Origin of the sequence: Halanaerobacter jeridensis, assembly GCF_016908315.1 — a bacterium.
Classification (GTDB): domain Bacteria; phylum Bacillota; class Halanaerobiia; order Halobacteroidales; family Halobacteroidaceae; genus Halanaerobacter; species Halanaerobacter jeridensis.
In genome coordinates, this window is the sequence record NZ_JAFBDQ010000012.1 from 1 (window position 1) to 57,671 (window position 57,671).

Annotated in this window: 42 protein-coding genes (1 of these 42 running past the window's edge); 36 read left to right on the plus strand and 6 right to left on the minus strand. The window is 32.4% G+C overall.

Going from position 1 to position 57,671, the window contains the following annotated elements:
• Positions 1–786: nuclease/transposase family protein (locus JOC47_RS10985; protein WP_500683577.1), on the minus strand; the 786-nt coding region annotated here is incomplete at its 3' end.
• A gap of 28 nt (positions 787–814) precedes the next feature.
• On the minus strand, positions 815–1,426 hold the full coding sequence (locus JOC47_RS10990; RefSeq protein WP_204702125.1) for an IS607 family transposase: 612 nt from the start codon (positions 1,424–1,426) through the stop codon (positions 815–817).
• A 295-nt stretch (positions 1,427–1,721) separates the two neighbouring features.
• On the opposite strand from JOC47_RS10990, the gene JOC47_RS10995 reads away from it, so the two are divergent.
• The 9 genes from JOC47_RS10995 (at position 1,722) to JOC47_RS11035 (ending at position 11,678) form a co-directional block, all read left to right on the plus strand.
• Positions 1,722–2,669, plus strand: a complete 948-nt coding sequence (locus JOC47_RS10995; RefSeq protein WP_204702126.1) for an AAA family ATPase — start codon at positions 1,722–1,724, stop codon at positions 2,667–2,669.
• Position 2,670: 1 nt separating this feature from the next.
• On the plus strand, positions 2,671–3,843 hold the full coding sequence (locus JOC47_RS11000; RefSeq protein WP_204702127.1) for a DUF58 domain-containing protein: 1,173 nt from the start codon (positions 2,671–2,673) through the stop codon (positions 3,841–3,843).
• Positions 3,827–5,251 (plus strand): hypothetical protein, encoded by a 1,425-nt coding sequence (locus tag JOC47_RS11005; RefSeq protein ID WP_204702128.1) that lies wholly within the window; start codon positions 3,827–3,829, stop codon positions 5,249–5,251. Before JOC47_RS11000 ends, JOC47_RS11005 begins: the two co-directional genes overlap by 17 nt.
• A gap of 82 nt (positions 5,252–5,333) precedes the next feature.
• The gene (locus JOC47_RS11010; RefSeq protein ID WP_204702129.1) at positions 5,334–6,722 is read left to right on the plus strand and encodes a carboxypeptidase-like regulatory domain-containing protein; all 1,389 of its coding nucleotides are present in this window, start codon (positions 5,334–5,336) and stop codon (positions 6,720–6,722) included.
• Between the two features lie 78 nt (positions 6,723–6,800).
• Positions 6,801–7,568 (plus strand): DUF5714 domain-containing protein, encoded by a 768-nt coding sequence (locus JOC47_RS11015; RefSeq protein WP_204702130.1) that lies wholly within the window; start codon positions 6,801–6,803, stop codon positions 7,566–7,568.
• Between the two features lie 180 nt (positions 7,569–7,748).
• A complete protein-coding gene (locus tag JOC47_RS11020; protein ID WP_204702131.1) occupies positions 7,749–9,785 on the plus strand; it encodes a BglG family transcription antiterminator in 2,037 nt (678 codons plus the stop codon).
• A gap of 2 nt (positions 9,786–9,787) precedes the next feature.
• Complete coding sequence (locus JOC47_RS11025; protein ID WP_204702132.1) at positions 9,788–10,240, plus strand: PTS sugar transporter subunit IIA; 453 nt, start codon at positions 9,788–9,790, stop codon at positions 10,238–10,240.
• Between the two features lie 28 nt (positions 10,241–10,268).
• Entirely contained in the window at positions 10,269–10,577 is a 309-nt protein-coding gene (locus JOC47_RS11030) for a PTS fructose transporter subunit IIB (RefSeq protein ID WP_204702133.1), read from the plus strand.
• Between the two features lie 21 nt (positions 10,578–10,598).
• Positions 10,599–11,678 (plus strand): PTS fructose transporter subunit IIC, encoded by a 1,080-nt coding sequence (locus JOC47_RS11035; protein ID WP_204702134.1) that lies wholly within the window; start codon positions 10,599–10,601, stop codon positions 11,676–11,678.
• Positions 11,679–11,747: 69 nt separating this feature from the next.
• Here the strand turns inward: JOC47_RS11035 and JOC47_RS11040 are convergent, their stop codons facing one another.
• The gene (locus JOC47_RS11040; protein WP_204702135.1) at positions 11,748–13,367 is read right to left on the minus strand and encodes an MASE3 domain-containing protein; all 1,620 of its coding nucleotides are present in this window, start codon (positions 13,365–13,367) and stop codon (positions 11,748–11,750) included.
• 246 nt (positions 13,368–13,613) lie between these two features.
• Between JOC47_RS11040 and JOC47_RS11045 the strand changes: the two genes are divergently transcribed.
• The 5 genes from JOC47_RS11045 to JOC47_RS11065 all read left to right on the plus strand — a co-directional run bounded on the left by JOC47_RS11045 (position 13,614) and on the right by JOC47_RS11065 (position 20,298).
• Positions 13,614–14,243 carry a hypothetical protein gene (locus tag JOC47_RS11045; protein ID WP_204702136.1) on the plus strand — a complete coding sequence of 210 codons (630 nt, stop codon included), beginning with the start codon at positions 13,614–13,616 and terminating at the stop codon, positions 14,241–14,243.
• Between the two features lie 106 nt (positions 14,244–14,349).
• On the plus strand, positions 14,350–15,522 hold the full coding sequence (locus tag JOC47_RS11050; RefSeq protein WP_204702137.1) for a D-alanyl-D-alanine carboxypeptidase family protein: 1,173 nt from the start codon (positions 14,350–14,352) through the stop codon (positions 15,520–15,522).
• A 101-nt stretch (positions 15,523–15,623) separates the two neighbouring features.
• Positions 15,624–16,358: a response regulator gene (locus tag JOC47_RS11055; protein ID WP_204702138.1), complete on the plus strand. Its 735-nt coding sequence runs from the start codon at positions 15,624–15,626 to the stop codon at positions 16,356–16,358.
• Positions 16,348–17,862 (plus strand): sensor histidine kinase, encoded by a 1,515-nt coding sequence (locus JOC47_RS11060; RefSeq protein WP_204702139.1) that lies wholly within the window; start codon positions 16,348–16,350, stop codon positions 17,860–17,862. The genes JOC47_RS11055 and JOC47_RS11060 overlap by 11 nt, the downstream gene beginning before the upstream one ends.
• 183 nt (positions 17,863–18,045) lie before the next feature.
• A complete protein-coding gene (locus JOC47_RS11065) occupies positions 18,046–20,298 on the plus strand; it encodes a SpoIIE family protein phosphatase (RefSeq protein ID WP_204702140.1) in 2,253 nt (750 codons plus the stop codon).
• Here the strand turns inward: JOC47_RS11065 and JOC47_RS11070 are convergent.
• Positions 20,295–21,560, minus strand: coding sequence for a DUF2225 domain-containing protein (locus tag JOC47_RS11070; RefSeq protein WP_204702141.1), 1,266 nt, complete (start codon positions 21,558–21,560; stop codon positions 20,295–20,297). The two genes, JOC47_RS11065 and JOC47_RS11070, sit on opposite strands and share 4 nt — an antisense overlap.
• A 225-nt stretch (positions 21,561–21,785) precedes the next feature.
• On the opposite strand from JOC47_RS11070, the gene JOC47_RS11075 reads away from it, so the two are divergent.
• The 11 genes from JOC47_RS11075 to JOC47_RS11125 all read left to right on the plus strand — a co-directional run bounded on the left by JOC47_RS11075 (position 21,786) and on the right by JOC47_RS11125 (position 38,421).
• The gene (locus JOC47_RS11075; RefSeq protein ID WP_204702142.1) at positions 21,786–22,382 is read left to right on the plus strand and encodes a class I SAM-dependent methyltransferase; all 597 of its coding nucleotides are present in this window, start codon (positions 21,786–21,788) and stop codon (positions 22,380–22,382) included.
• An 82-nt stretch (positions 22,383–22,464) separates the two neighbouring features.
• On the plus strand, positions 22,465–23,112 hold the full coding sequence (locus JOC47_RS11080; RefSeq protein ID WP_204702143.1) for a protein-L-isoaspartate(D-aspartate) O-methyltransferase: 648 nt from the start codon (positions 22,465–22,467) through the stop codon (positions 23,110–23,112).
• A 424-nt stretch (positions 23,113–23,536) separates the two neighbouring features.
• Positions 23,537–24,820, plus strand: a complete 1,284-nt coding sequence (locus JOC47_RS11085; protein ID WP_204702144.1) for an alpha-amylase C-terminal beta-sheet domain-containing protein — start codon at positions 23,537–23,539, stop codon at positions 24,818–24,820.
• Positions 24,821–24,991: 171 nt separating this feature from the next.
• Positions 24,992–27,715, plus strand: coding sequence for an HD domain-containing phosphohydrolase (locus tag JOC47_RS15920; protein ID WP_204702145.1), 2,724 nt, complete (start codon positions 24,992–24,994; stop codon positions 27,713–27,715).
• Positions 27,716–27,909: 194 nt separating this feature from the next.
• Positions 27,910–28,479 (plus strand): class I SAM-dependent methyltransferase, encoded by a 570-nt coding sequence (locus JOC47_RS11095; protein ID WP_204702146.1) that lies wholly within the window; start codon positions 27,910–27,912, stop codon positions 28,477–28,479.
• Between the two features lie 27 nt (positions 28,480–28,506).
• Complete coding sequence (rnhA, locus tag JOC47_RS11100) at positions 28,507–28,947, plus strand: ribonuclease HI (protein WP_204702147.1); 441 nt, start codon at positions 28,507–28,509, stop codon at positions 28,945–28,947.
• A 35-nt stretch (positions 28,948–28,982) separates the two neighbouring features.
• Positions 28,983–30,227, plus strand: coding sequence for an EAL and HDOD domain-containing protein (locus JOC47_RS11105; protein WP_239551140.1), 1,245 nt, complete (start codon positions 28,983–28,985; stop codon positions 30,225–30,227).
• A 349-nt stretch (positions 30,228–30,576) separates the two neighbouring features.
• Positions 30,577–30,777: a cold-shock protein gene (locus JOC47_RS11110; RefSeq protein ID WP_204702148.1), complete on the plus strand. Its 201-nt coding sequence runs from the start codon at positions 30,577–30,579 to the stop codon at positions 30,775–30,777.
• A gap of 243 nt (positions 30,778–31,020) precedes the next feature.
• A complete protein-coding gene (gene gltB, locus JOC47_RS11115; protein ID WP_204702149.1) occupies positions 31,021–35,523 on the plus strand; it encodes a glutamate synthase large subunit in 4,503 nt (1,500 codons plus the stop codon).
• Complete coding sequence (locus JOC47_RS11120; protein WP_204702150.1) at positions 35,523–36,989, plus strand: glutamate synthase subunit beta; 1,467 nt, start codon at positions 35,523–35,525, stop codon at positions 36,987–36,989. Before gltB ends, JOC47_RS11120 begins: the two co-directional genes overlap by 1 nt.
• Positions 36,990–37,197: 208 nt before the next feature.
• Positions 37,198–38,421: a serpin family protein gene (locus JOC47_RS11125; protein WP_204702151.1), complete on the plus strand. Its 1,224-nt coding sequence runs from the start codon at positions 37,198–37,200 to the stop codon at positions 38,419–38,421.
• Positions 38,422–38,448: 27 nt separating this feature from the next.
• Here JOC47_RS11125 and JOC47_RS11130 read toward each other — a convergent pair whose 3' ends face one another.
• A complete protein-coding gene (locus JOC47_RS11130) occupies positions 38,449–38,913 on the minus strand; it encodes a hypothetical protein (protein ID WP_204702152.1) in 465 nt (154 codons plus the stop codon).
• Between the two features lie 300 nt (positions 38,914–39,213).
• Between JOC47_RS11130 and JOC47_RS11135 the strand changes: the two genes are divergently transcribed.
• Together JOC47_RS11135 and JOC47_RS11140 are read left to right on the plus strand one after the other, a co-directional pair.
• Entirely contained in the window at positions 39,214–39,702 is a 489-nt protein-coding gene (locus JOC47_RS11135; protein WP_204702153.1) for a hypothetical protein, read from the plus strand.
• A complete protein-coding gene (locus JOC47_RS11140) occupies positions 39,686–40,546 on the plus strand; it encodes a sensor histidine kinase (RefSeq protein ID WP_204702154.1) in 861 nt (286 codons plus the stop codon). The genes JOC47_RS11135 and JOC47_RS11140 overlap by 17 nt, the downstream gene beginning before the upstream one ends.
• Before the next feature lie 38 nt (positions 40,547–40,584).
• Here the strand turns inward: JOC47_RS11140 and JOC47_RS15750 are convergent, their stop codons facing one another.
• Complete coding sequence (locus tag JOC47_RS15750) at positions 40,585–40,713, minus strand: hypothetical protein (protein ID WP_275579416.1); 129 nt, start codon at positions 40,711–40,713, stop codon at positions 40,585–40,587.
• Between the two features lie 507 nt (positions 40,714–41,220).
• On the opposite strand from JOC47_RS15750, the gene JOC47_RS11150 reads away from it, so the two are divergent.
• From JOC47_RS11150 to JOC47_RS11190, 9 genes are all read left to right on the plus strand, one after another.
• On the plus strand, positions 41,221–42,654 hold the full coding sequence (locus JOC47_RS11150; RefSeq protein ID WP_204702155.1) for a carbon starvation CstA family protein: 1,434 nt from the start codon (positions 41,221–41,223) through the stop codon (positions 42,652–42,654).
• A gap of 134 nt (positions 42,655–42,788) precedes the next feature.
• The gene (locus JOC47_RS11155) at positions 42,789–44,084 is read left to right on the plus strand and encodes a cation:proton antiporter (protein ID WP_204702156.1); all 1,296 of its coding nucleotides are present in this window, start codon (positions 42,789–42,791) and stop codon (positions 44,082–44,084) included.
• A 14-nt stretch (positions 44,085–44,098) separates the two neighbouring features.
• Positions 44,099–45,805 carry a sensor histidine kinase gene (locus tag JOC47_RS11160; RefSeq protein ID WP_239551142.1) on the plus strand — a complete coding sequence of 569 codons (1,707 nt, stop codon included), beginning with the start codon at positions 44,099–44,101 and terminating at the stop codon, positions 45,803–45,805.
• 11 nt (positions 45,806–45,816) lie between these two features.
• On the plus strand, positions 45,817–46,590 hold the full coding sequence (locus JOC47_RS11165; RefSeq protein ID WP_204702157.1) for a LytR/AlgR family response regulator transcription factor: 774 nt from the start codon (positions 45,817–45,819) through the stop codon (positions 46,588–46,590).
• 990 nt (positions 46,591–47,580) lie between these two features.
• Positions 47,581–50,175, plus strand: coding sequence for a bifunctional acetaldehyde-CoA/alcohol dehydrogenase (gene adhE, locus JOC47_RS11170; protein WP_204702158.1), 2,595 nt, complete (start codon positions 47,581–47,583; stop codon positions 50,173–50,175).
• Between the two features lie 194 nt (positions 50,176–50,369).
• A complete protein-coding gene (locus JOC47_RS11175) occupies positions 50,370–51,071 on the plus strand; it encodes a DUF421 domain-containing protein (protein WP_204702159.1) in 702 nt (233 codons plus the stop codon).
• 727 nt (positions 51,072–51,798) lie between these two features.
• Positions 51,799–55,161, plus strand: coding sequence for an Eco57I restriction-modification methylase domain-containing protein (locus tag JOC47_RS11180; RefSeq protein WP_204702160.1), 3,363 nt, complete (start codon positions 51,799–51,801; stop codon positions 55,159–55,161).
• Between the two features lie 366 nt (positions 55,162–55,527).
• On the plus strand, positions 55,528–56,733 hold the full coding sequence (locus tag JOC47_RS11185) for an ankyrin repeat domain-containing protein (RefSeq protein WP_204702161.1): 1,206 nt from the start codon (positions 55,528–55,530) through the stop codon (positions 56,731–56,733).
• A gap of 213 nt (positions 56,734–56,946) precedes the next feature.
• Positions 56,947–57,671 carry the 5' portion of an ABC transporter substrate-binding protein gene (locus JOC47_RS11190; RefSeq protein WP_204702162.1) on the plus strand. Its footprint extends 178 nt past the window's final position, so 725 of the gene's 903 nt are visible here — the first part of the coding sequence; the start codon lies at positions 56,947–56,949; its stop codon lies off the right edge, out of view.

The window sequence follows — 57,671 nt, forward strand, 5'->3', positions numbered from 1 at the left end:
ATTAAATTGACTATTATAGTTCTTAAACTTCTTACCATCTACTATCAGACTAGGGCTATCTTTATCCTCTATATAAACTGCTGCTAGATTATTAATCCCTATATCTAGACCTGCAATCTTATGCGGTTTATTATTTTGTACCTTTTTATTATGGTGATAAGCAACTAATAGGTACAATTCACCATTAGAATACTTTAAATTAATAGATTGAATGTTATCTAGGTCACCATCCACTAACTGTTTTAACTTTTGCTGATTAACTCTTATATATTGTCTGCCTCTATCATGATCTAGAGTGATACCTAATTTGTCTTTACCTTTCTTTAAATAAGAAAGTCCTAGACCTTTATCATTATCAATTAGAAGAGTATAGTGATTTAGCGAAGATAAGCTTTTAGGTTTGGGCGGTTTTGCTTTTTTATCACCACTTTTATTTTTGGTATAAAAAGATTTAAAATTCCCTCGTACTTTTCTGATAGTCATGACGAGGTTATCTTTTTTAAGTTGTTTCCCTACTTCAATTAAATCCTGCATCAGATCATGATCTTTATATTTTTCTTTCATATAGGCTACTTTTTCAGCATATTTACCACCTTTGGTATCTCTAATTACTGCTCTCATTACATAGGGATTAGAAATCAAATTTCTATCTCCAATCTCTTGTTTATAATCTTGCTCTAATAAAATAAGCAGCATATTTTCAAAATGTCGGGTTAGATATACCTTCTCAATTGCAAATTCTTTAAAGTCTTGATCTTTGATTAATATTTTGCTTGTGCGCAGCATCTATTCTTCTCCTTTAAATTTAATATGTTTAATCAATAGTAAATAATTCTTTATTACTTGTCTTAATTTTTTTAGATTTATGACTGCGACTTCCATATAATTTAGATGAAAATACTGTAATAATTGACAATACATCCTCTACTAATTCTTCTTGATAACTTTTATCTTCCGTATGATTTATTATTTCAATTTTGACATCATTTAACTCCCACATCTGTTCAAACATTTCATATCCAAATCTGATAAGTCTATCTTTATAATTAACTACAATTCTTCCAATTTCCCTACTTTCAATTAATTTAATAAGTTCTTTAAGTCCTTTTTTCTTATAATTAAGACCACTACCTATATCTTTAATAATCCTGAATTGATAACCATTAGCTGTACAATAACTAGAAACTTTATCTATTTGTCGTTCTAAATCATTTTTTTGACTATTACTAGAAATTCTACAATAGCCAATAGTTAATCGACTGTGATTATCCTCTTTAGTTTGAAAAGCAATTAACTTCTTTTTGCCATATCTTCTATGCCCACCTGCAGTACGTTCAGGAACTAACTTCCCTTCTTTATCCCAACGCCTCAGAGTTGAAATTGAAACTCCTAAAAAATTAGCTGCTTCTTTAATTGATAGTTTCATTTTTTATCACCTATTAATAATATAACCAAAATCTATCTATTTATACATCAAAATAAGTATATTTGATTATAAATAATTAAGCTGTTTAGAAACCCCCTTAGGGAAGTCGTTTGATAATGATAGTGTACCATTTTTAAATTAGTGATGCAATGAAAACATGGTTCTTAATTCTAATGAAGGATATTCAGTATAAAGGAAAATAATGTTTTTTATTGAATAAAATAATTAGATGATAGTTTTTTGCAAGAGATAAATTGAATCGTATTTTTACTATACTTTAGAGAGGAGTTATAGAATGAGTGATTTTGACAAAATATGTGAAGAAATCTTAGATAATATGGAAGAAGTAATGGTGGGAAAAAGAGAAGTATTAGAAGAAGCTTTGATCTGTTTTTTAGCCGGAGGACATTTGTTATTAGAAGATGTACCAGGGGTAGGGAAGACAATGTTAGCTCGTTCATTAGCAGTTAGTAGCGGGGCTGAATTTAGCAGAGTACAGTGTACCCCTGATTTATTACCTAAGGATATGACAGGAATTACTGTTTATCATCAAGAAACAGAAGAATTTGAGTTTTCACCCGGGCCAATTTTTTCGCAGGTCTTGTTAGTAGATGAGATTAATCGAGCCACACCTAAAACTCAATCGGGATTATTAGAAAGTATGGCTGAAGGGCAGGTTAGCATTGATGGGGCAACAAAAATACTACCCCAGCCTTTCTTTGTGATTGCTACGCAAAATCCAGTTGAATTTGATGGGACATTTCCGCTGCCTAAAGCTCAATTAGATCGGTTTATGATGAAGACTAGTATGGGCTATCCAGGTCAAGAAGATGAGGTGCAGATTTTAAAGCAAGTAAAGAAAAAACACCCTATTAAAAGTTTAGAGTCAGTAACGACACCAGAGAAAATAGAAGAACTAAAAAAAGAAGTGCGCCAAGTTCATGTGGCAGATAAAGTAGCAGAATATTTAGTAAAAATTGTAGCTAAGACACGAGAACATCCTGATATTGTATTAGGTGCTAGTCCCCGAGGCAGTATTGATTTATATCATACTGCTCAAGCTAAAGCATTACTAGAGGGCAGAAATTTTGTGACTCCGCAGGATGTAAAGAGCTTAGCACCATCAGTTTTAAGTCACCGCTTAGTAGTTAAATCTGAAAGTCAACTACGAGGAACAGAAGCAGTCAATCTAATTGCTAAGATTTTAAAGAAAGTTTCTGTTCCTGTTCTGCAGGAGGAATAAAATGGGTATTTATTTGATTGCACTCTTGATTTTTATTCTAGGAACGATGTTTAAAGTCTTTCAACTCTATTATATAGTCTTGATTATCTTAGGAGTTAACTTAGCTCTGAAATATATGACTATAGAAGCTTTAAAAAAATTAACTTGTGTTAGAAATATCAGTTCTAATCGCATTTTTCGTGGCGAGAAAACAGAAATCAACTTGAATTTGAAGAATAACAGCATCTGGCCTATTTTTTGGCTTGAATTTAATGAGGCAGTACCAGTTAAATTACATAGTTCCTTAACAAGTCAAATTACCTCTTTAGCACCGCAAGAAAAAGTATCACAACAGTATACTTTAAAGGGCAAAGAAAGAGGCTTATATAATTTAGGTGTCTGTAAGGGGCAATTAGGAGATGGACTAGGTTTGGTAGAAAAGAAATTTACTTTTGATACAGGGCAGCAGTTAATTGTCTACCCCCAAGTTTTTCCCCTAGAAGACTTAGGATTGCCCTCGCGAATAGCATTTGGTGATTTGATTTGGCCTCAGAAAATTTATCGGGATCCAACAAGTTTTAGAGGTCTGCGAGAATATCAAAAAGGAGATCAGATCAAAGATGTTTATTGGCCGGCAACTGCTAGTTTAAATCAGTTAATGGTTAAAGAATATGAGTCTACAATTGCAGTAGAGAATTTAATCTTTTTAAATTTAAAGCAGCAGGATTATGGAGTCAAAAATCTAAGTATAGAGACAGAATTAGCAATAGAAGTGGCGGCTTCAGTTGCTAAATATTTAGTAGATTGTAATCAAACTGTTGGCTTAGCTACTAATGGAGAAGATGAGGTTAATAATCAAGAACTAATCGCAGCTGGGCAAGGGGCAGGGCAGTTGATGGATATTATGGAATTTTTGGCCCGCTTAGAAATAACTAAAGAACAGTCTTATCTAAACTTGATTGAGAAATACAGTCAGCAAGCAACACCAGGGTCTACCTTATTATTAATTACTAAAACTGATGGAGAAGAATTAGTGACTAAAGCTCTGCAACTGTGCCGTCAAGGATTAAATGTGGTTATTATTGTATTGGGCAAAGATGTACTGCATCAGAGATATTTGAATCGCTCTTATACTGAAAATTTGGTGATTTATCAAATTAAAAGGAAGGAAGATTTTTATGCTTGGGGCAGCTAATAGGGATATAAAAGAGTTGAGTAAAAAACTAACAGTAGTTACTGATCTAATTATCTTATTACTTTTATTATTCTTAGCTAGTCAATTATTCTTAGTAGTAGATAGTTATATAGCTGCTAGTAACTTTTGGTTAAATATCTTAACTGCAGTAGTAGCGATATTATTAGGTTTAGTAGGTGCTAAGGCTGCAGTTAAAACTAGATTTTCTTTGTTGTCCTTAAATATGATTAATTTAGTAGGGTTAGGAATATTACTGTGGTTAATCAACCATAAACCTGAGTCAAATTTGTTATTCCTAATTGCTCTAATAATTTTAATCATTTATAGTTTAGCAGTTAGTTTTGTTAGTAGATATGAATATCTAAAATTTGATTTTCTTAATTTAGATAAAACTAGGTTAGAAAAGCAGGGGCTAAATTTTAAGCGACAAGGAATTATTTTAAAAGGTGTAAAAAATAATTTAATTATGATTGACCTGTTAGCAGTAATAAGTTGGCTAGCAGCTAAGAAGATAAATCTAGTCTTAATTGTAAGTGGGATTGCTTTATTAATTTGTCAGTACCTCCTATGGCAATTTTTTAAATTTAGTATTAAAGCTTTAAATTGGTTCTTAGCTGATTACAAGGTTGATTTTAAAATCTTTAATCGCTGCTTCAGTTGGTCTGTACTGTTAATAATAATAGTGTTAGTTCTATCATTATTAGTACCAGTGCAGTATGGGAATAATTTTGCTGAATTAATTGCCAATAAATTAGATAACTGGGAAGAAGAAGTCAATTTAGAAAGGGAGTATGATCTAGGTCAATTAAGCAATATTATGTCTGGTAAAAGAGCAGCTCAAAGAAATTTCAATGTAGAGACTAAAGATTTACCGTGGTATTGGTCGATACCTGCTGTTATTTCTCTAGTTGCCGTAGTTTTTAGTATTCTAGGTGCAATTACAATCTTATTCCTTATATTTAAAAGAAAAGCAGATGAGTTCAAAAAACTGCCCCGATTAGTTGTTAATTTGTATAAAACTTTATTTGCTTTATTTAAAAATTGGAGAGATTTATTTGTGGGGGAAATGAAACAGATAAAAAAGAATTTTCATAGTGATGAACAAAATATAGAGAAAGAAAATGAATTCCAAAGGCGAAAAGGTTTATCTAGTCTCGAAAGGAATAAGGTAAGTAATCTATTAGAAGAATTAATAAAATTATTAGAAAGTAAAGGTTACAAAAGAGAAAACTATGAGACTTTAGAAGAATTTTTTCATGAGATTAAAAGAGATTTTTCAACTTTAGAAGAAGAATTAACTTGGAGCCAAAAGATTATCAATAAAGTTAGTTATAGTCAAGTTGAAATTAAAGAGCAGACGAGAGATAAATTAAAAAAATTAATTGAAGAATTAGAAAATAAAGAGTAATTTAAATTAAAAGCAGGACAAACTATTTCTATCCATAATTAGCCAAATGAAAAAATAAAATCTAGTTAAGGGGGGATAAAAGTTGACTCAGAAAAAAGTAACTTTCTTTGTAGTATTCTTATTATTAGCGTCACTGTTAATTGTTGGTTGTAGTGGTGATGATGGCAGTTCAACTGCTACTCTAGAAGGGACTGTGACTGTGCCGCAAAATACTAAGGTAGCTCTTTCTAATGATAAGTCAGTTTTAGCTAAGTTATTTTCTAATAAAGTATTTGCAATTAATGGGAAGGTTTTACCTCAGGCAGAGATTACTATTAAGAATTATACTACAGGCGAGATAATAGCAACTACTTCTACAAATGCTGAAGGAGAATATCAAATTACAGGTATTAAATCTGGAGCAGATGTGGTAGTGATAGCGACAAAATCAGTTAATAACGGCAATGATAAAGTTAGAGTTTCAGGTATAATTCCTAATGTAGGTCATCAGGATAAGTTAGATGGAAATATTAATGTTGAGACAACTGTAGTAGCAGAAGAATATGGACCAGAGATGGGGCAAGGTGAAGGTCTGACCCCTGAGAAGATAAAAGGAAAATTACAAAATGCTGAGAATATGCTCAAAGATTATCAGAAGAATAATCAAATTAGTCTGATACCAGGGGAAGGAATCTTACCGCAGGAATTTGGAGAGGAAATTAGAGAGGTTACTCTTGCTAATGGAATTAAACTTCAATTTAATCAATTAGGTAAAATTAATGATTTTGCTGCTAAGGCAGAAGTTGATGAAAATCCTCCTGAGTTAGGATCAGAGCAGTTGCAACTTGAAGCAGATGCAGTAAATATAGATTATAATGCTGAGACAAATGAATTAGTAACTATTAAAATTCCAATTAGTGATCAAATGGCTGCTAATGATAATATTAGATTGTCTCATTATGATGTGAAAAGCTGGCGTAAAAGTAAAGGTGAAGATTGGCTTGTATTAGGTTCTTCTAAGATAGTTACAGAACAGGGGCAGAAGTATTTAGTGGGCCAAAGTAGGAGTTTTTCTCCTTATGCGGTTTTGAGTATGAGTTCTCCTGTAAAGGCTATGAATGAATTTTTAACTGCTATGTATGTTGAAGATAAAGAATTGCTGCGTGAGATAATTAATCCTAATGGTATTAATGGACAACCTAGAGATAAGTTTATTGAAGAGTTTATCGAAGCTAATTGGGGTGGAGGTTTTCATTATCAAGGTGGCTATGATTTTCGGCCTACTGATATAAATGTTAAAAAACCTGATCAAAAAATAAATGCAGAATTCTTTGTAGATATGGAATTTAGATTAGATGATGGAGCTGATTCTAGTTATGAGGAATACTTTATAAAAGAAGCTAAAATGGCAATGACTATTGAAAAAGTTGAAGAAGAGTGGTATATTAGCAAGGCGGAAGTATTAAAAAGTGAAATAGTAGCTGGAAAATAAAATCCATTTGTTATTTATTAATCAGGCTGTTTAAATAGTAATAATATAGTTAAGGAATTTATTTTAGGGGGTATAGAAATGGGATGTTGTAATAAGCCAAGAAAAACAAATGACTGCAGTGCAAAAGAAGAACGAGAAACGGAAAATTGCATGGTTTGTGGAGATGAGTTAGTTTATAAATCTCAGCCAGATAAAAAAGAGTGTATTTATTGTGGAACAGAAAAAGCAGCTGCAGTATATTGTTTAAATGATCACTTTGTCTGTGATAAATGTCATAATCAAGAAATTAATAGTTTTATTGAAGAAGCAGCACTGAATGCTAAAACCAAAGATCCACTAGAATTTGCGGAACGAATGATGGCTCATCCTAATATGCCATTTTTAGGTGGGGCTCATCACTTAGTAGTAACTTCAGCTTTGTTAGTGGCCTTAAGAAATTTCGGGCCAATTACAGTCCAAGGAATTGAAAAACAAGTTACCGCTGAAGATATTGAAGAAGGAATTCGCCGTATGAAAAAGATACCTAGCTGTAGTTGTGCTGATTATGGATCTTGTGGAGCAGGGCCGGGTGTTGGAGCAGTATTTAGTATTTTGTATCAAGCTACTTGTGCTAAAGATAGAGAACGTACTTTAACTATGCGGGCTACTAATGCGTCGTTGACTGCTATTGCTAATACGGGAGGACCAGGCTGTTGTAAGCAGAGTGTCAGAACAGCGATTGAAACAGGAATAGAATTATTAAAAGAACAATTTGAGATAAAGTTACCTGTTAGTCGGATTCGTAATTGTGATTTTTCTCAGCGTCATCCGCATGGTTGTAAAGGAGAACGTTGTGTTTATTTTTAGTACAAGGAAAAATAATTAAATAGTAATAATCAGCGATCTCCAAGTTATTTTTGCTTGGAGATTTTTTATTGTTTAAAAATGTCTGAATTGAATGTGGAAGTGATATAAACATTGTGGTATTTAGAAATTAAAACAGAACTGTTACAATAGATATGCAAGATGATAGGGATGGTGTTAAAAATGAATAATTTGAAACAACGACAGCAGAAATTATTAATAGAACTATTAAGTGCTGAAGAGTCTTTAACGACTAAGCATTTAGCAGATAAGTTAGATGTTTCTCCGCGTACAATTCGTAAAGATATTAAAGCAATTAACTTATGGTTAGGAGATAGCTATGATGGTGAAGTGAAAACTAAACCGCGAGTGGGAGTTTGGTTAGATATAAGTTGTGAAGAAAAAGAAATATTAAAAGAAGAATTAGATTTTGGGAGCAATAATTTTGTACCTACTAATCGCCGGGAGCGAATTGTTTATTTATTGAAAAGGTTGTTAGAAACTCAGCAGGTGCTGACAACGAGAGAGTTGGCCCAAGAATTATATGTTAGCCGAGCGACAATCAATAATGATTTAGCTGAAGTTGAAGATTGGTTAGCAGGACATGACTTAAAATTAAAAAAGAGACCGAATTGGGGAATTAAAGTAGTTGGAGAAGAAAAAGATCTACGATCTGCTGTTTCACATTTGTTATCGACTAATACTGATATTCCTAATCTATTTGAATTTTTAAATGGTGTGCAGCAGACTCATAATGATAAAAGGATCTATATTAATAATTTAAATGAGATTCAAAGAATGATTGATCAACCTGATTTACCTATTATAGAACAAGTAGTAAAGGAAGTGCAAGAAGATTTTAAATTTAAATTTACTGATCAAGCTTATTCTGGTTTAGTAATTCATTTAGCCATTGCTTTACGGAGAATCAAATTAGGTCAAAGTATTGAATTACCTGATTATCAAAGCAATGATCTGAAAGAAAATAAAGAGTATAAGATGGCTCAAGTTATTGTAACTCGGTTAGAAAATGAATTAGAAGTAGAAATCCCTAAAGAAGAAATTTATTATATTACTTTACATCTCTTAGGTGCTAAGGTGCAAGAAACTCCAGAACAAGAACAAGCAGTAGGGGTTACCTTAGATGATATAGATCCAGAATTGCTTGATTTAGCTAAAAAGATGATTAAACAAGCTGAATCAGTGTTAGATGTTTCTTTAGCTAATGATAGAGAGTTATTGGTAGGTTTAAGTGTTCATTTGCGGTCTGCTGTCAATAGATTGAAATATAATATGAACTTATTTAACCCTATGTTAGAAGAAGTGAAAAGTTCTTATTCCTTAACTTATGAGGCAGCAGTAGCAGCTAGTCAAGTAATAGAAGAAGAATATGGGGTGGAGATGATAGAAGACGAAGTTGGCTATATTACCATTCATCTTCAAGCAGCTTTAGAAAGGATAGAACAAAAGAATGAACAACCGCTGCAGGTTTTAGTGGTCTGTTCAACTGGGGTAGGAACAGCACAATTGTTAGCTACTAAGTTAAAAAGAAGATTTGATAATTTTGATATTCTTGAAATTGCTTCTAGTTTTGAAGTAGATAGTATTGTGCAGGAAGAGAATCCAGATTTGATTATTACTACTGTTCCTTTAACTGTAGAAGTAGAGCCTGAGGTTATCAAAGTTAGTCCTTTGTTACCTAATTCTGATTTAAAGCAGATAGAATCATATGTAAAGCAATTTAATCAAAAAGTACCTGATAAACCTGAGATTGATTTTAATAGATTATTATCTAGATTAGATGCAGACTTAATTTTTGTGAAGCAAAATTTCACTTCACAAGTAGAGATAATTAAATTCTTAGGTCAACAGTTACAAGAAGTAGGTTGTGTCAAAACTGATTTTATAGATTCAGTTATTGCTCGTGAAGAATTATCTTCAACAAATATAGGCAATGGAGTCTGTATTCCTCATGGTGTACTAAACCAAGTTAAAGAACCGGCTATTGCAGTTTGTCAACTAGAAGAGTCAGTCCCATGGGATGATTATGAGGCAAATTTGATTTTTCTCTTAGCTATGGATTTATCTAAACAGCAAGCAGCAGAAGAACTCTTTGATGAATTATATGAGTTAACCCAAAACCAAAAATTAGTGCAGCAACTAAATGAGAGTGCTACTGCAGATGAATTCTTGCAATCATTGGCAACTGGAGGGGATTAAGTATGGATGTTTCAGAATTGATAAATCATAAATTAATTGATTTATCTCTAACTGCAAATAATCAACTAGAAACAATAGAAGCGTTGACTGACTTATTATATCAAGAAGATAAAATTACATCTAAAGAAGAATTTAAAGCAGGAATTATTGAACGCGAAGAAGAGGGAACTACTGGATTTGGACAAAAAGTAGCTATTCCTCACTGCAAATCAGACAGTGTTAAAGAAGTTAGTATGGCAGTTGCAAAGTTAAAAGAAGGTGTAGATTGGAATGCTGTTGATGAAGATAAAGTAAAATTAGTAATTATGTTAGCTGTGCCTAATCAAGCAGCTAATACTAAACATATAGAGATCTTATCAACTTTATCTACTAAATTAATGGAAGATGAGTTTGTAGAACAGCTATTAGCAGTTAAAGATAAAGAAAAATTAATAAAATTATTAAGTAAAGATTAATCAATCATTTATAAGGAGGAGATTACTAATGAAGATTGTAGCAGTAACAGCTTGCCCAAATGGGATAGCACATACAAATATGGTTGCTAAGGCGCTGAAAGAAGAGGCGGATAAGAGAGGACTAGAGATTAAATTAGAAAAGCAAGGTGCTTTAGGTATGGAAAATGAAATCACAGAAGAGGATCTTGCTGAAGCAGATGTAGCTATTTTAGCTGTGTCTACGAAAATAGAAGGAGAATCTAGGTTTGATAATTTACCAACGCATAAGGTAAAGATTGATAAGGCGATTCGGGATACTGAAAAAATTGTGGACGAAGCACTAAAATTAGTAGAATAAAATACCTAGGAGGGATATTCTATGGAAAAGTTAAAAGAGTTTGCTAAGAATCTGCAGGAACATCTGATGACTGGTGTTTCTTATATGGTACCATTTGTAGCAGCAGCTGGACTTATGTTAGCTTTATCATCTATCATTGGTAAATTCACTGTTGGAACAGCAGCTGTCTGGAAAGAAGAGTATGCTAATACTTTTGCTCATACTGTTAATAAGATAGGTGGTATGGGATTTGAACTATTAGTCCCAATCATAGCAGGATATATTGCTTATTCAATTGCTGATAAACCAGGAATTGCTCCTGGGATGATTTGTGGTGTTTTAGCTAGTAATATGAAAGCTGGTTTTTTAGGTGGGATTGTAGTTGGACTGATGTCTGGTTATTTGGTAAAGTGGATGAAAGAAAATATTAAATTACCTCCATCTATTATGCCTTTATTGACAATTATTCTAATACCATTAGGAGCAACACTTACGGTGGCTTTGGTATTTTATTATTTAATTGGGCAACCAATTGCTGGAATGATGACGTTCTTAGAAACTTGGCTAAAAGGAATGCAGGGTAGTAGTAAGATTGTATTAGGAGCAATTTTAGGAGCTATGATGGCCTTTAATATGGGAGGTCCATTGAATAAAACTGCTGTAGCATTTGCTTTTGGTATGTATGCTTCTAAAATTTATTTCCCAAATACAGCGATTCATATTGCCGTATCAGTACCGCCATTAGGAATGTGGTTAGCTACTAAGATGGCGCCAGATAAGTATCGGGATAAAGAAAAGACCGCGGCTGACCCCGCAGCAATAATGGCTATCTTTGGTATAACTGAAGGTACTATTCCAATTGCTATGGCTGACCCATTTAGAGTAATTCCTTCAATCATGATTGGAACTGCTACTGCTACTGGATTAGCTGGTTTCTTCAATATCATTAATCCAGTTACTTTAGCCTTCTTCTTATCTTGGCCATTTGTTAATAAGCCAATTTTATATGGTGTTTGCATGCTTGTAGGAATGGTAGTTACAGCCCTAGTAGCGAATACTTTAAAACCAGATTTAGAGTTTGAAGAAGATGAACAAGGACAAGTTCAAAGCCAGGCTGCTTAATTAAATAGTAATAAAAAAAGACCTCTCTGGAAATACAGAGAGGTCTTTTTAGCTTATTTTCAGTTTGAATCACTCCGAATTAACTTCATCCCTTTTTAAAACTAACAGGGTGATATCGTCAGATTGAGGTTTTTCTATAAACTGCTTAAAATCAGCAATGATTTGATCCATTATAAACTGTGGTGAAGAGTGATAATTGAGTTTTAAATTATTGATCAAACGCTTGGCCCCATAAATTCCTCCCCTAGCTCTTTCCTCAATTAATCCATCCGTAGCAGCTAAAATAATATCTTGCTGCTCTAAATAAAAATCATCTTCTGGGAATTCGTATTTTGTACTAGGAATAGCTAAAGAAATAGGTAATTCAGTAGCAGTTAATTCTTTAACTTTTCCATTTTTGACTAGCAAAGGTAGGGTTTGAAAACCAGCATTTGCATATTTGACTCTATAATCATCAAGGTCGACTATAAATAATAGCAGACAGATAAAATAATCTTCAGGAAATTGTTCTTCGCGAAATCTTTGATTAATATGCTCCATTATTTCTTGGGGCGATAAGTCTTTTCTGTGGTCATTAGTAACTAAAAAGTTGTTAATCGCCTCTTTGACAAAGACATTTAAAAAAGCTCCATCAATTCCATGCCCAGTAATATCTACTAAATAAAAAATGAATTTATCTTCTAATTTAATTAAATTATATAGGTCACCACCAATTTCTTCAGCCGGCAAATAACTAGCAGCTAAAGAAAGTTCTTTTAAATCTTTTGGTTTATCCCCCATCAACTGTAGGTGAATCTTTCTGCCCGCTTCAATTCTTTGTCTTAATTGTTGATTAGTCGATTTTAATTCAGATTGCATTGCTTTTAATTCTTCATTGATAGAATCAATTTCTTCATAGCTCTCTTGCAAATTTTCATTTTTATTCTTTAATTTATAAAACAAAGAAGTATATGGATCTTGTAAAACTACTTTTATAACCGAACGATATAAGAAATAAAAAGACATTAATTTAAAAAGATGGCCAATTACATTAGATAGTCCAAAAACATCAATATAAAGAGTAAAGAAAAATTCAGCAGCTATAGTAGTAAATAAAGCTAATTTTAAAAAGAGATGACTCTTTTTAGTGAAACGATCTTGATAATAGTACAGTAAAAAGAGAGCAATTATTAATAAAGCGATAATTATATATTCACTAATTATTTTAAATGAAGTTAAACCCTGACCGGCAATAAAACAGTCAGGAAAATAGCCCATAAAAATACTAACTATAATTAAAGCACTGATTAATGAAAAAAGAATAATTGTTTTTTTCTTATTTAATTTATGATCTAAGTAATAAAAAGAGCCGATTAAAATAAAACTTTCAAAATAACGGGCGGCAATCCATAGTTGAGTGGGGATGTTAGTTTCTACATCTAAAACTGACATGCCTTTATAACTCAGAGTATGTAGTAGGTCAAAGCCAGCAATAAAACCGTAGGCTAAACCGAGGAAGATTAAGTAGTCATTATCTGTGATTTCATTAATATTAATTACAATAATAAAAATGCTAAATGCGATAATAATACTGAATAATTCCACTCCTAAGTGAAAAAGTAAGAAATTTTTAAATTCGAGAAAAAGTAGCATGGTAGTTAATAATAAAAAGACCTTAAATCCTTTATCTTTAAATAATGTGTGGTCCATTTTTGCCACCTCTTTATAATAGATTAATGTCAAGGTAAACTATAATTGCATATATAGTATAAATTCTATAGGTGATGACTTTAGTTTAACACAATAAATAATGATTTTCAATTTTAGAGCTTATGTGGCTTAGTGAGTTTTGTTGTAATTTATATTTTAGTGACTATTTATTTGCATTTTGTTTACATTTTGTTTATAATATAAACAACGAAATAAAATAAATATCAACTAGAAAGGAGAGATACTATGTCTCATAATCCTAGTAACGAGGAAAATTCTTGGCAAGATAAGGCTAAGAAATATGGTAAAGTAGTGTTAGTAGTTTTAATTGCAATTTGGATTTTTAATATTGCTCAAGGTGCCCAAAATTTAGCTGAAGAAAATAAGAAGTATGTGCAAAAACCTAATTTTGAAATTGCAACAGTTCCCGGGGGCCCACAACGCTTTAAAACATCATTTCAAGGCTATTTAGAAAGAAGTGAAAAGGATATTAAAGCTGACAAATATTTATGGAGTACGTTGATTATTGAAAATACGGGTGGTACATTAGCAGAAGGAATTACAATTAATGATGTAGCAGCTGCCCCAATTGCTGAGGTGGGTTATGAAGATCCAGGTTATGGCTTTACTGAGATTAAAGTTAAACACAAGTCTGGTGAGCAAAAGGCAACTATTGATGTAGAATCTCTTGAATTAGGAGAAAATTTAAAAATATTTATTGCTTTTAAACCACAAGAAATTGCTAAACCTTATGACCAAAGTAGTAAGCAACAGTGGGCGCAAATTTATGATACTTATCAAGTTAAAATTAATGTCAAAGCTGAAAAATCACAAGAAACATTATATTTAGATGGTCTTCCTCAATTGAATAGTTAATATAAATATACTCAATTTGAGTTATCGTTTCACCTCCACTACTATCCTCCGTACCCCCGGAGGATAGTTTTATTTAACTATACTTATTAGAGAGGAGAGGATTGTGATGACTAAATTAAAGTTAAGTTTGAGTTTAATATTGATTTTGATAATCTTTTGTTCAGGATTAGCAGTAGCTAATACAACCATCAATGCTCATTCAGCAGTATTAATTGATGCTCAGACTGGACAAGTTTTATTGCAAAAAAATGCTAAACAGCAGTCTCCCCTTGCTAGTTTAACTAAAGTTATGACTGTGTTAGTAGCATTAGAAGAAGTAGAAAGTGCTAAATTTTCTTTACAAGACCAAGTTACAATCAGCCCCGCGGCAGAAGCAATGGGAGGCTCTCAAATTTGGTTAGCTGCAGGAGAAAAATATACTTTAAAAGAATTATTAAAAGCTGTTTTACTCCCATCAGCTAATGATGCTGCAGTAGCAGTAGCGAATTATATAGCTGGTACTGAGCAGCAATTTGTAAGATTAATGAACCGCCAAGCAGAGCAATTAGGATTAGAAAAAACTCATTTTATTAACTGTACTGGTTTACCTGCTAAAAAAGGGGGCAATAAATCTACAGCTCATGAATTAGCTTCGTTAGTTCAAAATCTGATTACTAATCATAATCAAGTTTTAAATTGGACTAATCAGCGGGTAGATTATATTCATAAACAGCAAGCAATTTATAATACTAATCAATTAATTGGTCATTATGAAGGAGCAGATGGATTACAGACAGGTTGGACAAAAGAAGCAGGGTATTGCCTGACTGTTACAGCTAAAAGAGATGAGCGGCGCTTGATCGCTGTATTATTAGGTGCTGAGACTAAGGAACTGCGTATCAATACAGCTAAAAACTTATTGGATTATGGCTTTGATCTTTTTCGACGAAGAAAGATAGTAGCTGCCGGCAAAAAAATTAATACTTTAGAAGTAGAACAAGGGTCAGAATTGAAAGTACCAGTAGTTACAGAAACTAAATTAAAACCATTAGTTAAGGTTGGTACTGAAGAACAAATAACAAAAGAAGTAGAATTAACTAAGAGGATTTTAGAAGCTCCTTTGGCAGATAATAAAAAAGTAGGGAGCATTAGCTATTATTATCAAGAGCAAAAATTAGGTTCAGTAGATTTAGTTACTTTAAGAGAAGTCCCAGAAGCAGAGTGGACAACTTTATTAATTAGGTGGTTAAGTAATTTTGGCGGTACAATAGTTAGTGCAGTAGATTATTTATTAGCTTAATAATATCATTTTTAGCAAGAAATTTATGCTAAAAGGGAGGAATTTACTTATTTTTCAAGAATATATCGTGGTAAGTCACTACTTAGAAAGGAGTATTTGAGTTGGACTTACACGGTAAAAAAATATTATTAATTGAAGATGATGACCATATTTATTCCTTAGTGGAAGCAATGTTGAAATCATATGATATAGATTTAATTTTTAAGCAAGATGGTCAAAGCGGATTAAAAGCTGCTTTAGAAAAAGATTTAGACTTAATTCTTTTAGATATTATGCTGCCAGAAAAAGACGGATGGGAGATTTGTCGTGAATTAAAAAATAAAGGTGTAGAGACTCCAATTATTATGTTAACGGCTAAAGTAGAAGAAACTGATAAAGTTTTGGGTTTAGAAATAGGAGCAGATGATTATGTAACTAAACCATTTAGTCCTCGCGAATTAACTGCTCGTATTAAGGCAGTGATTAGGCGATTTGAAAAGACTAAAGATAAACCTGCTGCTGAGAAAAAAGCACTTGAATTACCTAGCTTGGATTTAAGAATTGATCCTAAAAGCAGAGCAGTCTATATTCAAGGGTCTGAAATAGCAGTAGCTCCTAAAGAGTTTCAATTACTAGTTTTCTTGGCCCGACGTCCTAATCAAGCTTTTAGTCGTGAAGAGTTATTGACAGAGATTTGGGGGCCAGATACTGATAAACGAAGTCGAACTATAGATGAACATATCAAAAGATTAAGGAAAAAATTAAGCAAGGGAGGATTAGAAGAGATACCTTTAGAAACAGTGTGGGGGGTAGGTTATAAATTTGTAATAAAGGATGAATTAGAAAATGAAACTTAATTTGCGTAGCTTTTTTGGGCGGTTGATGATTTCACATTTAGCAGTAATTTTAATTGCTTTAGTAGTAATTGGTCTTATTTTTGGTTATTTAATTCAAAATTATTATTTTGGTCTTCGCGAATGGAAAGCTACTAACAATGGAAAAAGAATAGCAAAGTTGGTCAGTTCTAATGTAACTGGACGTAACTTACGGAGTAATGAAATAAAAAGTGCCCGGCAAAAGATAAAAACTATTGCCCGTTCAGCTAATATGGATATTGCTATAGCTAATGAAAAAGGGGAAATCATTTTTGATTCAACTACTTTAGAAGCTTTTGATTTGGAATTAAAAAACCGAGAAGTAGAGCGAGTTTTAGAAGGTAATAGTATTACCAAAAAAATTCGTGGACCACAAAGGCAAAGTTTATTGATGGTTTTTCCTCTTTTATGGAAGCAAGAGCAGACTAAATCAATTATTTTAGGTCCTGATGATGAGATAGAAGGAAAAGTATTAGGAAGTATAGTAGTGCGCAGTCCTTTAGGCAGTATTTCAGAAACAGTTTGGGAAATATTGCGTTTGATTTTATATGCTTCTTTAATAGCTATCATAGCAGCGTTAGGTTTAAGCTTTTTATTTGCAAGTCGAGTGACTAAGCCTTTAGAAAGAATTAATGAATCAGCTTTAGAGATTGCTGATGGTAATTTTGAAAGAGTAGAGTTACCAGAGAATAGTAGTCAAGAAATTGAACGTTTAGTTGAGGCCTATAATTATGCGGTTGAACAAGTAGAAGAAACATTAGATAAAAAAGAGCGATTAGAAAAGATGAGAAAGCAATTTGTCTCTGATGTTTCTCATGAGTTCAGAGCACCATTAACTTCTTTGAAAGGGTTTTTAGAGATTTTTCAAGAACAAGAATTGAGTGCAGGAGAAATAAAAAATTATGCTGATATAATGTATAAAGATACAGAGTATTTAGAACATTTAATTGATGATTTAGCTGTATTAGGAAAATTAGATTCAGGAGAATTAAAATTAGATAGAGAAATAATAGAGGCTCAAGAAATAATTATGAGGGCCATTAATTCACTGCAGCATAAATTAAAAGAGAATCAGTTACAGATTAAAAATTCTTTTATCAATAATGTACCAGATTTATATGTTGACCCTAATCGGATGCAGCAGGTGATGATTAACTTATTAGATAATGCAATTGAGCATTCACCCCTAGGAGGAAAGATAATAGTGAAAACGAAGTATCATGAGGGAGAAAATAGTGAAGTCGAATTTGCTATTATTGATCAAGGCCCGGGAATTCCTGAAGATGAATTGGATAATATTTGGCAGAGATTTTATAAAGTTGATACTGCTCGAACACGTAGTGAGCAGGGCAGTGGTTTGGGATTAGCAATTGTGAAAGATATTATCGAGCAGCATAGAGGTAGGGTAAAAGTAGAAAACATCAAAGAAAGAGGGGCTAAATTTAGCTTTGTCTTACCTGAAGATGCTTTAGTAAATAAGAATTAAAATGACTGAGATTGGGAGAACATGGACAAGGATTTGCAGGAGTTAGCAGAGTTGGCCCAAGATTTACAAGGATTAGTAAAGCAGTTTACAGTTTAAAATTTTCATAAAGGTAAATCCCCCTTCAATATAGAATAGTTTATATAGCGGAATAATGTAGTAATATGTCGAAGGGAGTTTTGCTTTATGAAAGATGAAGAAGAATTAAATAAAAAATTAATTGCTGGACTTAAATTGAGACATTTATTATACGGAAATATATTTTATATCTTATTATCTGTTCTGTTTGCTTCTATGATACTAATGACAGGATATGAACTATTAAAAGAACTTATCTTTAGTAATTTAACTGCGTGGGGGTCTCATTTAATTACCATTATTTTTGTTTCGTCGTTGATAACTATTTTATTTAGTCTAATCATTATTCATTATCGTAATTTATGGACAGAAGTAGCTACTAAGATTAATAATTATGGTCAAGATTTAAAAGAGGAACGTGATAAATTGGCTACTTATATAGAAACAGCTCCTTATGGTGTTTTTGTGGTTGATGAAAATGGTAATTATTTGGAAGTTAATGGAGCAGCAACAGAGATAGCCGGTTATAGCGAAGAAGAACTATTAGAAATGAATATTTTAGATTTACATCCCTATCTTTCTAAAGAACGAGTGGGATATGTTTTTTCCCAAATTAAAAATAGAAAGCAGTTTAAACAAGAAATGCCTTATACTACTAAAAGTGGGGAACAACGTTGGTTTTCTATTAAGGTAGTTAAATTATCTGAAACTCGTTTTTTAGGCTTCGTAGAAGATATAACAGAACGAAAAAATATAATGCAGGATTTAAAGATGAAAAATAAAGCCATTCAAGAGTCAGCTACTGCCTTTGTATTTAGTGATCAGGAGGGGCAATTAACTGAAGTTAATCAATCCTTTCTAAAAATGTGGGACTATCAGCAGCCAGAGGAAATTTTAGGACAAACTCCAATGGCTTTGCATCCGGAAGAAGAAAGAGAAAAAGTAGAAAGATCAATGCAGTATATTAAAAAAGAAGGTTCCTGGCAGGGAGAGTTGAAAGGGCTGCGATCTGATGGCTCTTTATTTGATATCAATATTTCCTGTACTGCTCTAAAGGATAATCAAGATAAAGTGCAAGGCATGATGGCTTCATTTATTGATATCACAGAACGTAAAGAAACTGAAGAAAGATTAAGAGAGAAAAAAGATCAATTGCACTGTAATTTTGAAGAACTGATGGTAACTAAACAGCAATTAGCAGCTGCTAATGATTTGCTAGTAGATCAAATTAAAAGTGCTAAAGAGATTCACAATCAATTATTAACCCGTAATTTTCCTCAAGTTGATGATTATTTTATGTCAGGAATATACCAGCCAGCTGAACATATTGGTGGTGACTTTTATTATGCAATCGAATTAGAAAATGAAGTAGTATTTTATTTAGCTGATATTACAGGACATAGTTTAGATGGAGCTTTTTTAAATGTCTTTCTCCGAGAAACAATTGATAATTATTTATTTTCTCATTCATTAAGGACTGCACTATCTCCAGCTGAAATTGTTGAATTTGTCACAGATCGTTATCAGGAAGAAAATTTTACAGCTGATTATTTTATTAGTCTAGTTTTATTTGTTTTAGATAAAGAAAGTAAGGAAATCAAATATACTAATTTTGGTTTTCAAGTTTTGCCGTTATTAGTCAAATCTGGTGGAGTAGAAGAATTAAATTTAACTGGATTACCAATTAGTACAGCAATTGATAGAGAAAAATATGAGTTTAAAGAAGAAGTTTTTAAATTAGAACAAGGAGATAAGTTAGTCGTTACTACAGATGGTTTAGTTGAAGAACAGATTGAAAAGCAAAGGTATGGTACTACAAGACTAAAAGAAATAATAGAGCAAAATCAGCAATTACCACTAGAGTTCGTCTTAGAAAAAATCAATTTTGATTTTCAAAATTTCATTACTTCTCAAGACCAAAAAGATGATGTAAGTATTTTAGGCATAGAGAGAGAAGAAGTGATTGATAAAATAGAATTATGTATTGCTAGCGATTTTGAACTACTTAAGCAAGTAAAAGAACAGTTCCTTGAGTTTGTTGCTCCTTATACTAATCAAGGGGAAATGCTAGTAATGGGATTTCATGAGATGCTGATTAATGCTATTGAACATGGTAATCAAGGCGATATTTCCTGCCAAGTTGAAATCTTTATGTTAGTGACTTCTAATTATATTAAATTAGTAATTAAAGATGAAGGGCGAGGATTTCATTGGGATAGTAAGTTACAGCAGGGACTTGACCAAAGTGATTTTACTGAACGGGGGAGAGGGATTGCTATTACAGAAGAAATTTGGGATAAGATTTGTTATAATTATTTAGGGAATAAAGTAGTTCTTTACCAATCGCGAAGTGAAATCTAACTTCGCGATTGTTCTTTTTTTTGTCTTCTTAATTCTATAAATTTATCTCTAGCTATTTGTTTTTGTCGAGGGTTAGTTTGGGGACTACGGATTAAATCATCTAATAATGGTAGAGCTTTTTCATGATGCTCGTGTTTAGCTAATAATAAAGCTAATAATAAGGTTAATTTATCTTCTTGGGGGCGTGGTAATTTAGTAGTGCTGCTATTAAAATAAAATTCTTGTAAATGAGTCATAGCTTTTAATGAAGCTGCCTCTGATAATTCTTCGGCCTTAACATCTTCATAAAGCCAACTTAACCGGAGCCAAAGGTAACCTAATTTACCAGGGCTGGCTGCAATTAAATTATATAACTTAATTGCTAAATAATAAGCATTAAAAACTTGGTTTATAGTGCGTGGTTCACTATACTGGGGTTGATAATCTGTTCCGAATATTTCTGTAATTTGTTTTTTGAAGTTATTTTTTATCTTTTTCTCCTGCCGACTTGAAAAATCAAAAAAATCAGCTTTGCGGGCAGCATAAAAGCAATTAGGACAAATCCAAACTTTGTACCAAGCTGGGGCAAAGTTCTTATAAATTGGTCGTAAGTCATCTCTAATTGTTTTTAATCGTAACTTAGAGTTGCGTATCTTTTTTACTGTGCTTTTAGATTGACAGATGGGACAAGTGATCTCTTTATTATAGGTATATTGAGTCAAAGTACTGTCGGCGGTAATATTATACTTTTGATGACCGGGAAGATAAAAATCTTCTGTTTTAGTTATTTTAATAGTATTATTATCAACTTTCTTTTCTGATTTTTCATTACTTTCATTATTTACTTCAGGGGGAGTTTCTTCTGGATTAGAAATTTGAGCTGGTTGATTTAATGGTGGTAATTTTAGATTTGATTCTTGTAACCACTGAATCCGACTGCAGAGAGTAGTAATGATATTTTCATTTAAGATAGGTTCTTGATGCATTAATGATTTCAAATCTTCTGGGTTAAAAGCTAATAAAGTAGTTTCTTGAGCTGTTTCAGCTCGTGAAATATAATTATTTTTTTCTAAAAGAGCTGCTTCTCCTACTATATCCCCAGACTCTAGTCTGGCTACTTCTTTTTCTTTTTCGTCATCTTGAATAAATAATCGGACTAGACCTTCGAGAATTAAGTATACTTGCTCTACTTTATCTCCATAGCTAAATATATTCTTTTCTGCTTTGAAGTTTTGTGAAATACTATATTGAGATAGTTGATCATCTAGTGAATAATTAGTCATTGTATTTTTGTCCCCTTTTTCTACTTATAATTAGATTTTAATGAATAATAAATGTAGAGCTTAAAATCATTTTACAGGAAAATAAATGATTTTAAAGAAATTATTAAGCAAGTTATTAATTTTATATTTAAATTTCAGCCTTATTAACGAAAAAACACGAAATATTTATTTAAATACTATCATAAATTGCTCAAATTTTAAAATCAAATTGGAGGTTTCTGAATTATGAAAGAAGAAAAAACCATTAATTATTATAATCAACAAGCTGAAAAATATTACAAGCAAACAGTAAATGTGGATTTAACAGCACTCTACCCACAATTTCTAAAACATTTAGAGAAAGGAGATCATATCTTAGATGCAGGTTGTGGTTCGGGACGTGATAGTCTCTATTTTTTAGAACAGGGGTATCAAGTAACAGCAGTGGATGCTGCAGAAAAACTAGCTCAGCTAGCAGAAGATTTAATAGAGCAAGAAGTATTAAAGATGAGATTAGAAGAATTAAATTTCAAATCAAAATTTGATGGAGTCTGGGCTTGTGCGTCTTTACTTCATTTGTCGAATGAAGAGATTAAAAAAGTTCTTAAAAACTTCACTCAAGCTCTAGTAGCTGAGGGAATAATCTATATTTCGCTTAAATATGGTGAAGAAGAAAAATTTAGAAATGGTAGATTTTTTAATTATCATAATGAAGAGTCTTGGCTAAACTTAATGGAGGGAATAGAAGATTTGACTATAGTTGAATTATGGCAAACTGGTGATTTGAAAGAAGATGGAAGAGATGAAAAATGGTTAAATGTATTATTACAAAAAAGTAAGTAAATTTTACTGTTTATTATTAAGCAATACATATTTGTAATAATAGCGGGAATTATAATTGATGTTATAGAAAGGAGTGGATAATATGGGAGATGATAGTTTAAATGATGCTAAAGAAAAGATGATTAAGCAGCATTTAATTCCGCGGGGTATAAAGAATGAACGAGTTTTAGCAGCATTCAAAAAGGTACCACGTGAGGAATTTGTTCCGCCTGAAATAGAAGCAGAAGCTTATCAAGATCGCCCTCTACCGATTGGTGAAGGACAGACAATTAGTCAACCTTATATAGTAGCTGAAATGATTCAGGCTTTAGAACCTACACCAGGTGATAAGATTTTAGAAATTGGCACAGGCTCAGGTTATGCTGCAGCAGTTTTAGCGGAAATAGTAGAAACTGTGTATGGAGTTGAACGTCATCAGAGTTTAGTTGATGAAGCTCAAACTCGATTAACTAGATTGAATTATGATAATGTAAAATTAGAGGTAGGAGATGGAACAATAGGTTGGGCAGAAAATGCACCCTATGATGGTATTTTAGTGAGTGCTGCTGCTCCAGAAATACCTAATTCATTAGTAGAGCAGTTAGTTAAAGGAGGATATCTTGTAATTCCAATTGGTACTAAAAATATTCAGCAATTATATCAAATTAAGAAAATAGAAGATGATAAAATAACTAAGAAAGAATTAGGGCGAGTTAGATTTGTACCCTTATTAGGAGAAAAAGGGTGGTAAGATACATTAAGTGTAAAAAACGGAATTATTTTCTTGACATTGCTCTGATAAGTTGCTAATATAATTATATAGTCTGCTTAAATTGGGATGCTTGCTACTATCTTAGCTATATTTCTTTCACTTTGTTGTTCTACTTTCCAACATTATTTTTCTAATCTTCTTTTTAAGTGGTAGTTTCTACTCAAGTATATAAGTTTTATAACTTTAAAATAGATTGGTCAATCAAGAGAATAAAATTAAATAAGTTTAGGAGATTATAATCATACTCATGACTTGAGATTTAAGTACTCAAGTTATGAGTATTTTTTGTTCTAATGGAGGTGATAAGTTTCTATGTTTTATTGATGCTAGAGCCCTTCAGGTTTTAAAAACCCGCAGGACTGCTAGTCGGCCAACAAAAAATATTAGGGTGGAGGTTTAGCTAATGATAAAAAGAAGAATAAAAAGAAATTTGATTGTTTTAGTGATTTGTTTTATCCTAGTATTCTCATTAACAGTTGGGTCCGTAGAAGCAGCTTATTCTGGTTCGGGCAGAGATGTAATGTTACAGGGTTTTCATTGGAATTCTTGGCAATATGGAACTTGGGATATTATTAAGAATAGTGCAGATGAGATTGAAGATGCAGGATTTACAATGGTTTGGTTTCCGCCGGTTTCGAAGTCTACTGGAGGAACTGGTTATTTACCTAATGAATGGTATAATCTTTATTCCAGCCACGGTAGTGAAGGACAATTACGAGATGCTGTAGATGCTTTGAATGCTAGAGGGATTAAGCCTTTAGCAGATATTGTAATTAATCATCGAGTAGGAACTTATGGCTGGGCAGATTTTAGTTATCCTGCTTTTGATAATAATCAGCGGGCTGTAGCTAGTAATGATGAATGGAGTAGTGCAGAGGGGAATTATGATACAGGAGATAGTTATGGTGCTGCCCGAGATTTAGACCATACCTATGGTGATGTACAATCTGAGATAAAACATTGGTTAAATTGGTTAAAGAATAATATAGGATTTAAAGGATGGCGCTATGATTATGTTAAGGGCTATGATGGAAAATATAATGGCATGTATAATTCTGCTAGCAATCCTTACTTTTCTGTAGGAGAATTATGGCCTGATATAACTGGCAATTATTATGCTTCTGGTAGTGAAGTTAATTACCATCGGCAGCAATTAATGGATTGGATTAATGCTACAGGAAGAAAGTCTACAGCTTTTGATTTTACTACTAAATGGCAGTTGATGTTAGCGACTTCTCGTAGTGAATATTGGCGTTTGAAAGATCCAAGTGGTAAAGCAATTGGAGCAATTGGCTGGTGGCCAAAGATGGCAGTTACATTTATTGATAATCATGATACTGGTTCTTCTCCAGGTGGCGGACATGACCATTGGGCTTTTCCATCATCTAAAGTAGAACAAGGCTATGCTTATATTTTAACTCACCCTGGAACTCCTTGTGTTTATTGGCCCCATTATTTTGATAGTGGTAATGATTTGAAAAATAAAATTAAGACTCTGATTCAATTGCGACGAGAACAAAATATTAGCTCTACTAGTGCAGTAAACATTGTAGCAGCAGACAGTGGTAAATATGCAGCGATAGTTAATGGTAATTTAGCAGTTAAAATTGGTGGAGCAAACTGGAATCCAGGTTCTGGCTGGAAGGTTCGTGCTTATGGTAATCAATGGTGTGTTTGGACTAGATAGAGTAAATACATCTTGTAGAAATTTTAATTAATTTAAAGGATTTTAACTAAACTTGTCGAAATATAACAAAGAGAAGTTATCGTTAATTATAATAACAAGCAAGAAGATAATTAAATCTTAATCAGTTAATTTACTAATTATTTTACTAGTGGTCAGTGGAGGGAAAAAGCAGTGGGGAAAATATCTTTAGAAAAGGTATTTAATCAACAATTAAAACGAACATTAATAGTAGTAATTATTATATTAATTTTAATTTTAGCTTCAATTTTAGCTATAGTTTATAAATATATTTATAATAGTGAAAGACAGCAGGCACGTACTTCGATTGATTATTTTTTCAAAAATACAGCTCATGTCTTAAAAAGGACTGAAAGAGATTATAATCAGCAGTTAAAGAAAAGCTTGGTAAATTTCACTAAAGATTATACCACTAGTAAAGATCAAGCTTATCTCAATCAAAAGATGAATGATATTAAAAGTGAAATTTATCAGTTAAATGAGGGTCATAAACTGCAGGTTAAAGATGTTAATTATTACTTTATAAATAGGCAAGGGCTTATTTTTGCTACTGATTATAAGCCTGATCGGGGTTTAGATTTGTCTCAGGCAGAAGAATTTTGGTCTCAATTAAAAAATCTAGAAACAGGAGAAGTATTGTTATTACCTTTTGATGATGAGACTTTAACTTCAAGACTGCGATTATATGCTTATGTTAAATTACCTGATGGTAATTATTTTGAGATAGGAATTTTATTTAAAAATTTACAGAAGATATTATTGCAAGAGATTAAAGAAATTAATCAAAATCCTAATTTCAAATTGCACTTATTCACTTATGAATTTGATCCATTATTTAATGAAGATCAGAAGTTAAGTAAAGAAGAAAAAGAACTGTTGAAACAATCAGAAAGAGAAAAAGAGTTAATTACTAAAGCTGAATCTCTTTTTGTAGAAAAATATTATCAAGCGTGGTCTTCAAAATATGGAAATTTGTATGGAGTAGTAAGTATTAATCACAGTTCTTTGAATGTAATCTTTAATTTGATTTTATTATTGTTTGTAGTTATTATAATAGCTATTTATTTAGCCCATCAAAAGATAAATCAAAAGATAGAAGAAATTTTAGTGCCTATCCAAAAAATTTCTCAAGATATGAATAATTTTTATAAAACCCAAGAAACTAATCTTAATATAGACGATACAGGAATTACAGAAGTTGATGATATCATAGATAACTATATTAATATGGCTAATGAAATTGGAGCTAGTTATGAACAGTTAGAAGCCTATAGTGAAGAATTAGAGCATAAAAATAAAGAATTAGAGAAGAATAAAAAGCGAGTCAGAAAGATAATTGATTTATCGCCTAATCATATATTTATTAAAGACCGGCAGGGGGAGTATAAGCTGGTCAATCAAACTCATGCTCAATTTTTTGGCAAAAGTGTTGAAGATTTTCAAGGGTTAACTGAGCAAGAACTCTATCAATTAGATGAAAATAAAATAGATGAATTCCTCAAAAATGATCGTCAAGTAATTGATGATCGAAATAATCAAGTTTTTGAAGGTCATGTGATTGATGACGAGGGGAATAAAATTATTTTTGAGACAACTAAAATCCCTTTTGTTGAGGGCGATGAAACCTACGTGTTAGCTATTGCAAGGGATATTACTGAACAAAGAGCTGCTAAAAATAGAATTAAAGAACAAAAGGAAGAATTAGAAGCTAGCTATCAACAATTAGAAGCTTATAATAAAGAAATATTAGAACTAAATCAAAATTTAGAAACTTCTTATCAAGAACGAGATGCTTTAGTGAAAAAATTAGAAAAATTAATTGATTTAACCGCTGAATTATCAAGGGAAACTTTAAGTGACAGTCAAGAGTTTTTATCACAACTTTTACATTCAGCTTTTGAAATTATTGATGAAGCAGATTATGGCTCAGTTTATTCTTTTGGTGAGCAGCATATTGAATATGTTGATGCGATCGGCCATGATTTAGAAGCACTGCAGAGTTTAGACATTGAAAATGAAGTATTTTCATCTAACCCTACAGAGCCTCAAGTTATTAAAAATATTACTAATAGAACCGAAGATAGATTAGATGAGCAGGTACAAGAAGTTTTCTTAGATGCTACCCGGCCAATTAAAGAAACAATTGTATTTGCTTTAGTGGTTGATGGAGAAAAAAGAGCAGGTTTTAGTTTAGATATAGCTCAAGAGAGTGAAGCAGAATTTAGTCAGCAGTCAGTCCAAATTATCGAAGCTTTTAATAGTTTAGCTATTTCATTTTATATAATGCAGAATTATAATAGTATGCGAAGTGATTTTCAGAGTCAAATTGTTAGTTCTTTGATTAATTTATTAGAAGTACATGATCAATATACTAAAGGACATTCTGAAAATGTAGCTCGTTTAGGGACCAAAGTTGCCTTTGAATTAGGACTATCAATCGAAGAGATCAATGATGTCTATTGGGCTGGTTTGCTGCATGACATAGGTAAAACAGTAGTACCTAAAGAGATTTTAAATAAGCCTGGACGATTAACAGAGGCAGAGTATGAAAAAATAAAGAAACATCCGGTTTGGGGTTATAAAGCTTTAAAAGATTCAGAGCAATTAGAAGATATTGCTGAATATATTTATCATCATCATGAGCGTCCTAATAGTCAGGGTTATCCGGAAGGACTAAGTGAAGTAGAAACCCCTTTGATTTCTAAAATTTTGTCTGTAGTTGATGCTTGGGATGCTATGCGGTCTACTAGATCTTATCGTGAGCCATTATCTAAAGAAAAAGCATTATCAGAAATAATTAATAACCGAGGAACGCAATTTTCTCCTCAAGTAGTAGATGCATTTTTGAAGATTATAAAAGAAAATAATATTTCTTAGTTTTTCCCAAAATCCTTCTGAATGAAAAATTTCAGAAGGATTTTGTTCTGTAATATATAAATTTTAAGTTAAAGCAGGAATAATTAAATTTCTAGAGAAAAAAGTAAATAGAGATAAAAATAAGTCGAAATTTAAAATAATTTCACTAAAATGCATATAATTTATTTTAAATAAGATAATAAGGAGTGAATAATATGGCTCATAAATTTAATCCAAAACATAAAGACAAGTTAGATACTAAACAACGACGTAGAGATTTGCCGCCAGAGAAAATTCTAGAAAAATTTAATTTGCAGACTAATGATACAGTTGCTGATGTAGGCTGTGGTGTTGGTTATTTTACTATTCCGATGGCCCAAATATCTGATGAGAAAGTTTATGCTTTTGATTTGTCGCAAGAGATGTTAGATGAAGTTGCAGTTAAAAGAGAAGAGCATGAACTACATCATATAAAATTAATTAATACAACTCAAGAAGAAGATTATATCCCAGATAAAAAGATTGACTTTATGTTAATGTCTAATTTGATACATGAAGTAGAAGATAAAGAAGAGTTTTTGAGTAATTATTTAAGAGGTGTTAAAAATGGAGGAAGAATAGCAATTATTGATTTTAAAAAGGAAAAGATAAAGCAGGGTCCTCCGTTGTCTGAAAAAGTAAGTAAAGCAGAGTTATATAAATTGTTAGAAGATAAGTTAGCTTTAAAATTAGAGCTAGTTGCTGATTTAAATGAATATCAATATGCTATAGTAGCTAAAAAATAGACTAAAATTTAATATAGGAGTGAAAAGATGAGTGATAAAGTAAAAATTTATACTGATGGAGCGTGTTTTAATAATCCTGGTCCTGGTGGCTGGGCTGCTGTATTAATTTGTAATGAACAGCATAAAGAGATAAAAGGTGGAGTTCATCATACAACTAATCAACAGATGGAATTATTAGCAGCAATTAAAGGTTTAGAAGCATTAAAAAATGCTCAAAAAGTAGAAATTTATTCTGATAGTGCTTATTTAGTTAACGCCTTTCAGCAGGGCTGGATTGATGGTTGGAAGGCTAGAGGGTGGAAAAAGAGTAGTGGTCAATTAAGTAATAAGTTCTTATGGATTTGGTTAGATGATTTACGTCAATGTTATGACCTGGAATTTGTGAAAGTTAAAGGTCATTCTGGCGATAAATGGAATGAAAGATGTGATGACTTAGCCAAAGCAGCTGCTACTGAAATTAGTAGTTAAAGATAAGTAATGGATAAGGAAGGCTTAGAAGGGGGATGATCCAGATCGAATCTTTTGTAGCTCGGCAGCCTATTTTTGATAGAGAAGAAAATGTTTGTGCTTATGAGTTGTTATATCGAGAAGGGCTTGAAAATATTTACAACCCTGAAGTTGATGGTGATGAAGCTACTTCCCAAGTTTTAACTAGCAGTTTTGGGGTAATTGGTATTGAAGAGATAACCAACGGAAATAGAGCCTTTGTAAATTTTACTAAGGAATTATTAATTGATGAAATAGCCACAGTATTTAATCCTAATACCCTTGTAGTTGAAATTTTAGAAGATATTGAACCGACCCCCCAAGTACTTGCTGCCTGTAAAAAAATAAAAGACAAAGGTTATATTATTGCTTTAGATGATTTTGTTTTTGACCCTGATTATTTAGATTTGATTGATATAGCAGATATAATTAAGGTTGATTTTATGATTAGTTCCCTAGAAGAGAGAAAGCGCTTAGTACATATTGCGCAAAATAAGGGGATTGATTTATTAGCCGAAAAAGTAGAGACTAGAGAAGAATTAGAAGAAGCCAAAGAAATGGGTTATTCCTACTTTCAAGGTTATTTTTTTAGTAAACCAGTAATTTTAAAAGGCGATGATTTGCCGGTGTATCCTACTAATTATTTCCAGGTTTTAAATGAGCTGAATACAGATGAACCAGATATAGATAAAATTTCTCAAGCAATTGAAAGAGACATGTCCCTTTCCTATAAACTATTGCGTTTGATTAATTCTGCTATTTTTGCCCTGCGAGAAGAAATCAATTCTATTAAACAAGCATTAGTATTATTAGGATTGGATGAAGTTAAAAAATGGTTTAATTTGATTATTATTAATGAATTATCTGATGTTGATGATGAAGAGGTAATTAAGCTTTCTTTACTGCGGGCTAAATTTGCTGAATCATTATCAGCTAATTTAAACATAGCAGGTGAAAGACATAAGTTTTTTTTAATGGGCTTGTTCTCTTTAATTGATGTATTAATGAATCGTAATTTAAAAGAAGTACTAGAAGAATTACCTATAGCTCAAGAAATAAAGGATGGTTTAACAGGTCAAAAAGGACTTTATAATGCAGTTTTTTCTGCGATGATAGCTTATGAAAAAGGAAAATGGGATAAAGTACAAGCTTTTTTAAATGAGTATAAATTAGAAGAAGAAACTGTAGGGGAAGCTTATTTACATGCAATAGAATGGTCAAATGATATTATTAAGACACAAATAGCTACAGAAGATAAGTAAAACCACAAGTTTTAATCTCTGTTCATGATGCCAGTTTGTGCTAAAGATAGTATCAACTCCTTAATTTATATTAAAGTTTAATATTATCTTATTAATTATTAATTGAAAAATCAAAATTTAATTTGGCTTTTAATTAGGTATATAAATGGTCATAGTGGGTAAAATAATTCAAGAATCAGGATTAAGGTCGGAAAGAGGGATATTTAATCATAGAGGAGATATTATTCCACAGAAATAATTTTTTATAAAAATTGCTAATTCTTTTGACAGATGTAGAACTATGTGTTACAATTGTAGATGTCAAATGAAGAAAAGGCATTAAAAAAGACTAATAGGAGGAATTAGATTTATGGCAACAGGAAAAGTTAAATGGTTTGATACTGAAAAGGGTTATGGTTTTATTGAGCAAGAAGATGGCGACGATGTGTTTGTACATTTTTCTGCAATTGAAGGCGACGGATTTAAAGACCTTGAAGAAGGTCAAGAAGTACAATTTGAAGTAGTTGAAGGAGAAAAAGGTTTACAAGCTGAAGAAGTAAGTAAGCTGTAACTTACAGTCTATTAAATTGCGCGAGCAATAATATAGATTCTCCAAAGAAGTCCCATTTCGGGGCTTTTTTCTTTTTTTGCTAGATTACATATTCTGTAAACTACTGCATGTGATTAAATTAACTTAGGATAAGTTTAACATATAGTTGACATTACAGCGTTAATTTGTTAATATGAAGGCACATATTAAAACAATCATTGTCTATAATATTAAGTTAAATTCGGCAGAGGAGGAGAGAAGATTATGGTAAAAGCGATAGGAATTCCCGAAGAAGAAGGGCTTTATTCTCCTGAACAAGAGAAAGATAACTGTGGAGTGGGGTTTATAGCTCATAAATTTGGGAATAAAAGTCATCGAGTAGTAGAGCAAGGATTAGAAATTTTAATTAGGTTGGCCCATCGAGGGGCAGTAGGGGCTGATCCAGAAACAGGAGATGGAGCAGGTATTTCCATCCAGATGCCGGATCAGTTTTTGCGAAAAGTAATGAATGATCAAAATGTAGAGTTACCAGCTGTGGGAGATTATGGAGTAGGAATGTTATTCTTACCGCAAGATGAAGCAGAGCGGCAAGAGATGATTAATTTAATAGAAAAGTTGATTACTGAAGAGGGCCAAGAAGTATTAGGATGGCGTGATGTTCCTGTAGCAGAAGATGAAATCGGAGAGAATGCTGCTTCTAAAGCTCCTTATATTAAGCAAGTAGTAATCGGCAAAGGTGAAGGTGTTGATAATTTTGAATTGAAACTTTATTTCTTGCGGCGAAAAATTGAGAAATTAGTTGCAAGATTAGATATAGAAGAAGAAGAGTTATTTAATGTGACTAGCTTTTCTAGTAAAGTTCTAATCTATAAAGGATTATTATTAGCTGAACAGATTAGCAAATTTTATTTAGATTTGAAAGATGAAAGTATGCAGTCAGGTTTTGCTTTAGTACATCAGCGTTATAGTACTAATACTTTTCCATCTTGGGATTTAGCCCAACCGTTTAAATATTTAGCGCATAATGGAGAAATTAATACTTTGCGCGGTAATATTAATTGGATGGAAGCCCGAGAACCTAGTTTAGAATCAGATATATTAGGAGATAAAATTAAAGAATTATTCCCAATTACTGATGAAGAAGCTAGTGATTCATCTAATTTAAATAATGTTGTAGAATTAATGGTTGCTTCGGGAATGGATGTAGTAGAAGCAATGACAATGTTAATTCCTGAAGCTTGGTCTAAGAATGAATTTTTAGATGAAGATGTGAAAGCATACCATGAATATAATGCTACCTTAATGGAACCATGGGATGGTCCAGCAGCAATTGGATTTACAGATGGGGAGCAGATTGGAGCTAAATTAGATCGAAATGGTCTGCGACCAGCTAGATATACAGTCACTAAAGATGATTATATTATTGCTGCTTCTGAGGTAGGTACTTTAGATACTCCATCTGAAAATATAGCAGAAAGCGGTAGATTACAGCCGGGAGAAATGTTAGTTGTAGATACAGAAGCGGGAGAAATAATTCATGATGAAGAGATAAAAGAAGAGTTGAGTTCTGCTCATCCTTATCGAGAGTGGTTAGAAAATAATAAGCAGTATCTTGAAGATGTTGCAGCTGAGAAAGAAGTAGAATCAGATTATTCGGAGGAGATTACTAAAGAAATTAGAGCTTTTGGTTATAGTAGAGAGGATTTGGAAGTATTAATTGCTCCGATGGCTGCTAATCAAAAGGAAGCAATTGGCTCAATGGGGAACGATACTCCTTTGGCTGTGTTATCTAATCGAACTAAGCCATTATTTAATTACTTTAAGCAATTATTTGCTCAAGTAACTAATCCACCGATTGATTCAATTAGAGAAAAAGTTGTTATGTCATTAAAAACTAATTTGGGTTCTAAAGCTAATATTTTAGAAAGAACGGCAGATAAGGCCAAAACAATTGAATTTGATTCCCCAATTTTAGATAATCAACAGTTAAATAAAATTGCAAATTTAGATAGTGATGAATTTAAAGCTGCTACTGTAGATACAGTCTTTGACCCAGAAGAAGAGAATGGTCTACAGAATGGATTAATTAAATTATTTAATAGAGTGACTGAGCAAGTTGAAGCAGGAGCTAATGTTATTATTTTAAGTGATCGCGGAGTAAATGATTCTCAAGCACCAATTCCTAGTCTATTAGCTACTTCTGCTGTGCACAATTATTTAATTGAGAATAAGATGAGGAATGGTGTGGATTTAGTTGTAGAAACAGGTGAAGCACGAGAAGTTATGCATTTTGCTTTATTGATAGGTTATGGGGCTTTAGCTGTGAACCCTTATTTAGCTTTAGATACTATTTCTTATATGAGTGATGAAGGGTTATATTTAACAGAGACAGAAGATCGATCACGAATTGAAAAGAGAAAAAGAAAATATTTGAAAGCAGTAGATAAAGGTCTGTTGAAGATAATGTCCAAAATGGGTATCTCAACGATTCAAAGTTATCGGGGAGCTCAAATCTTTGAAGCGGTAGGATTGAGTTCAGAATTTGTGGAGCAGTACTTCCCAGGAACAACAACGAGAATAGAAGGAATCGGGCTAGAAGTCTTGGAAAAAGAAATGCAGTGTAATCACCAACGAGCCTACAATGACCCAGAACATGAAGATGATTTAGTTGCTAATGAAGGAGAATATAAATGGCGGGCGCAAGGAGAGCATCATTTATTTAGTCCGGAAGCTATTGCTAAATTACAGCATGCTACAAGAAAAGGAGATTACGAATTATATAAAAAATATGCCCAAGAGATTGATGATCAAAGTGAACATTTAGCAACAATTAGAGGACTTTTTGATTTTAAAGATCGGGATCCAATTCCAATTGAAGAAGTAGAAGCTGTAGAAGAAATTCGACAGCGATTTGTAACAGGAGCAATGTCCTTTGGTTCGATTTCTAAAGAAGCACATGAGACTTTAGCGAAAGCAATGAATGAAATAGGCGGTATGTCTAATTCAGGTGAAGGAGGAGAAGATCCAGAACGATTTTACGATGACCGACGCAGTGCCATTAAGCAGGTTGCTTCGGGACGCTTTGGTGTAACTACTAATTACTTAGCTAATGCTGATGAGTTACAGATTAAGATGGCTCAAGGAGCTAAGCCAGGTGAAGGAGGTCATTTACCTGGTAAGAAGGTCAGTGAATCAATTGCTAAAGTAAGACATACTACACCAGGAATTGATTTAATTTCTCCGCCGCCGCATCATGATATATATTCTATTGAGGACTTGGCCCAGTTAATCTTTGATTTAAAGAATGTTAATCCTGATTCGAGAGTTAGTGTTAAGTTAGTTTCAGAAGTAGGAATTGGAACTATTGCTGCCGGAGTATCTAAAGCTCATGCAGATATGATCTTGGTTTCAGGTTTCGATGGCGGTACAGGAGCAGCACCTTTAACTTCAATTAAGCACGCGGGATTACCGTGGGAATTAGGAGTATCTGAAGCTCATCAGGTGTTAGTAAAGAATAATTTGCGTGATCGAGTCAGAGTGCAAACTGACGGGCAGATGAAAACAGGACGAGATGTAGCAATTGCTGCTTTATTAGGAGCAGAAGAGTATGGATTTGCAACGGCACCATTAGTAGTTCTAGGTTGTATCATGATGCGTCAGTGTAGTGAAAATAGCTGTCCGGTTGGAATTGCAACTCAAGATCCACGTTTAAGAGAGAGATTTGCTGGCTCAAAAGAACAGATAATTAATTACTTTACTTTTGTAGCGCAGCATTTAAGAGAAATCATGGCCGAATTAGGATTTAGAACAGTAGACGAAATGATTGGTCAAACAGATAAATTAGATATGAATGATGCAATTAAGCATTGGAAATCTGAAGGAATTAATGTAGAAAAGATCTTACATCAACAGCAAGATGATACTGATTTAGCTGTACATTGTACTCAAGATCAAGACCATGGAATTGATGATATCTTAGACCGTGATTTGATTGCTGCAGCTAAACCTGCTTTAGAAAAAGAAGAAAAAGTAACTATTGACCGTGAAATTAATAATACTAATCGTACAGTCGGAACCATGTTAAGTGGGCTGATTGCTAAAGAATACGGTGAAGAAGGTTTAGCAGATGATACTATTAATATTAATTTAACTGGTTATGCTGGACAAAGCTTTGGTGCTTTTGCTATGAAAGGATTAACACTAAAGTTAGAAGGGCAAGCTAATGATTATGTAGCTAAAGGAATGTTTGGCGGTAAAGTAATTGTTAAGCAGCCTGATGAATTAGAAGTTCCAGCCCATAAAAATGTAATTGCTGGTAATACCATTTTGTATGGTGCGACTGAAGGAGAATTATATATGAATGGTGTTGCTGGAGAGAGATTTGGAGTTCGTAATTCAGGTGCTCATGCAGTAGTAGAAGGTATTGGCGATCACGGTTGTGAATATATGACTGGTGGTCGAGTTGTAGTCTTAGGTCAAACGGGGCGTAATTTTGGTGCAGGTATGAGCGGTGGTATTGCTTATGTCTATGATATTGATGGCAATTTCACTGAAAAGGTTAATGATTTAATGGTTGATATTGAAGAATTAAAGGAAGAAGATTTGGAATTAGTCCAAGACTTAGTAACTAATCATGTAGAATATACAGGTAGTGAACGAGGTAGAGAAGTTTTAGAAAATTGGGATGAAGTACAAGATAAATTTGTTAAAATCATTCCACCAAAGTATAAAGAAATCATGGCTGAGCGTAGGGAGGATGAAGAGTAATGGCTAATAATAATAATGATGACTTTGGGTTTATGAAATATAATCGCGAAGAAATAGATAAACGTTCGATTGAAGAACGGGTTGCAGATTTTAGAGAAGTAAAAGAAGATCCTACTCCCAAGTATGCTCGCAAGCAGGCAGCAAGATGTATGGACTGTGGAACTCCATTTTGTAATTTTTCTTGTCCTGTTGATAATTTATGTCCCGAGTGGCATGCTTTTGTTCGTAAAGAAGAATGGGAAAAAGCAATTAAGGTCTTGCATGAAACAAACAACTTCCCTGATTTCACAGGGCGATTATGTCCAGCGCCTTGTGAAGGTGGTTGTGTGTTAGGGATTAATGATGATCCAGTTGCTATTAAGAATATTGAGTATGCTATTTCAGAAAAGGCATGGCAGGAAGGTTGGATTAAGCCGCATCCTCCTGAAGAAAGAACAGGTAAAGAAGTAGCGGTAGTTGGTTCTGGCCCAGCAGGTTTGGCTGCTGCTCAAGAACTAAATCGCAAAGGACATCAAGTTACAGTCTATGAGCGTGATTCTAAACCAGGCGGTATGTTGGCTTATGGTATTCCTGATTTTAAAATAGAAAAGTGGGTTGTTAACCGCCGAGTTGATCAATTAAAAGAAGAAGGAGTAGAATTCATTTTAGATACAGAAATTGGTACTGATATTCCAGCTCAAGAGCTAGAAGAAGACTATGATGCAGTAGTTTTAGCAGGAGGTTCTCGTGAAGCTCGGGACCTACCTGTTTATGGTCGAAAATTAGATGGGATTCACTATGCAATGGATTATTTAAAGCAACAGAATAAACGAGTACAGGGCCAAGATATCCCTGAGGAAGAAAAAATTGATGCAGCAGGCAAGCGAGTAATTGTAATTGGCGGTGGGGATACTGGTTCTGACTGTGTTGGTACAGCTGTGCGGCAGGGAGCAGAGAAAGTTTATCAAATTGAATTATTAGATAAACCACCGACAGAAAGAACACCAGATAATCCTTGGCCGCGATTTCCTCAGACTTTAAAGACATCTACTTCTCATGAGGAAGCAGAAAATTTAATTGATACTGGTGAGGACGAATTTGATATTCGTGAATGGTCTGTCTTAACCAAGCGCTTTACTGGAGATGAAGATGATCATGTGCAGGAGTATCATGCTGCACAAGTAGAGTGGAAAGAAGATGAGAATGGTGAAAGAGAAATGGAAGAAATACCTAATAGTGAATTTTCTCTGCCAATTGATATGGTTATTTTGGCTGTCGGGTTTGTTCATCCGGAGCATGACGGGATGGTCGATGAACTTGACTTAGAGTTAGATGATAGAGGTAATATTGCTGATAATAATTATCAAACGAACCGCGATAATGTTTTTGCTGCTGGTGATATGCGTAGAGGTGCATCACTAATTGTCTGGGCCATTAAAGAAGGTCAAGAAGTAGCCGAAGAAGTTGACCATTATTTAACAGATTAGAAAATTAAATTATATAATATATTGAATAAGGGGCTAACTCGAAAAGAGTTGGCCCCTTATTTTTATCTAAGAAATTATCTATATTATCAGGATCGGTGATTGATTTTATGAAATTTTAGAGATAGTTTTAGTATTGCTGAACAGTTATTTAATTGTTATAATATTTATATAATGTTAAAAATAAACATTAAATTGAGGGGGGGATAAAGTGAAAAAGATTATTGTTATAATTACTTTAATTTTAGTATTAGTAGTTTCTTTTAGTGGCTGTCTTAATTCTAAAGAAGAGTTTGCTAGTGCTCCAGTAAAGCTAGATAAGGAGGTTCAAAATAAGTTGATTAAAGAGAACTATCAATTTAGTTATCAATTATTTAAAACAATTTCTAATAATGATAGAGAAAAAAATGTCGCTATTTCACCGCTCAGTGTTTCAACTGTCTTAACGATGATTTATAATGGTGCTAATGGTGAAACAAAGACTGCTTTAGCAGAAACATTAGGATTGCAGGGACTGACTTTGGCGGAAGTTAATAATTATTATGAGAAATTACAAGCACAGTTCTCAAAGCCTAATCAAAAAGTAGAATTAAAGTTTGCAAATTCTATTTGGACTGATGATAATTTGGAATTAAAAGAAGAGTTTATGGACAATATGGATAAGTATTATCAGGGCCAAGCTTTTCAGACTGATTTTTCTAAATCTAGTGCTGTAGCTGAAGTTAATAACTGGATTGCCGAAGAAACACAAGGTAAAATTCCAGATATGATTGATAGTTTGACTGGTGTTAAAATGATGCTCATTAATGCTTTGTATTTCAAGGCTGATTGGCAGACACAGTTTCCTAAGTCTAACACAAGACAAGAATTATTTACGACAGGGTCGGGACAAGAGAAGCAAGTGGCAATGATGGGACAGCAAAATAAATTTAATTATTATCAAGATAAGAATTTAAAATTATTAGAATTACCTTATAGTAATCAACGATTAGCTATGTATATTGTATTAGCAAATAAAGAAATCAAATTTAATTCATGGCTCAAAGATATAACCCCTCAGCAATTACAAGATAAAATGAATAAATTAAGTGCAGAGGAAGTTAAAGTGGCACTGCCTAAATTTAAATTGTCTTATGGAAGCAAAGAACTTAATGGAGTACTAACTAAAATGGGATTAGGGATTTTATTTAATGGTGGAGATTTAAGTAAAATAGCACCTCAAGTAACTTTAGGTGCTATTGAACATAAGACAGTTTTAGAAGTAAATGAAGAAGGTAGTGAAGCTGCTGGAGCAACAGATGCTAAAATGCCAACAGCAAGACCCCCAGGGGCAATAAAAGAGTTTAATGCTAATCATCCTTTTCTGTTTATAATTAAAGATAAAAAAACAGCTAATATTTTATTTATGGGTCAAATAGTAAATCCAAAATTATAATCTATTAAAAGAGAGTTAGTGATATCACTAACTCTCTTTTTTTAATGCCTTTTTTCCTAATTGAACAATAATAATGCTAGTTAAAATTCCTAAAAACAAATGACCTAATAGATAAATTATATTAGAACTAATTGATTCTGGTTGAATACGGCTGATTTCAAGTTGAGTAACAGGAATAAAAATTAACATCCAAGCAGCTGAACCGACAATAAAGCCTTTTAATATAAAATTATCTTTGCCTGTAAAGTAAATAAAATAAACCGTAATAATTCCTACGATACTAGCAATAGCAAAATCATTAAAAGCTCCAATTATTAACGCAGAAATTTCCCCTGTTTTATTTTTTGCTACAACAGCAGAGGTAGCAAATTCCCAAATAGTATGTTCTTTATAGTCAAAATAATAAAGAATAAACCCGAAAACATTTCTAATCAAATTGCTACTAACTCCAGCAAAAACTCCAAGAGGAATTTTATTTTCAAAAGAAAACATCAATGATCATTCCTTTAAGAAAACAAAGTTTGAATAGAATTTTTTAGCATTATATTCTTTTGGCTTTCTTAATTAATAGTATAGCTTAATTGTTTAGAATTATACTGTCATTTAAAACAATTGCTAATGACTAAAAGAAGAAAAACTCATTTTTTTGTTAAATTAATTCACATTTTTTAAAATACTCCGCGAATAAAGAAGGTAAAACAAGAAAATTGACGAAATATAACAAGTATAGCCAAATTACGAAAAAATATAAATATAAGTTTATGAAATTATAAGAATTTAAGGAGGGGACCGTTGATTCCATTTTCTTTTTTAAAAACAATTTTAGTGGTGCTACCAGAACAGATATTAATGTTGTATGTTGGCTTAGGTTTAATTGATATTAGAATAAATTTTAATAATGCATTAAAAGTAGCTACTGGTGGAGCAATTGTAGTCTGGGCTTTACGTTCTGGATTAAATTTATATGGACTTCATGCTTTAGTTACAATGGTTTATCTGATTATAGCAGTTAAATTTATCAAAAGAATAACTTTCTTTGTTGCTACAACAGCAATGTTAATCACATACATATTATTATTTTTTAATGAATATTTATTATTTTTGGGTTGGAGACTAACTTTTGAGCAGGCAATTGTTGATTTTATAAGTGATAGTTTAGTTAATTTTCTATTGATTGCTTATTTATCGAAAGTTTTATTTTTAGTATTGGGCTTATTGATTTATTATTATGATTTTAAATTAATTGATCTAGCAGGTGGTCAAAATGAATCAACAAGATAATCAATCTCAACTAAAATTAGTTATCACTATGTTGTTAGTACAATCATTTTTGTTAATAATGATTGTAACTGTTAATGAAGGCAAAATGCGGCAAGCTTTTTTTAATGGTTCTACTAGATTTGTAATTGCTTTTATAGTAATAGTTTCTTCCTGTTTATCAATTATGCTGGTGCTCAGATTATATCGGATGATTACTTCTCAAGCTGAATTAGAGATTAAAATGCTTAGACTAGAAGAAGAAAGGCAGGCTATGCAGCAATTAAAAAGGCAGCATCATGATTTTGTGAATAATTTACAAACGATCTATAGCTTGGCTCAACTAGACAAGAAAAAAGAACTACTAAATTACATAGAAGGTGTAACTGAAGATTTTCAAAAGGTTAAAGTAGATAGTAAACATTCAGAAGTGCAGATTGTTGAAGCAACCTTATTACCAATGAAAGAGAAAGCTTTAGAGGCTAATATAGATTTTAGTTATCAATTAAAGCAGGGGTTTAAGAAAATTAATGCTTCTACTAATCAAATTATGAGAATTTTATTAAATTTAATTGATAATGCAATTGATGCTACTAAAAAGTTTAATAGAGAGAAAAAAATTAAAGTAATAGGAAAGGAGCAAGAGGAAAAATATATAATTTCTGTTTACAATAGTGGTCCGGTCATTGAAAGGGAGAAAATAAAAGAAATTTTAAAGGAAGGAGTCTCTAGTAAAGGTGAAAATCGAGGTTTAGGATTGTATATAGTGCAGGATATTTTAAATAAAGTAAATGGTAGATTAGAGATTAAAAGTGAAGAAGAGGTAGGAACTGAGTTTATTTGTTATTTTGCTAAAGCAGATAAGTAGAAGAGAAAGTGATAGCACTTTCTCTTCATTGTACTTAATTAAAAGTTAATAAATTTGTTTTTATCTCGTTTTCTTTCCATCATATCAATGGTGCCTAATAAAATATGGGCCAAGCCAAAACCAGTTACTCCCCACCCTAAACTAGGGTTACTGTTCTTAATCTTCATACCTAAGCCTGTCACAACTGTTCCTAAAGCAGTTGGAATTGATCCTTCTCTAATACGATTATTGATAATAATCCCTCCTTGAATTTAGAGGTCTATCTTTATTATGCTATAAAGTTTGAGTACTTATACTGTAAAAATTATCTATATAAAGTGGCACTATCGTGCCACTAGCTAGTAGATAAAAGCTAGTAGCTAGTAGTAAATTCAAAACCAAAAAACAGTTCATAGCTTTGAATTATTGAATACTAGGTTAATGTTTAGGTTTTGAATTTGATTTTATGTTTTTAACTACTAGCTCCTAACTACTTACTTCTAGCTATAAAGTTGCACTGGAAGTGCAACTTTATATAGATATAATGCAATTCAGTATTCAATTTCTGCAATTCAGCAAAAATATATAACTAACATAAGAAATTCCCTTATAATATAAGTAACAAGTTAGCAATAATCTTATAACCCTATAAGCAGTTAACCACAATAATTTATATCTATAGGGGGAAAAAATATATGTTATCATTCATTGGTTCATTAATTGCTTTAGTTGTTGGTTATATTTTGTACGGGACAGTTGTTGAGAAAATTTTTGGTGTTAGTTCAGAGGCTGAAACTCCAGCTTATGCACAACAAGACGGTGTAGATTATGTTCCTTTAAGTTGGCCGCGGACATTCTTGATTCAGTTATTGAATATTGCGGGATTAGGGCCAATTTTCGGAGCGATTGCAGGAGCACTATTTGGTCCAGCAGCATTTATTTGGATTGTATTAGGTTCTATTTTTGCTGGTGGTGTTCATGATTACTTATCTGGAATGTTATCAATTCGTAATGGAGGCGCAACAATTTCGGAAGTTGTCGGTGAATATTTAGGTGAAGGTGCTCGACAGTTTATGCGAGTATTTTCAGTTGTCTTATTAGTATTAGTAGGAACAGTATTTATGCGAGGACCGGCTGATTTATTGGCTAATATGACAAGTTGGAATGTTAACTTATTATTAGGTGCGATTATAGTTTATTATTTCTTTGCCACTGTTTTACCAGTTGATAAGATTATATCTAAATTATATCCAATTTTAGGTGGCTCACTATTAATTATGGCTTTAGGAATTGGTGGCGGCTTAATTATTGGCGACTATCAAATTCCTAATATTACTTTGGCTAATATGCATCCGGAAGAATTATCAATGTGGCCAATGTTATTTGTAACCATTGCTTGTGGAGCGATTAGTGGTTTTCACGCTACGCAGTCTCCTTTGATGGCCCGGTGTTTAAAAGATGAAAAGAATGGGAGAAAAGTATTCTACGGTGCGATGATTACTGAAGGAGTAATTGCTTTAGTTTGGGCTGCAGCAGCAATGACTTTCTTTGGCGGTACAGAAGGCTTATCTGGAGCAATGGCTCAACATGGTGGACCGGCTGGAATTGTTAAATTGATTAGTGACAATATGCTAGGTGTTGTTGGCGGTATCTTAGCAATGCTTGGAGTAGTAGCACTGCCAATTAGTTCAGGAGATACAGCATTTAGAAGTGCTCGTTTAATTTTAGCCGATATCTTTAACTTAGATCAAAAAGATAATGCTAATCGATTCAAATTGGCTATTCCAATGTTTGCAGTTGGTATTGCATTATCACAAATGGACTTTAGTGTAATTTGGCGTTATTTCGCTTGGTCTAACCAAACATTAGCTATGATTGCTTTATGGGCTGGCGCAGTTTATTTATTAGAAGAAGAAAAGTTCCATTGGATTGCCACTTTACCGGCTACTTTCATGACTGCAGTTTCTATCACTTATATTTTAACTGCACCAGAAGGATTCGGGATTCAAGGTTCATTGCCAACAATTGTTGGTGTACTAGCAGCATTAGGAGCTTTAGGATTATTTTTATTCAAAGGGCAGCAGGATACAGTAGGTTCTGAAGCTGGATTAGCAGTCTCAGAAGATTAATTGTAAAATACCTTTTACAACTTCTAAATTAGTAGTTATAATATAAAAGGAAAAATTAATAATAGATAGTTTAGCTCAGTCCTTTAATTAGTGGCTGAGCTAAACTTATACCATAAATTTTCAGAGGTGAAATAATGGACTTAACAACAGTTAATAGCCTAGCTGATTTAAGAAAGTGGTCTCTACTAAATCATGTGGACCATAAAGTAGTGTATGTGATAGGAGTCTTAGTCTTTTTTTCATTTATAATAATTTCAATTACAAAAAAATTAAAAATACCAAAGGTAGTAGGGTATGTGCTGGTTGGTATTTTATTTAGTGTTAGTACAGTTAATCGCGTTCCTTTTTTATCGGGGCAGGCTAAAGAATGGTATGCTTATTTAATTAATTCTTTTAGCTATGTTACTGTATTGACTGTATCATTTATTTCTTTTAAGATTGGAACTGAGCTTTCCATTGAGGTATTAAAAAAATTAGAGGTAGAATTTGCTTTGATTGTTTTTTTAGAATCGATCGGATCTTTTGCTTTAGTAACAGGAAGTATGTTATTATTAGAGCAACCATTATTTTTAGCTTTAGTTTTAGGAGCAATTGCTTGTGCTACTGCTCCAGCAGCTACAGTAATGGTTTTAAAAGAGTACAAAGCTCACGGTGAATTAACAGCTACCTTATTAGTAGTCTTAGCTTTAGATGAAGCCTTGGCGGTGATTATCTTTAGTTTTGCCGAACCAATAGCTTTAACTTGTGGAGCAGAACATATGAGCTTAACATTTACTAATGGCTTTTTAATTCCACTAATTAAAGTTCTAGGGGCAATTTCTTTGGGCTTACTTGCTGGTTATTTTTCTCAAAAAGCTATGGTTGATTATCATAGTAAAGTAAAAAAGGTATTATTATTGTTAACAACAGTCTTTGGAGTTTCAGCTATTGCAATCTTTTTTCATGCTTCGCCTTTGATAGCTAATCTGTCAGTTGGTTTTGCTTATCGTAATTTCTGTAAACGGCATTTAGGAATAGCTGAGCATATGGATACGATTACTATTCCCTTATATGCAATTTTCTTTATTTTAGCAGGGATGCAGATTAAGATTGCTAGTATAACTTCTGTTAGTTTTTTGATTATAGCAGTTACTTATTTTGTAGCCCGAACAATTGGAAAATTAGGCGGTTCTTATTTAGGTGCTAAATTATCGGGAGCTCCAAAGAAAGTAGAAAAATATATTGGCTTAGGATTATTACCACAGATTGGGGTAGCAATTGATTTGGCTTATAAAGTAGAAAGAGATTTTGCTCATTTAGCTGGTGAAAAAGCTAAATTAGGTATGTTAGTCTTTAATATTCTCTTATTCACTGCTGCAATTACCGAAATTTTAGGTCCTTTAGCAACAGAGTATGGGCTTAATCAGGCGGGAGAAATGAAAGAATTTTAAAACTATAAAGAGGGATGGTAACTATGGAATTAGCTCAAATTAATAATTTATTATTTACTCTAATTAAAAGTATGTCTGTAATTGCAGTAGCTGCTTATTTATTGGGCTTGGAAACCAATCTCTTTAATAAATTATTTAACCAACGTCCTAAATGGCAGACAAAAGGTTTTTTAGTTATCTTTTTTGGTATTCTATCCCTGTCAGGTACTTATTTAGGGATAGAGATCCAAGGTGCTTATGCTAATATTAGGGCTATCGGAGCTGTGGTCGCTGGATTATTAGGTGGTCCAATGGTCGGAATACTGGCAGGATTAATTGGTGGGCTACATCGTTTTTTATTAGGCGGCTATACTGCTTTTGCTTGTGCATTATCAACGATTTTAGCTGGATTGATTGGCGGTATAGTGTATAAATATCGTCCATTAAATAGAATTAGTTTAAGAGAAGGATTTACTGTAGGAGTAGTGGTTGAAGTTATTGAAATGACTTTTGTTTTGATTTTTAGTAATCCTTATTCTGAGGCTTTAGTTTTAGTTGAAACAATTGCTTTACCGATGATTTTAAGTAATGCTTTAGGAATTGTATTATTTATAGATATTTTGCAGAAAAGTTTTCGCAAAAAAGAAGAGGCTAAAGCTCGACAAGCACATAAAGCATTGAAAATTGCTAATAATAGTCTCTGTTATTTAAGTGAGGGATTAAATCATGATTCGGCTTCTGAAACTGCAAAAATCATTTTAGAGATTACGGAAGTAACAGCAGTAGCTATTACGAATCAAGAAGAAGTCTTAGCCCATTGTGGAGCAGGAGAAGATCATCATCAAGCCGGGGCAGGTATTTTGACTGATGCTACTAAATTGGCTCTTGATCAAGGAGAGTTGAATATTGTTTCAACAGCAGATGAAGTAGGCTGTCCAGTTGATGGCTGTCCTTTGGGGTCAGCAGTAATAGTACCATTAAAGCAGGATCAAGAAGTAATTGGAACCTTAAAATTGTATAAAAGAACCGAACAGAGTATTACTGATGTTGATATTGTCTTGGCCCGCGGGATTGGTGAATTGTTATCGACTCAGCTTTATTTATCAAGGTTGAAGAAAGAAGCACAGTTAACTACTGAAGCAGAGTTAAAGGCGTTACAAGCACAGATCCACCCTCATTTCTTATTCAATTCTTTGAATACAATTGTTTCTTTCTGTCGGACTGACCCTGATCAGGCACGGAAGTTATTGATGAGATTATCTAAATTTTTCCGTAAAACTTTGACGCAAAATAGTAAAATTGTGACCCTCAAACAAGAATTAGATTATATGCAGGATTATATGACGATTGAGAAAGCACGTTATGGAGATAAACTAAATATTGAGATAGATATTCCAGATCGATTATTAGATTATAAAGTACCTAGTTTTACACTCCAGCCGCTTGTAGAGAATGCTATTAAACACGGCTTAGCACCGCAGGCTCAAGCTGGTACAGTAGAGATTAAGGCAGAAATTGTGGATTCTAATCTAATAATTGAAATTATAGATGATGGAGTAGGAATTGCTGACAATAAAGTAGAAGATATTTTGGAAGTAGGTAGTGGTCAAGATGTGGGGATTGGCTTAAGTAATGTTGATCAGCGTTTAGATAAAATTTATGGTAATGAATATGGAGTTGAAATTAAGAGCAAATTAAATAAAGGGACAAAAGTAATTATTACTCTACCACTTAAGGAGTAGGTGTTAGAAAGATGGCTAAACTACAAACAATTATTGTTGATGATGAAGCTCCAGCGCGTAACGAACTAGATTATCTATTGACTGAAATTGATGAAGTTGAATTAATTGCTGAAGCAGATAATGGGATTGCAGCTTTACAATTAATTAAGGAAGAACAACCAGACCTTGTATTTTTAGATATTGAAATGCCGGGGAAGAATGGCCTTGAGGTAGCTGAAGAATTACAAAAGATGAAGCAACCACCGCAGATAATCTTCTTGACGGCTTATGACCAATATGCTCTAGATGCTTTTAAAGTCAATGCAATTAATTATATTTTGAAGCCTTATGAAGAAGCTGAAGTTTATGAAGCAATTGAAAGAGTACAGGAGTTATATCCTGAACAAGAATTATTAGAAGAAAAATTGACGGCAGTGATGAATGAGTTATCGGATGATAATCAACAACAAGAGGTAGACAAGCTACCAGTGACTACTAATCGGGGTCGAATTAAATTATTGGAGTATGGAAAGATAATTTATATTCATACTAAAGCTAAAAAAGTTTATGCTGTAACTAAAGATAAGGAATATGAGGTGGATAACAACTTAACAGAATTAGAAGAAAAATTAAGTTCAGATTTCTTTAGAGTACACCGCAGTTATATCGTTAACCTGGCTAAGATAGAAGAGGTAATTCCTTGGTTTAAGGGTAAGTATCAAGTGGTAATGGCTGATAATAACAATCAAAAAATACCTGTGAGTCGTTCTAAAGTAAAAACTCTACAGCAGATTTTTGATTTGTGATAAAGTAAAAAGAGCAACCGATTTAATCGGTTGCTCTTTTCTTAATTTTAGTAATCATAACCGCCGCCTAAAACTAATAAAATCAAAATTAAGAAGATAATATAAACTAAATTATCTCCACCACCGCCAAATAAGTCTCCCATTTATGTTCCCTCCTCTCTTTTACAGTATTTTTATTTCTATACTATGAAAGTTTAATCTATTTTGTTAAACAGAACTCTAAACCATTCATCTCTAATGAGTAAAGCAGCCAGGTTCCTGGCTGCTTTAGAGTTAGGTGGCTAAGTTAACAATCATAACCTCCACCTAAGACTAATAGAATCAAAATTAAGAAGATGATATAAACACAGCTATCTCCACATCCACCAAATAAGTCTCCCATTAATTATGCCCCCTTTGTTTTATAGGTTTACTTTATACTATGCAGGTTGTTGTTAATTCGTTAATTGATTCCTCCACCCACCATATTTTTCCTTTAACAATTTGATTATTTAATTTATATATTATAATGTAGTCATTTTAAGTTAGAGAGGGGGATTATAATGGATTATAGCTATGAAGATCATGGCGGCGGCAACATAATGTGGATATTTTTGATACTTATTTTAGTATTATTTACTGGAGGAATGGAATGGTAAAAAATTAAGAAATTAAACTACCTGCTTGGTCTTAATTGATCAAGCAGGTAGTTTAATTAGATATTTTTTTAACAAAAAACTAATAAATTTCTTGACGCTGTTAAAATATTTGTTATAATAATAACGAAGATTGAGAAAGAGAGGACTTCATATTAGCTATAAAACCCTAAATTAATAGTTATCTATAAAATTATAGTAATTAGATCCAATCTATAATACTAATATCTTTGATATAATATTAACTATTTTTTTAGTGGTTAAGTGAAAAAAATAACAAAGTAATAATTAAGTAGTTTAAAAGATGATATTTAAGTCAATATTAAGATTAATAAGTCTATAAGGGGGAATCAAAATGTCAATTAAAAAAGTGACTAACACTGAAGAATTAGAAGAATTAATTACAGAAGTAGAAGAGGCACAGAGAGAATTCGCTGAATATTCGCAGGAAGAAGTGGATGAAATTTTTAGAAAAGCATCTGTTGCTGCAAATGACAAGCGTATTGATTTGGCTAAATTGGCAGTAGAAGATACTGAAATGGGAGTAGTAGAAGATAAGGTGATTAAAAATCACTTTTCTGCAGAGTATATTTATAATGAGTATCGTGACAGTAAAACTTGTGGTGTAATAGAAGAGGATGAATCTTATGGAGTTAAAAAGATTGCTGAACCAATAGGAGTTTTAGCTGGGATTGTACCTGTTACTAATCCTACTTCCACAACTATTTTCAAGTCGTTGATTTCGCTTAAAACAAGAAATGCAATTATTTTCTCTCCTCATCCGAATGCTACTGAATGTACAATTGAAGCTGCTAAAACTGTTTTGGAAGCAGCAGTAGAGGCTGGGGCACCTGAAAATATTATCGGCTGGATTGATGAGCCGTCAATTGAAATGTCACAGATGTTAATGCAGCATCAGAAGGTAGCTATGATTTTAGCTACAGGAGGACCAGGTATGGTCAAGCAGGCTTATTCATCTGGAAAGCCAGCAATTGGAGTAGGTGCAGGTAATACTCCAGCTGTAATTGATGAAACAGCGCATCTGAAAATGGCTGTTAGCTCAATTTTAATGAGTAAAACTTTCGATAATGGTGTTATTTGTGCTTCGGAACAGTCAGTAACTGTAGTTGATGAAGTTTATGAAGAGGTCAAGCAAGAATTTATTAGTCGTGGAGCATATGTTTTATCACCTGCTGAAAAAGAGAAAGTAGATGATATTTTATTACAAGATGGTCATATTAATTCAGAAGTAGTAGGACAGCCAGCAGCAAAGATTGCTAATTTAGCTGGGTTAGAAGTACCAGAAGAAACTAAAGTCTTAATTGCTGAAGTTGAAGAAGTAGGAGAAGAGGAACCATTCTCTTATGAGAAATTGTCACCAACGTTGGCTCTTTATCGAGCTGAAGATTTTTATTCAGCAGTCGATAATGCTACAGATTTAGTTGAATTTGGTGGCATGGGTCATACTTCAGTTTTATATACAGATAGAGTTAATGAAGATAGAATAGATTACTTTGATACTGAAATGAAAACAGGAAGAATTCTAGTTAATATGCCTTCATCTCAAGGAGCAATTGGTGATATTTATAACTTTAAATTAGAACCATCTCTAACCTTAGGTTGTGGTTCTTGGGGTGGGAATTCAGTCAGTGAAAATGTGGGGGTTAAACATCTAATGAATATTAAGACAACTGCGGAACGAAAAGAGAATATGTTGTGGTTTAAAGTACCAGAAGATATCTATTTCAAATATGGATCCTTACCAATTGCTTTAAAAGAATTAGATGATAAAGAAAAAGCATTTATTGTAACTGACGAGGATTTATATGATTTAGGTTATGCTGAGAGAATTACTGATGAATTAGATAAAAACGATGTAGACTTTAGAGTTTTCTCTGATGTCAAGCCGGATCCGACACTATCTACAGTTAATAAAGCTTTAGAAAAGATGAGATCTTATGAACCAGATTTAATTATTGCTTTAGGTGGCGGATCTCCAATGGATGCTGCCAAAATCATGTGGTTATTGTATGAGCACCCAGAAGCTAAATTCAAAGAATTATCAATGACTTTTATGGATATTAGAAAAAGAATTTATAAATTCCCAGAGCTAGGAAATAAAGCAGAAATGGTAGCAATACCTACTACTTCAGGAACTGGATCAGAAGTAACGCCATTTGCAGTAGTCACTGATGATGAGACAGGGATAAAATATCCAATTGCTGATTATGAATTAACTCCTAATATGGCAATTGTTGATCCTGATTTAGTATTAAGTATGCCGCCGAAATTGACTGCTTATTCTGGAATTGATGCTTTAACTCATGCAATTGAGGCTTATGTATCAGTCTTATCAAATGAATATACTAAAGGATTAGCTTTAGAAGCAATTCGCTTAATCTTTAAGTATCTGCCTCGATCTTATAAAAATGGTGCCGATGATAGAAAAGCAAGAGAAAAGATTCATTATGCTGCCACAACAGCGGGAATGGCTTTTGCTAATGCTTTCTTAGGTATCTGTCACTCGATGGCACATAAATTAGGTTCAACGTTCCACTTACCGCATGGTTTAGCTAATTCACTGTTGATTAAACCTGTAATTAAATATAATTCAAGTAATGTACCACAAAAACAGGCATCATTCCCACAGTATAAGTATCCGTTAGCTAAGAGAAGATATGCTAAAATTGCTGAACACTTAGGATTAGGTGGGAATAGTGATGAAGAGAAGACTAAACTTTTAATTGATGCTATTGATGAGTTACAAAATGAATTAGATTTACCTAATAGCATCAAAGAAGCTGGAGTTTCTGAACATGATTTCTATAAAGAACTTGATCATATGTCAGAATTAGCTTTTGATGATCAATGTACGGCTGCAAATCCACGTTATCCGTTAATTAGTGAATTGAAAGAACTATATATTAAAGGATTTAATGGAGAATTTTAAGTTGTATTTGATGTAATACCTGTTTGAAAACCCCTTTACCGCCAGGTTTAACCTACCTGGCGGATTTCATTTTTTTGAAAGAATGAATAATAGTATTAGCTTAATAGCACAATAATTAAAGGAGTTCATACTGAACTTATTAATGAGAAAGACTGATAAATTAACATATAATATTTTTGATTTGAGGTGGTTACTTGAATAATGGAATAATGATTACCTTTCGTGTGTTTTTAGCTCTGTTCTTTTTATTTATCTTTACTAAATTATTAAGTAAAAGAAGTTTAGCCAAGTTGACTTATTTTGATTATATTGCAATAGTAACTTTAGGTACTTTAGCTGGTAACTTAGCTTTTAATACCAAAATAGAAATTATGGATTTTCTATTGGCTATGGTATTAATTACAATAATTATAAAATTGGCTTCTTATGGGGCAATTAAATCTAAATTTTGGCGTAAAAAAATAGCAGGAGAGGCAACAGTATTAATCGAGAATGGTAAAATCAGAGAAGAAAAGATGCATCAATTAAACTATTCTTATGATTATTTATTGGAACAATTGCGCCAAGAACAAATCTTTAATTTGTCTAAAATTGAATTTGCTTTATTAGAACCTAATGGAGAACTGAGTGTGCAGTTGAAATCACAATATCGACCAGTAACTCCTCGCGACTTGGGTTTAGAAACTAATTATGAAGGGTTATCTACAACATTGATTTTAGAAGGCCAAGTTCTAAAAAGTAATTTAGCAGCAAACAATTTATCAGAAGAGTGGTTAAGTAAAGAATTAGATAAACGTAATATAACGGATAGTAAAAAAGTTACTTTTGCTGCTTTAGGAACTAATGGGAAGTTGTATGTAGATTTATATGATGATCAAGCGTGGGATGATAAATGATGTAGCTAAGATATTTGCTTAATTTTAGCTCAGATAATATAATATCTATATAAAGTGTAACTTCTAGATGGCTGAGCAATCATTTCTTCGTTCAGAAATTTAGGATGATTCGTCTAAAATTCGTTCAAGTAAAATCAATTTCACTTAATTTAAATTGGAAATTAAGTAATACAAAATTGATTTCACTTTCACTTCATTAAGACTCATTAACATACTAAATTTAATGCCACTACGAAAAACTTGCTCAGCCATCTAATGATAGTTTTAATTTAATAGCGGGAGCAGGGACTGTCTTATCAAGATAGTTCTGTTTTAATTGTAAGTTTTTGATTTTGACTAATTATTAGATAAATTAAAATTAAAACCAAAAGGCACAATCAAAAAATAAGCAATCCCAAAATGGTATATCTCTGCCTCCACACTTTAAGTAAAGCTGCCTTGGATTAAGATAAAATTGTTTCGCAGCGACTTCAAATCTAGTTTGTCAATAAGTCTTAATGAAGTATAATAAAAAATGATTTTGGGAGTTTAATTTCAAATTTAATTCGTCCCTCATAACAATCACGTCCTGTGATATTCGGGACATTAAAACTTCCTGTTCGTCAAAACTAAATTATTTTTTATTATACAAATTTAGACGAATCAAACTAGATTTATAAGTGAAGAAATCATTTTATCTTAATCCCGAAAGTGGCACTTTATATATAGAAAAGGAGTTGCAATTTGTATGCGGAAGGAATTGTTGAAATCTACTTTTAGTACTAAATTTGATTTAGATAACTTAGAAGAATTAATAGCTGAAATATATGAGTCACCTATAGCAAGAGAAGAAATTGATTTTGCAGAGCAGAATGTTAATTCATTTCTAAGATTAAAGGCTGAAGATGAGCAAAATGTAGTTTTAGTTTTAGAAACAACTACGGAACTGAAGTGGAATTTTAAATTGCGGAAACTAGTGGCTGATTATTTAGCTGAACATCAGTTAAAACAAGGGCTAGTTGCTTTTTTTAATCCCCAGCAACAAGATTGGTATTGGACTATAGTACATAGAACTGAATTAAGTCCTTATTTATTAAATTGTTATTCTATTCCTGTAGGTCCTAATATGAGCGGGGCTAACTGGGATGAATTACAACAGTCACTAAAAAATAAAGATTTGCAAGAGTTGACAAGGGATTTTGGTACCGCTTTGAGAAAAAAATTTGTAGCTGATTGTAAAGAGTATCATCAACTATTAGAAGATAAATTAACTTTATCATTAGGTGCAGGTCTAAAAGAAGAGTTGAGCTCAAACCTAGCTGAATTAGCAGAAAAGTTATTGAGTAAATTAATTTTATTTTATATCCTAACTAAGAAAGAATTACTTGAAGTAAAGTTTAGGGATCATTTAGAAACTTCTGAGCAAAAAAAGTTAGTTGACCTAGCTCAATTAGAGATACTAGATCTTTTTATCAAAGATCAGAATAAGATAATTTTGCCCCAAAAGATTGAATTAGTAAAAGAAGTATGGGAGTTATTAAATGACTATGATTTATCTATAACAGAAGATGAACCTTGGGCCAAAGTTTTAACAATTGGCCCTGAAATATTAGCTGATGTGCATGAAGAATTATTGGGGGCAAATCAGCGTAAGACAAATGGAGTATTTTATACTCCTAAACAAGTTGTGCATTATATGAGTCAGCAAAGTATTATTGAGCATCTGTTAAGTCAAATTCCTGAATTGGATTATCAACAAGTTAAGAATTTAGTTAGAGAGAGAGAGCTTGCTAATATTGACAAGAGCCTGCTGCCGCAAATTTATAAATCTTTGAGCGAAATTAAAGTTTGTGATCCAGCAGTAGGTTCAGGTGCTTTTGCCTTAGGAATAGCTAAAGAATTATTTAGAATTAAAGAAATAGTTATTTATTTAATTGGCGATCAAGTAATGAGCCAAGAATTGAAAGTTAATACAGTTAAAGATTCTCTTTATTGTTTAGATATTGATAGGGGAGCTGTAGAAATAACTAAATTAAGATTATGGTTATGGACTGCTGCTGAAAAGAAGTTCTTAGGTGACTTAAAATATCAAATTATAGAATCCAATCCTCTTTTGAAAATTGAACGTAATTTAGAGCAGCAGGATACTGAATTAAAAGCTGCCCGCAATGATTATTATCAGCAATCTACTTTAAGAGAACGTAAAAAATATAAGCAGAGATATGAGCAATTGAAAGAAGAAAAGTTAGGAAAGGTGTTTTCCTTAGTTGATTATTTTCCTAAAGTTTTTAAGCAGGGTGGCTTTAATATTGTAATTTCTAATCCACCTTATGTTGGTGAAAAGGGCAATAAGGAAATCTTTAGAGAAATTAAAAAGTATTCTTTAGGTCAATTTTATAGTGGGAAGATGGATTTGTTTTATTTCTTCTTTCACTTAGGATTAGATATTGTCTGTGAGCAGGGAACAGTTGCTTTAATTACTACTAATTATTATTTGACTGCTACTGGAGGTTATCAATTAAGAGAAGATTTACAGCAGCGGGGTGTGATTAAAAAGTTAATTAATTTTAATAATTTAAGATTATTTCCTGCTGCTATTGGGCAGCACAATTTGATAACTATTTTGCAAAAAGATAGTAGTAATCAGGCAAGTGCTGTAGCTGAAAATATAGTTACTTATCGTGAAGGAGATGCTGATGAAGAAACATTACTGCAAATACTAGCAGAAACTGACGAGCAAAGTAATTATTATACAGTGCCGCAGGAAAAATTATATCAAGGGCCAGAAAAATATTTACGCTTAGAAGTAGATAAAATTGATGACTTTTTAACTGTTGTAGCAGAAAAAAGTGAAGAGTTAGGGACTTTGTGTAATGTCAATCAAGGTATTGTAAGTGGTTGTGATCGAGTTTCTAACCGCCATATTAAAGGATATGATCTGCCACAGCAAGTTAAAGGAAGTGGGATTTTTGTTTTAACTGCTGCTGAAGTAGAGGAATTAAATCTATCTCAAGATAAGCAGGAAGTGTTGAAACCGTGGTTTAAAAATTCAGACATTAAACAATATTGGTGTCAGCAGGAGAACAAAGGCGAGTATATCTTATATTTGAAGCAGGGTACTTCAAAATTAACTACTGCTCTAAAAGATCATTTAAGGCCTTTTCGTGCTATTCTTGAATCGCGACGAGAAGTAGCAGCAGATAGAATTAAGTGGTGGGAATTACAGTGGCCGCGTAGTAAAGAAATATTTGAAGAGCCAAAATTAGTTGTGCCGCAGCGAAGCAAAATCAATACTTTCGCTTATACTGAAGATTCTTGGTATGCTAGTGCTGATGTTTATTATATTACCCAGCCCCAGCCGGGAGTTAAATTGAAATATATCTTGGCTTTGTTGAATTCTACCCTGTATTATTTGTGGTTTTATTATAAAGGGAAGAAAAAGGGGAACTTATTAGAATTATACCAAAAGCCGTTAACTGAAGTACCGATTAAAGTAATTAGTTTAGAGCAACAGCAGATCTTTATTGATTTAGTAGAACAAATAGAGCTTAAGAAAGAAAAATTAATAGAATATCAAGCTATTACATTTGCTGAAATAAAAAATAAAGTTAATTTAACTACTAGATCTACTTTAAAAGAAATTATAGATGATAGCAAAGTATTTGAAGTTGATTATCATGGACAAGCTAAGATAGTGCGTGATATAAAGGTTGTTCTAAAAGAAGAAAAAGTAGAGCTTTATAGTGCTAAATCTAGTACAGGTTATTATAGATTATTTGAATTTGAAGTACTTAATAATCAATTAAGAAAATATCTTAAATTTTATTTAGAATCATTAACTACAGAGCAGTTAGAAGAAATAAATAATAATTCTAATTCTGCTTTAGTAGATAGAGTATTAGAAATTGAAATCCCGGGTTATCAAGAGGTGAGTCGAGTTCAGACAATTGTTGACTATTGGGAAGAGATTCAGGAAAGTAAAAGTAAAATTCAAGAAAAAATCATTGATTTACAAGAAGAGATAGATCAATTAGTCTATCAGTTATATGATTTTAATGCTGCAGAAATAGAATTTTTAACTAAAAAGAAAAAAGAAATAAAAAACTATTAAAAAAAGTAAAATAAACAGGAAATTAAAAGGGTAATGTCTAAATATAAATAATAAGCGATTAGAACAGTAAAGAGTAATGAGTGAAGAGAAAATAGAAAAGACAGTAAAAATCAGTAACTAGTGAAGAGTAAAGAGAAAACAGAAAATAATAAAGAGTAATAATGAGTATAAAGAAAAAACAAGAAAGAAAAGTATAGACTTGGCATTGCCAAGTCTATCTAATAACAAATAAAAATAAGCGCTAATATGAAATCATGTGATATAAAAGAGTGAAGAGAAAATAATAAAACCATAAAATCACAACCTATAAAGATAGTTACGGATTTATAAAATATAAATTTTTAATAGAGAAAAGGGAGCGGTAGTATGTTAGAAAAAAATTCTTGCCAACATAAATTTTCAGCAGCAGAATTGAAGCAGATTGATAAAAGAATAAATTTACAATTTGAATTGAAAAGTCGCTCAGAAATAGAGCAGTTAATCTTAAAGGCTATTAATTTGTTATTAAGCACTGATTATTCCTCAGAAATAGTTGCAGAAGTATTTCAAGATATTTTTAAGGAACAGCTTAGTTGCGATAAGTTAGAAGCAGGAGAAATCAAATATATAGTCTATGATTTATTAGAAACAGCAGATAAAGATAATTTTTGGACTTATAATTTTCTCATTAAGTTAATTAATAAATTAAACTATCTACAGGGGGAAGGATTAAATTCTAATCTGAAACAGCAATTAATATCGTATTTTTCTAAGCGGATAAATATAATTGAAAATGAGCTCTATGTTATGAATCAATCTTGTGCTACAGAAGTAGAAACTGTAATCAATTTAGTTTTTAAGTTATGGGAACAGTATGAAGAAAAAATAGAAGAAAAAGATTTATTATTAATTAAATTACAATTGCAGGAGTTAGATTTAAACCCTCACCAAGCATTTAAGATTAAGGATTTTTATAAATATTTAAACAATAATTCAGAATTATGCGTTCAATTCACTTCTAATATTGCTCAGTCTGAATACAATAAATATGATGTTGTTGATATGCCGTTAGTTAGTGGTTTAATAGAATTAGACAAATTAATTAATAATAATAATCAATTATGTAAAACGATAGTTGATAAAATGAATGGTTTAGGAATTGATTATGATCAAGAAGAATTCAATTTAGAAATTCTAAATAATTATTTAAGTGAAGAAGCTAATTTTAATTTAGAGCAAGAATTAGATGTTTTTCATTTTATTGTTGAATTATTGACAGATTTAATTAGGGTTTCGATAAATAAAAAGAAGAGAGAAACAGGGCAGGAATTGATTGAAGCAATTAAAGCAGAAGATTTAACTCGGGCCAAAGAACTGATTAATTCAGAAGTAGAAGTTAACATTAAAGATAAAGAAGGTAGGACACCATTAATTTGGGCTGCTGAGAAAGGGCAGGAGGAATTAATGATGAAGTTAATGAAAGCAGGAGCTAAATTAGATGCTACTGATGACCAAGGTCGAACGGTATTAAGCCGGATTCATAGTTGTTATCAGATGGAAGTTATGCAGCGTTTAAACCAAAATAGTAATTAGTAATAGTAACCGTATGTGTTGAGCATACGGTTTTAATTTTAGCAATTAATATTAATTAAAAATAATGATTATTATTAGCAGGAGAAAATAAAAATATGCGTAATAATTATATAGTAAGGAAAAAGAAGTAATGAGTAAGAAGTAAAGAGTAAGAAGTGATGAGTGAAGAGAAAAAACAGTGAAGAGTAAAAAGAAAAAAAGGAGTGAGAAAAAATGAAAAAGCTTAGTTTGTTATTATTAATCGTAATGTTGATTGGTTCAGTAGTAACAGGTTGTGGTGGAAGTAATGATGCAGGAGAAAAGACTGTTAAAATCGGGGGTAAAGCAGGAACTGAGGCTTATGTTTTAGCAAATTTGGCTAAAGTATTATTAGAAGAAGAAGGATTTAAAGTTAAAACTAAGTTAGGAGTTAAATCAGTTTTGGCTCGTAAGGCTTTGGAAACTGGTGAAGTAGATCTTTATTATGAGTATACCGGCACTGCTTATACTGTCTATCATAAAGCTTCTAACAAAGAGGTTATGACTAATCCTGAGAAAGTTTATGAGTGGGTGAAGAAGAAAGATAAGGAGCAAAATTTGCTTTGGCTAGATAGAATTACATATAACAACACTTATACTGTGATGTTGAGAGAAGAAGATGCTAAACAATGGAATATTCAATCATTATCTGATTTAGCAGCTAAAGCTAAAGAGTTAGGTCTTACATTTGGGACGGATTCTGAATTTTATCAACGTCCTGATGGTTTACAGGCGCTAATGAAGAGTTATAATTTAGAGTTTGGTGATATTAAGAAAATGTCAGCTGGGATTGTTTATAAAGCTCTTAAAGAGGGCAAGATAGATGCAGGGATGGGATACTCAACTGATGGGCGCATTAAAGCGTTTGGTTTTGTTAATTTGAAAGATGACCAAAACTTTTTTCCAGTTTATAATCCAGC

Coding starts and splice junctions, on each gene's coding strand:
- JOC47_RS10990 (WP_204702125.1), bottom strand. CDS start 1,426: ATGAAACTATCAATTAAAGAAGCAGCTAATTTTTTAGGAGTTTCAATT.
- JOC47_RS10995 (WP_204702126.1), top strand. CDS start 1,722: ATGAGTGATTTTGACAAAATATGTGAAGAAATCTTAGATAATATGGAA.
- JOC47_RS11000 (WP_204702127.1), top strand. CDS start 2,671: ATGGGTATTTATTTGATTGCACTCTTGATTTTTATTCTAGGAACGATG.
- JOC47_RS11005 (WP_204702128.1), top strand. CDS start 3,827: ATGCTTGGGGCAGCTAATAGGGATATAAAAGAGTTGAGTAAAAAACTA.
- JOC47_RS11015 (WP_204702130.1), top strand. CDS start 6,801: ATGGGATGTTGTAATAAGCCAAGAAAAACAAATGACTGCAGTGCAAAA.
- JOC47_RS11020 (WP_204702131.1), top strand. CDS start 7,749: ATGAATAATTTGAAACAACGACAGCAGAAATTATTAATAGAACTATTA.
- JOC47_RS11025 (WP_204702132.1), top strand. CDS start 9,788: ATGGATGTTTCAGAATTGATAAATCATAAATTAATTGATTTATCTCTA.
- JOC47_RS11030 (WP_204702133.1), top strand. CDS start 10,269: ATGAAGATTGTAGCAGTAACAGCTTGCCCAAATGGGATAGCACATACA.
- JOC47_RS11035 (WP_204702134.1), top strand. CDS start 10,599: ATGGAAAAGTTAAAAGAGTTTGCTAAGAATCTGCAGGAACATCTGATG.
- JOC47_RS11040 (WP_204702135.1), bottom strand. CDS start 13,367: ATGGACCACACATTATTTAAAGATAAAGGATTTAAGGTCTTTTTATTA.
- JOC47_RS11045 (WP_204702136.1), top strand. CDS start 13,614: ATGTCTCATAATCCTAGTAACGAGGAAAATTCTTGGCAAGATAAGGCT.
- JOC47_RS11050 (WP_204702137.1), top strand. CDS start 14,350: ATGACTAAATTAAAGTTAAGTTTGAGTTTAATATTGATTTTGATAATC.
- JOC47_RS11060 (WP_204702139.1), top strand. CDS start 16,348: ATGAAACTTAATTTGCGTAGCTTTTTTGGGCGGTTGATGATTTCACAT.
- JOC47_RS11065 (WP_204702140.1), top strand. CDS start 18,046: ATGAAAGATGAAGAAGAATTAAATAAAAAATTAATTGCTGGACTTAAA.
- JOC47_RS11070 (WP_204702141.1), bottom strand. CDS start 21,560: ATGACTAATTATTCACTAGATGATCAACTATCTCAATATAGTATTTCA.
- JOC47_RS11075 (WP_204702142.1), top strand. CDS start 21,786: ATGAAAGAAGAAAAAACCATTAATTATTATAATCAACAAGCTGAAAAA.
- JOC47_RS11080 (WP_204702143.1), top strand. CDS start 22,465: ATGGGAGATGATAGTTTAAATGATGCTAAAGAAAAGATGATTAAGCAG.
- JOC47_RS11085 (WP_204702144.1), top strand. CDS start 23,537: ATGATAAAAAGAAGAATAAAAAGAAATTTGATTGTTTTAGTGATTTGT.
- JOC47_RS11095 (WP_204702146.1), top strand. CDS start 27,910: ATGGCTCATAAATTTAATCCAAAACATAAAGACAAGTTAGATACTAAA.
- rnhA (WP_204702147.1), top strand. CDS start 28,507: ATGAGTGATAAAGTAAAAATTTATACTGATGGAGCGTGTTTTAATAAT.
- JOC47_RS11105 (WP_239551140.1), top strand. CDS start 28,983: ATGATCCAGATCGAATCTTTTGTAGCTCGGCAGCCTATTTTTGATAGA.
- JOC47_RS11110 (WP_204702148.1), top strand. CDS start 30,577: ATGGCAACAGGAAAAGTTAAATGGTTTGATACTGAAAAGGGTTATGGT.
- gltB (WP_204702149.1), top strand. CDS start 31,021: ATGGTAAAAGCGATAGGAATTCCCGAAGAAGAAGGGCTTTATTCTCCT.
- JOC47_RS11120 (WP_204702150.1), top strand. CDS start 35,523: ATGGCTAATAATAATAATGATGACTTTGGGTTTATGAAATATAATCGC.
- JOC47_RS11130 (WP_204702152.1), bottom strand. CDS start 38,913: ATGTTTTCTTTTGAAAATAAAATTCCTCTTGGAGTTTTTGCTGGAGTT.
- JOC47_RS11140 (WP_204702154.1), top strand. CDS start 39,686: ATGAATCAACAAGATAATCAATCTCAACTAAAATTAGTTATCACTATG.
- JOC47_RS15750 (WP_275579416.1), bottom strand. CDS start 40,713: ATGAAGATTAAGAACAGTAACCCTAGTTTAGGGTGGGGAGTAACTGGT.
- JOC47_RS11150 (WP_204702155.1), top strand. CDS start 41,221: ATGTTATCATTCATTGGTTCATTAATTGCTTTAGTTGTTGGTTATATT.
- JOC47_RS11155 (WP_204702156.1), top strand. CDS start 42,789: ATGGACTTAACAACAGTTAATAGCCTAGCTGATTTAAGAAAGTGGTCT.
- JOC47_RS11160 (WP_239551142.1), top strand. CDS start 44,099: ATGGTAACTATGGAATTAGCTCAAATTAATAATTTATTATTTACTCTA.
- JOC47_RS11165 (WP_204702157.1), top strand. CDS start 45,817: ATGGCTAAACTACAAACAATTATTGTTGATGATGAAGCTCCAGCGCGT.
- adhE (WP_204702158.1), top strand. CDS start 47,581: ATGTCAATTAAAAAAGTGACTAACACTGAAGAATTAGAAGAATTAATT.
- JOC47_RS11180 (WP_204702160.1), top strand. CDS start 51,799: ATGCGGAAGGAATTGTTGAAATCTACTTTTAGTACTAAATTTGATTTA.
- JOC47_RS11185 (WP_204702161.1), top strand. CDS start 55,528: ATGTTAGAAAAAAATTCTTGCCAACATAAATTTTCAGCAGCAGAATTG.